The organism is Paraburkholderia sp. JHI869, from assembly GCF_038900775.1.
Taxonomy (GTDB): domain Bacteria; phylum Pseudomonadota; class Gammaproteobacteria; order Burkholderiales; family Burkholderiaceae; genus Paraburkholderia.
The window spans coordinates 1-49,341 of the sequence record NZ_JAYMSC010000049.1; the positions used below are offsets into that span (position 1 = coordinate 1).

37 protein-coding genes and 1 pseudogene are annotated in these 49,341 nt (G+C 63.8%); 22 read left to right on the plus strand and 16 right to left on the minus strand.

Annotated elements, in window-relative coordinates; translation table 11 throughout:
• The first annotated feature begins 147 nt into the window (after window positions 1-147).
• A complete protein-coding gene (locus VSR72_RS40980) occupies window positions 148-1,071 on the plus strand; it encodes a LysR substrate-binding domain-containing protein (protein ID WP_342957890.1) in 924 nt (307 codons plus the stop codon).
• Window positions 1,072-1,084: 13 nt separating this feature from the next.
• Here VSR72_RS40980 and VSR72_RS40985 read toward each other — a convergent pair whose 3' ends face one another.
• A complete protein-coding gene (locus tag VSR72_RS40985; protein ID WP_342957891.1) occupies window positions 1,085-1,999 on the minus strand; it encodes a LysR family transcriptional regulator in 915 nt (304 codons plus the stop codon).
• Between the two features lie 136 nt (window positions 2,000-2,135).
• Between VSR72_RS40985 and VSR72_RS40990 the strand changes: the two genes are divergently transcribed.
• The gene (locus VSR72_RS40990; RefSeq protein WP_342957892.1) at window positions 2,136-2,888 is read left to right on the plus strand and encodes an SDR family oxidoreductase; all 753 of its coding nucleotides are present in this window, start codon (window positions 2,136-2,138) and stop codon (window positions 2,886-2,888) included.
• Window positions 2,889-2,928: 40 nt separating this feature from the next.
• Complete coding sequence (locus VSR72_RS40995) at window positions 2,929-3,834, plus strand: SDR family oxidoreductase (RefSeq protein ID WP_342957893.1); 906 nt, start codon at window positions 2,929-2,931, stop codon at window positions 3,832-3,834.
• A gap of 22 nt (window positions 3,835-3,856) precedes the next feature.
• Here the strand turns inward: VSR72_RS40995 and VSR72_RS41000 are convergent, their stop codons facing one another.
• From VSR72_RS41000 to VSR72_RS41010, 3 genes are all read right to left on the minus strand, one after another.
• Window positions 3,857-6,604 (minus strand): EAL domain-containing protein, encoded by a 2,748-nt coding sequence (locus VSR72_RS41000; protein WP_342957894.1) that lies wholly within the window; start codon window positions 6,602-6,604, stop codon window positions 3,857-3,859.
• Between the two features lie 8 nt (window positions 6,605-6,612).
• Window positions 6,613-7,395, minus strand: coding sequence for a transporter substrate-binding domain-containing protein (locus VSR72_RS41005; protein WP_342957895.1), 783 nt, complete (start codon window positions 7,393-7,395; stop codon window positions 6,613-6,615).
• A gap of 295 nt (window positions 7,396-7,690) precedes the next feature.
• A complete protein-coding gene (locus tag VSR72_RS41010; protein ID WP_342957896.1) occupies window positions 7,691-9,043 on the minus strand; it encodes an MFS transporter in 1,353 nt (450 codons plus the stop codon).
• A gap of 315 nt (window positions 9,044-9,358) precedes the next feature.
• Here VSR72_RS41010 and VSR72_RS41015 point away from each other — a divergent pair, with 315 nt between their 5' ends.
• Together VSR72_RS41015 and VSR72_RS41020 are read left to right on the plus strand one after the other, a co-directional pair.
• Window positions 9,359-11,152, plus strand: coding sequence for an IlvD/Edd family dehydratase (locus tag VSR72_RS41015; RefSeq protein ID WP_342957897.1), 1,794 nt, complete (start codon window positions 9,359-9,361; stop codon window positions 11,150-11,152).
• A gap of 54 nt (window positions 11,153-11,206) precedes the next feature.
• A complete protein-coding gene (locus tag VSR72_RS41020; RefSeq protein WP_342957898.1) occupies window positions 11,207-12,385 on the plus strand; it encodes a fumarylacetoacetate hydrolase family protein in 1,179 nt (392 codons plus the stop codon).
• Window positions 12,386-12,407: 22 nt separating this feature from the next.
• On the opposite strand, the gene VSR72_RS41025 is transcribed toward VSR72_RS41020, so the two are convergent.
• The 4 genes from VSR72_RS41025 to VSR72_RS41040 all read right to left on the minus strand — a co-directional run bounded on the left by VSR72_RS41025 (window position 12,408) and on the right by VSR72_RS41040 (window position 16,089).
• A complete protein-coding gene (locus VSR72_RS41025) occupies window positions 12,408-13,103 on the minus strand; it encodes a phosphatase PAP2 family protein (RefSeq protein WP_342957899.1) in 696 nt (231 codons plus the stop codon).
• A gap of 348 nt (window positions 13,104-13,451) precedes the next feature.
• A complete protein-coding gene (locus VSR72_RS41030) occupies window positions 13,452-14,567 on the minus strand; it encodes a succinylglutamate desuccinylase/aspartoacylase family protein (RefSeq protein WP_342957900.1) in 1,116 nt (371 codons plus the stop codon).
• Between the two features lie 97 nt (window positions 14,568-14,664).
• Window positions 14,665-15,441, minus strand: a complete 777-nt coding sequence (locus VSR72_RS41035) for an ABC transporter substrate-binding protein (protein ID WP_342957901.1) — start codon at window positions 15,439-15,441, stop codon at window positions 14,665-14,667.
• Window positions 15,442-15,798: 357 nt separating this feature from the next.
• On the minus strand, window positions 15,799-16,089 hold the full coding sequence (locus tag VSR72_RS41040; protein WP_342957902.1) for a hypothetical protein: 291 nt from the start codon (window positions 16,087-16,089) through the stop codon (window positions 15,799-15,801).
• Window positions 16,090-16,408: 319 nt separating this feature from the next.
• Here VSR72_RS41040 and VSR72_RS41045 point away from each other — a divergent pair, with 319 nt between their 5' ends.
• The gene (locus tag VSR72_RS41045) at window positions 16,409-18,331 is read left to right on the plus strand and encodes an enterotoxin (protein WP_342957903.1); all 1,923 of its coding nucleotides are present in this window, start codon (window positions 16,409-16,411) and stop codon (window positions 18,329-18,331) included.
• Here VSR72_RS41045 and VSR72_RS41050 read toward each other — a convergent pair.
• Entirely contained in the window at window positions 18,328-20,190 is a 1,863-nt protein-coding gene (locus VSR72_RS41050; RefSeq protein ID WP_342957904.1) for a beta-galactosidase, read from the minus strand. The genes VSR72_RS41045 and VSR72_RS41050 overlap by 4 nt on opposite strands.
• Before the next feature lie 80 nt (window positions 20,191-20,270).
• Between VSR72_RS41050 and VSR72_RS41055 the strand changes: the two genes are divergently transcribed.
• Window positions 20,271-20,831 carry a hypothetical protein gene (locus tag VSR72_RS41055; RefSeq protein ID WP_342957905.1) on the plus strand — a complete coding sequence of 187 codons (561 nt, stop codon included), beginning with the start codon at window positions 20,271-20,273 and terminating at the stop codon, window positions 20,829-20,831.
• A gap of 146 nt (window positions 20,832-20,977) precedes the next feature.
• Window positions 20,978-21,358 carry a PLDc N-terminal domain-containing protein gene (locus tag VSR72_RS41060; RefSeq protein ID WP_158762316.1) on the plus strand — a complete coding sequence of 127 codons (381 nt, stop codon included), beginning with the start codon at window positions 20,978-20,980 and terminating at the stop codon, window positions 21,356-21,358.
• A gap of 92 nt (window positions 21,359-21,450) precedes the next feature.
• Here the strand turns inward: VSR72_RS41060 and VSR72_RS41065 are convergent, their stop codons facing one another.
• Window positions 21,451-21,780, minus strand: coding sequence for an RcnB family protein (locus tag VSR72_RS41065; RefSeq protein ID WP_342957906.1), 330 nt, complete (start codon window positions 21,778-21,780; stop codon window positions 21,451-21,453).
• Between the two features lie 454 nt (window positions 21,781-22,234).
• Here VSR72_RS41065 and VSR72_RS41070 point away from each other — a divergent pair, with 454 nt between their 5' ends.
• Genes VSR72_RS41070 through VSR72_RS41080 form a run of 3 tightly spaced genes read left to right on the plus strand, consistent with a single transcriptional unit; the run spans window position 22,235 to window position 28,064 of the window.
• A complete protein-coding gene (locus tag VSR72_RS41070) occupies window positions 22,235-23,398 on the plus strand; it encodes an efflux RND transporter periplasmic adaptor subunit (RefSeq protein ID WP_342957907.1) in 1,164 nt (387 codons plus the stop codon).
• Between the two features lie 12 nt (window positions 23,399-23,410).
• Window positions 23,411-26,599: a multidrug efflux RND transporter permease subunit gene (locus VSR72_RS41075; protein WP_342957908.1), complete on the plus strand. Its 3,189-nt coding sequence runs from the start codon at window positions 23,411-23,413 to the stop codon at window positions 26,597-26,599.
• A complete protein-coding gene (locus VSR72_RS41080) occupies window positions 26,592-28,064 on the plus strand; it encodes an efflux transporter outer membrane subunit (RefSeq protein WP_342957909.1) in 1,473 nt (490 codons plus the stop codon). The genes VSR72_RS41075 and VSR72_RS41080 overlap by 8 nt, the downstream gene beginning before the upstream one ends.
• 9 nt (window positions 28,065-28,073) lie before the next feature.
• Here VSR72_RS41080 and VSR72_RS41085 read toward each other — a convergent pair whose 3' ends face one another.
• Both VSR72_RS41085 and VSR72_RS41090 read right to left on the minus strand, forming a co-directional pair.
• Entirely contained in the window at window positions 28,074-29,483 is a 1,410-nt protein-coding gene (locus VSR72_RS41085) for a diguanylate cyclase (RefSeq protein WP_342957924.1), read from the minus strand.
• A gap of 64 nt (window positions 29,484-29,547) precedes the next feature.
• Window positions 29,548-32,298: an EAL domain-containing protein gene (locus VSR72_RS41090; protein ID WP_342957910.1), complete on the minus strand. Its 2,751-nt coding sequence runs from the start codon at window positions 32,296-32,298 to the stop codon at window positions 29,548-29,550.
• Between the two features lie 386 nt (window positions 32,299-32,684).
• Between VSR72_RS41090 and VSR72_RS41095 the strand changes: the two genes are divergently transcribed.
• Window positions 32,685-34,406 (plus strand): dihydroxyacetone kinase family protein, encoded by a 1,722-nt coding sequence (locus VSR72_RS41095; RefSeq protein ID WP_342957911.1) that lies wholly within the window; start codon window positions 32,685-32,687, stop codon window positions 34,404-34,406.
• 450 nt (window positions 34,407-34,856) lie between these two features.
• Here VSR72_RS41095 and VSR72_RS41100 read toward each other — a convergent pair whose 3' ends face one another.
• Window positions 34,857-35,591 carry a metallophosphoesterase family protein gene (locus tag VSR72_RS41100; protein ID WP_342957912.1) on the minus strand — a complete coding sequence of 245 codons (735 nt, stop codon included), beginning with the start codon at window positions 35,589-35,591 and terminating at the stop codon, window positions 34,857-34,859.
• 93 nt (window positions 35,592-35,684) lie between these two features.
• Here VSR72_RS41100 and VSR72_RS41105 point away from each other — a divergent pair, with 93 nt between their 5' ends.
• Complete coding sequence (locus VSR72_RS41105) at window positions 35,685-36,326, plus strand: TetR/AcrR family transcriptional regulator (protein ID WP_342957913.1); 642 nt, start codon at window positions 35,685-35,687, stop codon at window positions 36,324-36,326.
• A 92-nt stretch (window positions 36,327-36,418) separates the two neighbouring features.
• Window positions 36,419-37,159 (plus strand): SDR family oxidoreductase, encoded by a 741-nt coding sequence (locus tag VSR72_RS41110; protein ID WP_342957914.1) that lies wholly within the window; start codon window positions 36,419-36,421, stop codon window positions 37,157-37,159.
• A 44-nt stretch (window positions 37,160-37,203) separates the two neighbouring features.
• Here VSR72_RS41110 and VSR72_RS41115 read toward each other — a convergent pair whose 3' ends face one another.
• The 3 genes from VSR72_RS41115 to VSR72_RS41125 all read right to left on the minus strand — a co-directional run bounded on the left by VSR72_RS41115 (window position 37,204) and on the right by VSR72_RS41125 (window position 40,569).
• Window positions 37,204-37,518 carry a high-potential iron-sulfur protein gene (locus tag VSR72_RS41115; RefSeq protein WP_342957915.1) on the minus strand — a complete coding sequence of 105 codons (315 nt, stop codon included), beginning with the start codon at window positions 37,516-37,518 and terminating at the stop codon, window positions 37,204-37,206.
• Window positions 37,519-37,537: 19 nt separating this feature from the next.
• On the minus strand, window positions 37,538-38,758 hold the full coding sequence (locus tag VSR72_RS41120) for a c-type cytochrome (RefSeq protein ID WP_342957916.1): 1,221 nt from the start codon (window positions 38,756-38,758) through the stop codon (window positions 37,538-37,540).
• 83 nt (window positions 38,759-38,841) lie between these two features.
• Window positions 38,842-40,569, minus strand: a complete 1,728-nt coding sequence (locus tag VSR72_RS41125) for a methanol/ethanol family PQQ-dependent dehydrogenase (protein WP_342957917.1) — start codon at window positions 40,567-40,569, stop codon at window positions 38,842-38,844.
• Between the two features lie 395 nt (window positions 40,570-40,964).
• Here VSR72_RS41125 and VSR72_RS41130 point away from each other — a divergent pair, with 395 nt between their 5' ends.
• The 8 genes and pseudogenes from VSR72_RS41130 to VSR72_RS41165 form a co-directional block, all read left to right on the plus strand.
• Complete coding sequence (locus VSR72_RS41130; RefSeq protein ID WP_342957918.1) at window positions 40,965-43,229, plus strand: TonB-dependent receptor; 2,265 nt, start codon at window positions 40,965-40,967, stop codon at window positions 43,227-43,229.
• Between the two features lie 280 nt (window positions 43,230-43,509).
• Window positions 43,510-45,498, plus strand: coding sequence for a sigma-54-dependent Fis family transcriptional regulator (locus VSR72_RS41135; protein ID WP_342957919.1), 1,989 nt, complete (start codon window positions 43,510-43,512; stop codon window positions 45,496-45,498).
• 225 nt (window positions 45,499-45,723) lie between these two features.
• Entirely contained in the window at window positions 45,724-45,798 is a 75-nt protein-coding gene (gene pqqA / locus VSR72_RS41140; protein WP_006410019.1) for a pyrroloquinoline quinone precursor peptide PqqA, read from the plus strand.
• Window positions 45,799-45,862: 64 nt separating this feature from the next.
• Window positions 45,863-46,786: a pyrroloquinoline quinone biosynthesis protein PqqB gene (gene pqqB, locus VSR72_RS41145; protein WP_342957920.1), complete on the plus strand. Its 924-nt coding sequence runs from the start codon at window positions 45,863-45,865 to the stop codon at window positions 46,784-46,786.
• Between the two features lie 2 nt (window positions 46,787-46,788).
• The gene (pqqC, locus tag VSR72_RS41150; protein ID WP_342957921.1) at window positions 46,789-47,508 is read left to right on the plus strand and encodes a pyrroloquinoline-quinone synthase PqqC; all 720 of its coding nucleotides are present in this window, start codon (window positions 46,789-46,791) and stop codon (window positions 47,506-47,508) included.
• Window positions 47,505-47,792 (plus strand): pyrroloquinoline quinone biosynthesis peptide chaperone PqqD, encoded by a 288-nt coding sequence (gene pqqD / locus VSR72_RS41155; protein WP_342957922.1) that lies wholly within the window; start codon window positions 47,505-47,507, stop codon window positions 47,790-47,792. Before pqqC ends, pqqD begins: the two co-directional genes overlap by 4 nt.
• Window positions 47,764-48,912 (plus strand): pyrroloquinoline quinone biosynthesis protein PqqE, encoded by a 1,149-nt coding sequence (gene pqqE, locus VSR72_RS41160; protein WP_342957923.1) that lies wholly within the window; start codon window positions 47,764-47,766, stop codon window positions 48,910-48,912. The genes pqqD and pqqE overlap by 29 nt, the downstream gene beginning before the upstream one ends.
• 13 nt (window positions 48,913-48,925) lie before the next feature.
• Window positions 48,926-49,341, plus strand: a pseudogene (locus VSR72_RS41165) (hypothetical protein); the annotation flags it as partial.

Here is a 49,341-nt window from a genome sequence, read left to right on the forward strand (position 1 = left end):
GGCCGTGGCGGGTAGACTGAGATCGCGGTCGAGCATGGCGTCGTGCCCTTATTGGGCATTGGCAAGTTGGGACCGCTGCATTGTGCGGGTTTTACTTTTGACTAAAAACCAGGCTATAAACCAAAGTGTTTTGATTTCAAATCAAGAATGAAGATCACTCTGGACGAACTGCAGGCGTTTGCCACGGTGGTGGACAGCGGCTCCATCACGGCGGCGGCGCAACAACTGGATCTCACGGTGTCCGCCACGAGCAGGACGCTCGCGCGGCTCGAAGAAAAGCTCCGGACAACCCTGCTGCGCAGAACCACGCGGCGGCTGGAGCTCACAGAGGAAGGCAAGGCTTTCCTGCACAGTGCGCGGGCCATCATCGAGTCGGTGGAGGGCGCAGAGGAGCAGATGCTCGCGCGGCGCGAGATGCCAGCGGGGCGATTGCGCGTGGATGCGGCGTCGCCCTTCATGCTCCATGTGATCGTGCCGCTCGTGCAGGGTTATCGCGAGCGTTATCCGCAGGTGGAGCTGGAACTGAACAGCAATGAGGGCATTATCGATTTGCTCGAGCGGCGCACCGATGTGGCGATCCGCATTGGCCGGCTCAAGGACTCCACGCTGCATAGCCGGTTGATCGGCAATAGCCGCATTCGCGTGCTGGCAAGTCCGCAGTATCTGGCGGCGCACGGCCGCCCCGCGCGCGTGGAAGATCTCGGCAAGCACACGCTGCTAGGCTTCACTCAGCCCGAAGCGCTCAACGTATGGCCGCTCACGGGCGCCGATGGCGAGCCGCTGCGTATCGAGCCCGATGTGTGGTCGTCGAGCGGCGAAACCTTGCGGCAGCTCGCGCTGGCGGGCGTGGGCATTGTGTGTCTATCGGACTTCATGACGGCGCAGGACCGCGCGAACGGCAGCCTCGTGCAGGTTCTTGCGCGCCAGACACAGGACGTGCGGCAGCCTATTCACGCCGTGTACTACCGCAACACGGCGATTTCGGCGCGCATTGTGTCGTTTGTCGATTATCTGGTCGAGGCCGTGCGCGCCACGGAGTTTGGCGGACCGGCGCCGCGGCGGGGCGCGTGAACGCAGTCGCGCGTTAGCGCGGCTTCAAAACCGTCGTCATATATTCCGTGGCGAATTCGATGAATGCTTGCACGCGCAACGGCAGCCGCCTTTGCACGGGGTAGACGATTTGCGCGGCGAGCGGTTTCGCCTGCCATTTCGGCAGTACCCGCACGAGGCGGCCCGACACGAGATCCTCCTCGATAAGCCATTCCGGCAACACGGCGAGACCCAGCCCCATGCGCGCAGCCTCGCGCATGCTCGTCACCCCTTCCGAGATCATCACGGGCTCGATCTGCAGCGTTTGCGTGGCCGGCCCCGAATACAGCGTGACATCTCTCGAACCGCCGAATTGCCGGCTAGAAAGCGCGATCCACGGTAAGGCCTGGAGATTTTCCGGCTTGCTGGCGATCTTGTGATCCTTGAGGAAGGCGGGCGCGGCAACCGGATAGCGCCTGATCTCGCCCAGCGAGCGCGAAACGACACGGTCGTCAGTGAGCGCCCCGGCGACGATGCCGGCGTCGCAGCCCTCTTCGATCATGTGCAGCGGGCGGTTCGAATACGCCAACTCCATTCTCACAGCCGCGTGCGCCTGGATAAAGCTGCTGATCATTCGGCTCACCACGGACTGGCCGAAGTCGATCGTCGAAAACACGCGGATATTGCCGCTCAGCGCGCTCTGGTCGCGCCGCATGCGCTGCTCGGACTCTTCGGCTAGCGCGAGCAGCGCCTGCGCGTCGGCAAGGAACTGGTGACCGACTTCCGTGAGGCTCATGCGGTGCGTGTCGCGGCGCAGCAGCGACGCGCCGCATTGATCTTCGAGCGAACGCAACTGGCGGCTCAGCGTGGGCTGGCTCAAATGCAGCTTGCGCGCCGCCGCAGAGATGCTGCCGCTCTCCACGATGGCGACGAAGGCCTGCAACAGGGTCAGGTCGTTGAAGATGGTCATACGCCGGGAGCATAACCGATATACCGGCTATGCGGCTACCGTGGAGCGGCTCGTGGCGGGAAGATGCACCCATCGCATCACAACGTAGCACCGCGCAACACCGCGCAACACCACCCGGCCAAAAAGGAGAGTCACCATGAGCACGCAAGCCAACACCAGCAAAGTCGCGATCGTTACCGGCGCTTCACGCGGTATCGGCGCATCGATCGCCAAACGCCTCGCGGGCGAAGGCATCGCCGTTGTCGTCAACTACGCCGGCCGCGCTGCGGACGCCAATGCCGTCGTGGAGGAAATCAAGGCCGCCGGCGGCCGCGCCGCGGCGATTCAGGCAGACGTCGCCGTACCCGCCCAGGTGGCTGCGATGTTCGACCAGGCCATTACGCTCTTCGGCGGCGTGGATATCGTGGTGAATAACGCGGGCGTCATGCAGCCGGGCCTCGTCAATCTGGTCGATACCGACGACGCCCTGTTCGACCGGCTCGTCGCGATCAACCTCAAGGGCACCTTCAATACGCTGCGCATTGCCGCGAAGAAGCTGCGCGAGGGCGGTCGCATCGTCAACTTTTCGAGCAGCATTCAGGCGCTCGCGCTGCCGGGCTACTCGGTGTACGCCGCGACCAAGGCGGCCGTGGAAACGATGACGAACATCTTCGCCAAGGAACTGCGCGGCCGCAATATCACCGTGAATGCGGTTGCCCCCGGACCGACCGCAACCGAACTGTTCCTCAAGGACAAGACGCCCGAGCAGATCGAGCGCCTGGCGAAAATGCCGCCGCTCGAACGTCTCGGCCAGGCGGACGACATCGCGGAGGTGGTCTCGTTCCTCGTCGGCCGCGGGGCAAGCTGGATCGACGGTCAAACGATCCGCGTGAACGGCGGCATTGTTTGAAGTCCTGATCAAGTCATTCTTTGCCAACAAGGAACCCATCATGAAGAAGGTCATTGTCGTTACCGGCGCATCCAGCGGTTTTGGCCGCCTTGCCGCCGAAGCCCTCGCCAACGCCGGCCATACCGTCTACGCGTCCATGCGCGCGACCGCTGGGCGCAACGCCCCGGTCGTCGCGCAGATGGCGGAGTTCTCGCAGCATAACGGTGTGGATCTGCGCACCGTGGAACTCGACGTGCAGTCGCAGGACTCTGTAGATGCCGGCATTGCCCAGGTGATGGCGGAAAGCGGACGCATCGACGTCATCGTCCACAACGCGGGCCACATGGCCTTCGGGCCGGCCGAAGCGTTCAGCGCGGAGCAGTATGCGCACCTGTACGACATCAATGTGCTTGGCACGCAACGGGTGAATCGCGCAGTGCTGCCGCACATGCGCGAGCGGCGGAAAGGTCTGCTGGTCTGGGTGTCGAGCAGCAGTTCGGCAGGCGGCACGCCGCCTTACCTCGCGCCATATTTTGCGGCCAAGGCGGCAATGGATGCGATTGCGGTGCAATACGCGCGCGAGCTTTCGCGCTGGGGCATCGAAACGTCGATCATCGTGCCGGGCGCCTTTACCTCGGGCACGAATCACTTTTCACATGCGGGCAGCCCGGAAGACAAGGGCGTAGTCGCAGCATATGAAGCGGGCCCCTATGCGGGGTTCGGTGAGCAGATCCAGGAGGCGTTCGCCGCCATCGTGCCGCCGGAAGCCGATGTGGGTCTCGTGGCAGAGGCGATCGTCGATGTGGTCGATGCCCCGTTCGGCAACCGGCCGTTCCGGGTGCACGTAGACCCGACGCAGGACGGCGCGGACGTCGGCTTTGCGGTGCTTGATCGCGTGAGAGCGGAGATGTTGCACCGCGTGGGCCTCTCCGACCTGCTCGCGCCGCGGCGGCATGGCGCTGCATGAAACGAAAAGCCCCGGGGCGCCCCTACTCCGTGAGGCACTCCGGCGCCTCTTGCCCGCGCAATGCCGCTTCGAATTCCTCGACAGGAATCGGGCGGCAGAAGAGGTAGCCCTGATACGCGTAACATCCCGCCGAGGCGAGGAAGGCGCGTTGCTCCTCGGTCTCGACCCCTTCGGCAATCACGCCAAGTCCCAGGCTGTGCGCGAGCGCCACGATGGTCCGCGCGATCACGGCGTCGTTCGGATCGACGAGGACGTCGCGCACGAATGAGCGGTCGATTTTCAGTTGATCGAGCGGCAGGCGCTTCAAATACGAAAGCGACGAATAGCCGATGCCGAAATCGTCGAGCGCGAAGACGATGCCGTTCGCCTTCAGCGTCTCCATCTTCTCGATGATCTCCTGCACGTTGTCGACCAGCACGCTTTCCGTCAACTCCAGCTTCAGCCGGTCCGCTGGCGCGCCTGTCTGTTCGACCGTGGCCAGCACGCTTTCCACGAAGTTCGGTTGATGAAGCTGCTGCACGCTCACATTGACCGCAATCGTGAGATGCGCGGTGTCGGGCCGGGTGGCCCAGCGCGCTAGCTGGATGCAGGCCGCGCGCAGAACCCAGGCGCCCAGTTCCGCGATGAGCCCGGTATCTTCGGCAACGGGAATGAAATCGGCCGGGTACACGAGCCCGCGCAGTGGATGTTGCCAGCGCACCAGCGCCTCGACGCCGGTCACCCGGTCGCCGTCGATCTGCATCTGGTAGTGCAGCACGAACTGCTCGTCTTCGATGGCTGCGCGCAGCGCCGCTTCGAGCGCGGCGCGCTCCACCACGACCGTTTGCATGTCGGGGTCGAAGAGGCGCACCGCGTTGCGTCCGCGTTCCTTGGACTTGTACATGGCGAGGTCGGCCTGCTTCATGAGGTCGTCCGTCGATGCCTGGAATCCCTTGAATACGGTTGCGCCAATGCTGGCCGTGCTGCGGTAGTCGATGTCGTCGAGTCGATAAGGATTCCCAAGCACGGTGAGAATCCGCTCTCCCAGCACCTCGGTTTGGCGGGCCGCCTCGCAGGGAACAGGATTCAGGTTCCCCACCACGACGACGAACTCGTCGCCGCCCACGCGCGCCACGGTGTCGCCTGCGGGTATGCTCGCCGCGAGGCGCTTCGCCACTTCCTGGAGCAGCAGATCGCCCTTGTCGTGACCCAGCGTGTCGTTGAGCGTCTTGAAGTGGTCCAGATCGATGAACAGCAGGGCGCCGCTCGTGCCGTTCATCGCGCTCTCGGCAATGGCTTCCTTCAGGTTGTCGAGCAGCAGCGTGCGATTGGGCAAGCCTGTGAGCGCGTCGTAAAAGGCCAGCTCCTTGATGCGCTGGTCAGCGATCTTGCGCTCGGTGATATCGCGGCAACTGGTGCGAAAGCCGACGAAGTCGCCCTTGGAGTCGGTAATCGGCACCCACGAGGCGGAAAGCCACATGAGCGAACCATCCTTGCGCACGCAACGAAATTCCAGATTGTCGCCGCGCGAGCCCAGTTGCGCCGCGCGGAACTCGGGCGTGACATAGGAGGCGTCGCCCGGATAGATCACGGTGCAGGCGAAATCGCTCATGGCCATGCACTCGTCGACGGTATAGCCGATGTACTGCTCGACCGCCGAGTTGATCCAGCGCGGCTTGCCTTCCGGCGACCACCAGATTTCCCAGTTGACCGTGCAGTCCGCAATGGCGCGGAATTTTTCTTCGTTTTCGCGCAGTTCCTTCGTCATCGACGAGGCGAGCCGGATTGCGCGGCTGCGGCCCGTCATCATGAGGCGCGTGAGCAACGCGAGCAGCAGGCTCAGGCCCGTGCCGGTGATGGCGATGAGCGTTGCGGCGTCGCGGCCGAAGCGGGCCTTGAAGCCGTCGCGCGCCATCAGCTTGAGCATCCAGTCGTGGCCGCAGACCACGAGGTATTCGGTCGCCGAGAGGTCGCTGGGCGGGTGGTTGGCGGCGGTGCCCGCCGTTCTGTAGAGCAGCGCGGCCGGCGACGATTCCACGCCGTCGTAGATGGAGACCGAGAGGCCGGGCGGTTCCTCGCCGTAAAGGCTGGCGATCACATCGTGCATGCGAAACGACGCATAGACCCAGCCGACTAGCTGCGCCTGGCGCTCAGTGGCGTTTTCGGGCGCCTGGCCGCGTGCGTAGACCGGCATGTACATGATGAAGCCGGGATCGGCGCCAGGGTCGGTGTCGACGGAGAGGCGCACCTTGCCGGAAATGGTCGCCATGCCGGTGTCGCGCGCCTGTTCCATGGCGCGCCGGCGCACCGGGTCGGCCCACGCGTCGAAACCGGGCGCCGCGCGATTGGCGCCGATAAACGGCTCGCGTTGAATGATGGGCGCATAGTTCTCGCGCGGACCCTCGGGCTCGATCGCGTAACCCGGCAAGCCGCGCTGCTGCATGGTCGCGATATGCGCGGCCTTTTGCGTTTGCGGCACCCACGCGATGATGCCGATGGCCTGGATGCCGGAAAAGTTGGCGTCGAGATTGAGCGTATTGACGTAAGCGCGGAAGGCGTCGCGATCGACTTCTCCGCTCGCGGCAAAGAGGCTCTGCACACCGCGCAGCAACAGCTCGTAGGTGCCCATGCGCTGCTCGATGCGGCTCACTACGTCGCCGAGTGAGAAGTCGAACTGCGTGAGCAGTTCGTGGCGAGCCGCTTCCCGCTCGTGGTTCCAGAGCGCCCAAGTCACGCCGAGCGCGGCGGCGAGAACCAGTAGCGGGAGCAGAACGAGGCGCGTCCGGGTCATGGTGGCGTTTAGAAGGGGACCATCGAGTCGGCGAGGTCAGGCTTGAAATACTTCGTGAAGATGCGCCGCACCGTGCCGTCGGCGATCATTTCGTTGACGAGGGCGCGCCACTTGTCCCGTTCCTCGGGCGAGAGCGCCTTCTTCGACATGATCAGTCCATGCGGAATGGGTGGGTCGTCGAACTCCACGATATTGGTCACGCTCCGGATCTTCGCTTCATCGATAGCGGGATAATCGAATGGCTCGATGATCATTCCCTGAATGCGGCCGAGGATCAGCGCCTGGTACAGCGGCTCGAGGCCCCCGGCCTGACTCACGCGATTTTCGGCGGAGAGCGAATCCACCAGCCGGTTAGCCGACTCGCTATAGCGGAAGCTGCGAATCACGCCGAGCTGAAACTTGTCGTTGTGCTCGAAATCGGCCAGTTGACGAATGCCCGAATCCTTGCGAACCAGCAGATAGTACTTGTTGCTGAAGTACCAGGCAAAATCCGCGTATTGGTTGCGCTCGTCGTTGGCAATGCCCGAAAGACTGAAATCGAGCGCGCCCGACTCGATCAGTTTCCAGATGCGCGCGCGCGACATCAGGCTCACGCGGATCTGGCAGCCACTGCGCCGCGCGAGCGCGTCGGCGAAGTCCTTGTCGATGCCGGTATCCGTGTCGACGGAGTAGAGCAGCCCATGGTCGTGTAAGGCGAGCGTAAATGAGCGCGAGCAGTCGGGGCCCGCGGCAACCGCGGTGCCAAGACAGCTGAGCGCCAGCAGCAGGCCTCCAAGGCAGTTTCGAATCACAGCGTCTCCGTGGCTTGATAGTGGCCCGATGACAGTGTATCGGGCGGAAAACACTCTTCACGACTTATCGGCAGCGTGCTGCAATTCTTGAGACAATTCCAATTGTTTTTTTTGCACGGTTTTTGTGCGCGCGCTGGGACTTTCGAGCAGAGGGATTGCCCGTAGTGGCGGGGCTGCGCAGGCCAAAAAAAAGCGCCGGCGCAAGGCCGACGCAATATATGAAAAGGGATCGTGTAAGGAAGGCCAGCCAGAAGGTGGCCTTCGCAACGGACGATTTAGCTGATTCGCATAGTGGTCAGTTCTCTTTTTCGGCGTCCCGGTTCAGCATGCCTTTTGGAATCGACAGAATCAAAACGCAGCTCACGAGCAAGCAAGCGCCCAGCGCATAGGTGCCGTTGTTGATGTCGCCGGTCAGGTCCTTCGCCACGCTGGTGATCATGGAGCCCGTGAAGCCGGACAGATTGCCAACCGAGTTGATGAGCGCAATACCCGCCGCCGCGGCCGTGCCGGAGAGAATTTGCCCCGGGAACGTCCAGTAGATCGGCATGAGCCCGAGAATCGCGCAGGTGGCGATAGTCAGGAATACGATGGAAAGCGGCACGTTGTGCGCGAAGAGGGCGCTCAGAATCAGGCCGACGCCGCCGATAAAAGCCGGAATGGCCGCATGCAACCGGCGCTCGCCGGTCTTGCGCGAGTGCGACGCGTTCCAGATCATGGCGGCCACCGCGCTCAGATAAGGAATGGCGGTCAGCAACCCGATATTGAACGTGCTCTGCACGCCGGAAGCCTTGATGATGGAAGGCAGCCAGAACGCCAGGCCATAGAAGCCGGTGTTGAAGGTCAGCAGAATGAACGTCAACAGCCAGACGCGCGGGCTTTTCAGCGCCGCCACGGCGCTATGCGTTTTCTTCGCGCTTTCCTGTTCGAGATTCTTTTGCAGCACGTTTTTTTCGGCGGCGCTCAGCCATTTCGCCGACTGAATGCCGTCGCCCATGCGCGCCAGCACCACGAAGGCGACGAAAATCGAAGGAATGCCTTCGAGCAACAGCATCCACTGCCAGCCGCCCAGGCCGAACATGCCGTGCGTGTTCTCCATGAGCCACCCCGAGACAATGCCGCCGAGCGTGAGGCTCACCGGAATGGCGATCAGGAACCCCGACATCGCGACGCTCTGGCGGCGCGCCGGGAACCAGTAGTTCAGGTAAAGAATGATGCCGGGGAAAAAGCCCGCTTCGCATACGCCGAGCAGAAACCGGAGGATGTAGAACATCGTCGAGGTTTGCACGTGAAAGAAACTCGCGAGCGGCGCGATGAACGCGAGCAACGACGAAACGATGCCCCACGTCACCATGATGCGCGCGATCCAGAAACGCGCGCCATAGCGGTGAAGGAGCAGGTTGCTCGGCATTTCGAAGAGGAAGTACCCCCAGAAGAAAATGCTCGCGCCCACGGCGTAGACGCTGTCGCTCAAGCCCAGCGAGTCCAGCATCTGCAACTTGGCGAAGCCGACGTTCACGCGGTCGAGATAGGCGACGACGTAACACAGAAGCAGTAGCGGCAAGATGCGTTTCAATACCTTGCGGTACAAAAGGTCTTCGGCTTCGTTGACGGCGGACGGCGAGTCCGCAATCTGGGTGAGGGTTGGCATGGGATGTGTCTCCATTCACATTTGCCTTTGATCGGTCCCGCTGAAGGGGAGGCTATTTCTTGGCGCCGTCGGTCAACTGTGGGTCAACTGTCTGCCAACAGCGCGCTGTTTTGTTATCGGTAACACAGCGGGCGCTAAATTAGCACGGCAGACCGTGCCACGGCAAGTCGATCGCCCTTGGGCGCGGGAAAACGCGTGGTCTCACCTGGTGCACAGGGCGCGCACAAAGTGCTAATATCCAGAAATGTTACCGATAACAAACTGGCGTGCGCCCGCACCTATGCCCGCCCCATCGTCGAGACAAGGAATACCGAAGTGAGTGACAAGACCCAGCCCAACGCACGGCGCCTGCGCAGCCAGGAATGGTTCGACGATCCGGCCCATGCGGACATGACCGCGCTGTATGTCGAGCGTTTCATGAACTACGGCCTGACCCGCGAAGAACTGCAATCGGGCCGTCCCATCATCGGCATCGCGCAAACGGGGAGCGATCTCGCCCCCTGCAATCGCCACCATATCGAGCTTGCGGCTCGCACCAAGGCGGGCATTCGCGACGCGGGCGGCATCCCGATGGAATTTCCGGTGCATCCGCTTGCCGAACAGAGCCGCCGGCCTACCGCGGCGCTCGACCGCAACCTGGCCTATCTGGGCCTCGTCGAGATTCTTCACGGTTTTCCGCTCGACGGCGTCGTGCTGACCACGGGCTGCGACAAGACCACGCCCGCATGCCTGATGGCCGCGGCAACGGTCGATATGCCCGCCATCGTGCTATCGGGCGGTCCGATGCTCGACGGCTGGCATCACGGCCAGCGCGTCGGTTCGGGCACGGTTATCTGGCATGCGCGCAATTTGCTGGCGGCCGGCGAGATCGACTATGAGGGCTTCATGGAACTGACGACGGCTTCGTCGCCCTCCATCGGCCACTGCAACACCATGGGCACGGCGTTGTCGATGAACAGTCTCGCCGAAGCGCTGGGCATGTCGCTGCCCGGCTGCGCCAGCATTCCGGCGGCTTACCGCGAGCGCGGCCAGATGGCGTACGCAACGGGCAAGCGCATTGTCGATCTCGTTCGCTACGACATGCGCCCTTCGCGCATCATGACGAAAGAGGCGTTCGAGAATGCCATCGTCGTGGCCTCGGCGCTTGGCGCGTCCACCAATTGTCCGCCGCACCTCATCGCCATCGCGCGGCACATGGGCATCGAGCTGAGCCTCGAAGACTGGCAGCGCGTGGGCGAACAGGTGCCGCTCATCGTGAACTGCATGCCGGCGGGCGAGTATCTGGGCGAGAGCTTCCACCGCGCGGGCGGCGTGCCCGGCGTGCTGCGCGAACTCGACCGCGCGGGCCTCGTGCACCGCGAATGCCTCACGGTATCGGGCCGAACCATCGGCGCCATTGCCGACAGCACGCCCGAACCCGATCGCGAAGTCATCAGGACAACCGATGATCCGCTCAAGCATGGCGCGGGCTTCATGGTGCTCTCGGGCAACTTCTTCGACAGCGCCATCATGAAGATGTCCGTGGTCGGCGAGGTCTTCCGGCAAACCTATCTGAGCGAGCCGGGCGCGGAGAATACCTTCGAGGCGCGCGCGATCGTGTTCGACGGTCCCGAGGACTACCACGCGCGCATCAACGACCCGTCGCTCGAAATCGACCAGCACTGCATTCTCGTGATTCGCGGCACGGGCACGGTGGGCTATCCGGGCAGTGCGGAAGTGGTGAACATGGCGCCGCCGGCGGAACTGGTGCGCCAGGGCATCACGTCGCTGCCCACGCTGGGCGACGGCCGCCAGAGCGGCACTTCGGCAAGCCCGTCGATCCTGAACATGTCGCCCGAGGCGGCGGTGGGGGGCGGCCTCGCGCTGCTGCAAACGGGCGATCGAATTCGCGTGGACCTGAATGCGCGCAGCGTGAACGTGCTGGTCGACGAAGCCGAGCTTGCGCGGCGCCGCGAAACAGCCCACTTCGAAGTTCCGCCTGCGCAGACGCCCTGGCAGGAGCTTTATCGCAAGACGGTGGGGCAACTGTCCACGGGCGGATGCCTCGAGCCCGCCACGCTGTATCTGAAAGTCATTGCCGAGCGCGGCAATCCGCGCCATTCGCACTGAACGTCAGGCACCCAACATCAGGCACTCAACATCGGACACTCAACTGGACGCACCATGACCTCGAACACCCCATCAAACTGGCTTCCCGGCGACGTCGGGCAGGCGCTGCTCGTTGGCCGCGTGTGGCGCAAGGCAGGCGAGCACGAAGGTCCCTCAGTCGTACTCGTTCGCAACGGCGAAGTCATCGATATCACGGCCAGCGCGCCGACCACCGCGGACCTTTTTGATCGCGAGGACATCGTGCGCTTTGCGCGCACGGTGAGCGGCGAGTCGCTGGGTCCGGTGGAGAAACTGATCGAGGCGAATCTGCCGGGCAGCGCGGCGCCTTCGCTGCGCCTGCTCGCACCCAATGACGTTCAGGCCATCAAGGCATGCGGCGTGACGTTTGCCGTAAGCCTTATCGAGCGCGTGATCGAGGAGCAGGCCGGCGGCGACCCCGCAAAGGCGCAGGAGGTTCGCGAAACCATCGCGGCCACGATCGGCACCGATCTCTCGAAGATCAAGCCGGGCTCGGAAGAAGCGATGAAGCTGAAGGCGGAACTCGAGCGGCGCGGCGCGTGGTCCCAGTACATGGAAGTGGGCATCGGGCCCGACGCCGAAGTGTTTTCGAAGTCGCAGCCCATGTCGGCAGTGGGCTTTGGCGCGGGCGTCGGCTTGCTGGCCGCTTCGGTCTGGAACAACCCCGAGCCGGAAATCGTGCTGGCCGTGAACAGCCGCGGCGAGATCGTCGGCGCTACGCTCGGCAACGACGTCAATCTGCGCGACATCGAAGGCCGCTCGGCGCTGCTGCTCGGCAAGTGCAAGGACAATAACGCCTCGTGCGCGATCGGTCCGTTCGTGCGCTTGTTCGACGAGTCGTTCAGCCTCGACACGGTGCGCAAGACCAGCGTCGCGCTGCGCGTGGAGGGCACGGACGATGGCTTCGTGCTGGAGGGTATCAGCCATATGAGCGAGATCAGCCGCGACCCGGCCGACCTCGTGGCGCAGACGTGGGGCCGTCATCACCAGTATCCCGATGGCTTCATGCTCTTTCTCGGCACCATGTTCTCGCCGATCAAGGATCGCGACACGCAAGGCGGCGGCTTTACGCACCACCTGGGCGACGAGGTCACCATCTCCGCGCCGGAGCTCGGCGGGTTGATCAACACCGTGCAATTGAGCACGGAACTCGCGCCGTGGACCTTCGGCGTGCGCGCGCTTTATCGCAATCTGGTTGCGCGCGGACTACTGTGAGCCGTTGAACGCGGCCAGTCTTTCAGCCCATTCCGTGCAACGCGGAGTGGGCGAGCCGCAGCAGATCGTCGAACTGCGTGACCAGTTCGAAACACACCAGAAACGCGATTGCGGCAGCGGGCCCGGGAAAGCGCGTCATCAAGCGCAGAGCGGGCTCGGCCGTTCGCTTCCTGACGGCGTCGCGCGTCATCAGCCAGGTAATCACCACGCCGATCACACCGCCCGCGATCAGATCCGTGGGGTAGTGGTAGCCCAGATAAGCGCGCGGCAAACAGATGATTAGTACGACATATAAAATCGCAAGCGCACCGACCACACGCCAAACGAAGAAGATCCCCACTGCAATCGCCACCCACAGCATGGCGTGATCGCTCGGAAACGAGCTGAAGTCAGTCAGCCCGGCCGCCCGCAACGACGACGAGGCGAAATGCAGATGCAGGTCGGGATTGAAGATCGGGCGTTGCCGGAACGGCAACATGCGCGCGAGGGAGCGTCCCACTGCGAGCGCGATCAGGCCGCTGGCCACCGTGGCGATCATCATCTCGCGCCGCCACTCGCGCTGCTCGCCTGGCTGGAACCAGATCCACCAGATGAGCGGGATAAGGAAATAGCCCTTGAATGTATAGAGTCCCACCATCACCCGGATCGCGTGATTGAGCAGTGGCGGCAGATCGACTTGGGTGAGGGCTCCCAGAATGACGGTATCGAAGCTGTTCATTTATTGTGGGCCATTGCGCTGACTGTATTTACGAATGAGAAAGGCGGCCGGAAACGGAGGTCTCCGGCCGCCTTGATGCCCAATGCGTCAGGCGTTCGCAATCGTAAGGTTCAACTCAGCGCGCATAGGTAAAGATTCGAAAGCAAGTGTAAATCGCGCTTGCTCCCGCCCCGACTGCGCTGCAACGGCCTGTAACGTCCTTTACGGCGCGCCTGCCGGCCTGCTGTTACGCTCCGTCACATATCGTTTCGTTTCCAAACGAACTGTGCATACGGCATGCGCGCTCGTGAACATGGCCCCACATCATTTCGGGCGATTCGCCCGACGTTACCGCTAGCGGTTTTATCGTCAATTGGGGAGCAAAGAGCCGCTGCGCAGCGGCGTGGCGCCGGCGACCCACGCCACTTCCATCCCCGCAGTGGCGAAGCGCGTGCGTTGGCGTGCGTACAGCATGCCTGTCACGGTGCTCGCGATGGTGACGACGCGATCGGTCAGCGGGTCGACCACATCGGCAATCGGCTGGCCAGGTTCGACCCGCACGCCAACCGGCGTGCGGAACACGAGCACGCCTGAGGCCGGCGCGATGAGCGATTCGGCGCCCGAGAGCGGCGTAGCCCCATACTCGAGCGCAGGCAGCGGCGCGGGCGTGCCGTCGATCACACCGCGATGCATGAGGTAGTCGACGATGGCGTTCGCATCACGCTCCGCGTAGTCGTAGCTCACGTCCGCCTGGCCGCGCAACTCGATCGTCACGGAAACCGCGCCGTTGGGAATCGGAAAGCGGTCGCCATAGCGCTCGCGCAGCGCGGACCAGCAAAAGCTGTGAATCTCGTCGAAGGGATTGCCATTCGAATTGAGCGCGAAGAGCGACGCTTTCGCTTCCAGATAGCGCGCGAGCGGTTCGACATCGGCCCACAAGTCGGGGTTCGTGTAGAGGTGCATTGCGCCTTCGAAGTCGCAATGCAGGTCGAGCACGACATCGGCATCGTACGAAAGGCGCTGCAGCGCAAGACGCTGCGAGCCGAGTTCGGTGGTGGGCGTCTGTTCGTCAAGCGCCTCTCGCATCGCCGCGCGCACGGCGAGCAGGTTCTGCTGCGCGTCGGCGCTCAGGCGAGTGCCGACACGCGGAAGCACGAGTTCGGCGAGATCGTGGAAGTGGCGGTTGAAGTTGGCCGCGGTGCCGCTTTCGAAGCGGCCGAGCAACTGCCCGAGCAGGCGCTGATTGAGGCCGATTGGGTTGGGCACGGGCACGACGACGACTTCGCCGCGCAGCTTGCCCGCGGCTTCGAGCGCAGCCAGGCGTTTGCGCAGCGCCCAGGCGACCAGCATGCCGGGCAGTTCGTCGGCGTGCAGCGACGACTGGATATAGATCTTCTGTGCGCCGGTGGGGCCGTAGTGGAAGCTCGTGAGGTGCCGCGCGGTGCCGAGCGCCGGCGAAATGAGCGGATGGGTTTGAGTTTGCATGATGGCGTGAGCGCGGGGGAATTTCCGGCGGCGGAAAAGGGCAAAAGGCGCGGGAGTGTCCCGCGCCTTCGTTGCTAGTACAGTGCTTGCGTAATGCTCAGGAACCGTACACGTCGAATGCGAAGTAGCGCGATTCGATCTTCTTGTACGTTCCGTCCTTGATCATGTCCGCGAGCGCTTTGTCGATCTTCACCTTCAGGTCAGTATCGTCCTTTCGCAAGCCAATCGCGGCGCCGTTGCCGAGAATGCCGCTCGGGTCGCTCAGTTCGCCGTTCGTGAACGCGAAGCTTGCGCCGCGCGGCGTCTTAAGGAAACTCAGGTCGGCCTGCACGGCGTCTTGCAGCGCGGCGTCGAGGCGGCCCGAGAGCAGGTCCGCATAAACCTGGTCCTGGTCCTGGTAAGGCACGATCTTCACACCGTTGGGCGCCCAATTCGCCTTCGCATAGGCTTCCTGAGTCGTGCCCTGCTCGACGCCAACCGTCTTGCCCTTGAGCGATTCTGCGGTGGGCTGGAGCGTCGAGCCTTTCTTCGCGACGAGACGGCTAGGCGTGTGGAAGACCTTTGACGAGAAGGCGATTTGCGCTTCGCGCTGCGGCGTCATCGACATCGAGGAGAGCACGGCGTCGAACTTCTTCGCCTTGAGCGCCGGAATCATGCCGTCGAATTCGCTTTCCACCCAAACGCACTTCGCGTTGATGCGCTTGCAGATTTCGTTGCCGACGTCGATGTCGAAGCCGACCAGCTTGCCGTCCGTGCTCTTCGATTCGAACGGGGGATAGCTTGCGTCCACGCCAAAGCGGACGGTGGTCCAGTCCTTCGCGCAGACGGAGGTTGCGACGGCCAGCATCGCAATGCACAGGGCAAACTTCTTCATTGACGTGGAGTCTCCAGTATGTCTTTCAACGCGCCATGACAGATGGCGGCATGGTCAACAGCGGGCTGTCACGTCAGCCGTGTTGTATAGACAAGATAAGAGATCTCACATAATGAGACAACTAGGGTTTTCGCTGGCGGAAGGTGTAAACGCGCTGAAATGCGGGCGTTGCACGCGCGAGGTAACGGCTGCGGTAGTGTGGAGGGCGCGTTGTAAGTGCTTATTGGCTAGACAACTATGAGTCGTTGCCCGTAGAGAGCTGCTGTCGCGAGGTGGGGGCGGGGAACTTGCACAAGCAGGGAGGCTGGCGCGCGCATTTTGTTGCGCGCGCAACTACTGGAGTGACGGGCGCGCCGCTCAATCGTCGTCGTCGCCGTGGTGCCAGCCACGATGACGGCCGTGGTCGTGCCAGTGGTGCTCGTCGTCGTGGTCGTAGCGGTAGTAGCCGTAAGCCGGGGCCGGTTCGTAGTACGTTGCGGGCGGCGCTGCATAGACGACGGGCGGCGGCGCCTCGTACACCGGCTCGGGCGCGGCATAAACCGGACCGGGAACGCCGAGATAGACACCGATATCGGCATGGGCGGATGCCGCGCTACTGACACACGTCCCTGCGAGCCCTGCGAGGAGATAAAACGTCAGGCGATTCATGATGATCTCTATTCCAGTCAACGGATGCGGTTGCGATGGAAGCGGATTCTAGTCGCTGAGCTTTCGGAAGGGCTGCGCAGATTTGTCAATCGTGTAACCGGTGGTAAAGCAGCGCGAAAAATCGCCGGCTTAAGGTTCCCATAAGGTAATTGCGCGGGCCGTAATCGGTGTTCGATTGGGTCCGTCGTTTTGGGGTCATTACACGCGTGTGTGGTGCGGGTTGAACGCACGAGGCCGTTGCCATTACCCTATAGAGGCTGCCCGTGCCCGAGACAGGTCTCCCATGCGTGCCGACGATCGAGCTTCTACGCAAGCCTGCATGCCCGAATTCCAGAAGCAGGGCGACGTCTGCTCGTTCGGGAACGACGCAATCGCATTGCACTGGGCAATCGAGGACGAGCAACTCACTCACTTCTCGCTGAACGATTGCGTAGAGGAGCGTACGCTGCCCATCGTCGCGCCATTTGCGCTGACTTTCGCGGACGGCACCACACTCGGCCCCGCCGGAATGCGGATGCTCGCACCGGTACGGGAAGACACGCTCGCCGCTAACCCCCAGGCATCGCGATTGGCCGAACGAGTCGCGGGCCGCCGCGTGAGCATCGCGCTGGGCGACGCACAAGGACGCCTGCGGGTTCAATGGAGCGTAGAGCAGCGCGAAAGCGCGCGGTATCTGCGCATGACGCTGGACGTGACGGCCCTGCGCCAGGACGAAGGCATCTCCCTGGTTTCATTGCTGCATGCGCGAGTTGCGGGCGCGCAGGCCAGCAGCGAACGCAGGGGCACGCCGGTCGTAGCGGGCAACTTCTACCTGGGCTTCGAACTGCCGCTTGCAACCAGCCACGTGGAAAAGGAAGGCGTCAACTTTACGCTGCAACGCGCGCTGCCGCTGGCAAAGAACCGGACGCTGACTTACTCCGCCGTGGCCGGCGTGGCTCGCGAAGGTCAAATGCGGCGCGATTTCGCCGCATGCCTCGAGCACGAGCGCCCCCGCCCATATCGCCCGTTTCTGCACTACAACAGCTGGTGGGATATCGGCTACCTCACGCCTTATACGCAGGACCAGGCGCTTGAGCGTATCGAAACGATCGGCCGCGCATTGTATGCCGCACGCGGCGTGCAGATCGATTCGTTTCTTTTCGACGATGGCTGGGACGACCTCGGCGGCGGCTGGCATTTCAGCCAGGCGTTTCCTCACGGCTTCGTGCCGCTGCGCGACGCCGCGGCACGATACGGCGGTGCGCCCGGCGCATGGCTGTCTCCCTGGGGCGGCTATTGCGCGCCGAAGGAGCAACGCGTAAGTCGCGGCCGCACCGCCGGCTATGAAGTCATCGACAATGGCTTCGCGTTATCGGGGCCGCGCTACTACCGGCGCTTTCACGAAGTCGTGATGGACCTGCTCGCGAGAGACGGCGTGAACCAGTTCAAGTTCGACGGGACGGGCAACGCGGACCGCGTGTTTCCAGGCAGTCTTTTCGATAGCGACTGGGACGCGGCGATCCAGCTCATCGGCGACATTCGTGCGGCGAAACCCGAAACCTTCATCAATCTCTCGACGGGCACGCATCCGTCGCCATTCTGGCTGCGCCACGTCGACGCGATCTGGCGCGGCGGCAACGACGACGGCCAGACCGGCAGCGGCACGAACCGCGAGCGCTGGATCACGTACCGCGACGCGCAGACGTACCGCAACATTGTGCTGCGCAGCCCGCTCTTTCCGCTCAATTCGCTGATGCTGCACGGTATTGTTTTCGCGCAGTGTAATCCGCGCCTGAATGCGTCGGCAGGCGATGCCTTCGCGCACGAAGTGCAGTCCTTCTTCGCAAGCGGCACGCAATTGCAGGAGCTATACATCACGCCCTCGCTGCTAGGCGAGGATGAATGGAACGTACTCGCACAAGCCGCCCGATGGGCGCGCGCGAACGCCGACGTATTGCGTGACAGCCACTGGATTGGCGGCGCGCCTGACGAAGCCGCCATTTATGGCTGGGCGGCGTGGGCGCCGCATAAGGCGGTCGTGACGCTGCGCAATCCGCATAGCGAGGCGCAGCGCTTTGCCTTGGCGCTGCGGCATCAACTGGAACTGCCGGATGCGGCGGTGGGGAGATTCCATGCGCGAAGCCTTTGGCATGCGGGCACAGCGGCCATTCCGGACGTACTGGAAGCGGATGCGCCTTGCGAAATTCAGCTCGCGCCATTCGAAGTGCTCACGCTGGAACTACTGCCGACCGGTGGGGGCTAATACAACGAATCCTCGAGTTGCACTGGCTTCGCTTCGGTCTGGTGCAAGTCGAATATCAACACTTCGTTTTCGCCCTGCGTGAGCCACGGCGCGGGGCAAAACAAGCGCCTTTGCGGGCCGATACGCCAATAACGCCCAAGATTGTGCCCATTGACCCAGACCACGCCCTTGGTCCAGCGGCTCATATCGAGCCAGGTGTCGCCGACCTCATTCAGATCCAGACGCGCCTTGAAGAATAGCCCGGCTTTCAACGGATTCGCGCAGCGTTCCACCAGCCCGGCGATGAACGCCTCATCCATCGGCAGCAAAAAGACGTCCCAGTCCTTGAGCGACGAGATGGACCCGTCGGCGCTATGGATCTTCACCGGCTCGAGCAGTCCTTTTCGGTCGACAATTTCCGGTCCGAAGTTGACTCGCCCCATGCCCTCTACCAGAATTTCCAGCGCTGCCTGCGCGCCAGCCGGGATGGTGGGCAGCGCGAGCGGCGCGCGATAGTTCACGCGCAACGGCTGCGCATAGCCGTGCGGAATCTGCGCGCGCGAGACACCGCCCGCATAGTACTCGCCAACGAAAACGGTCGCGTAGTCGTGAACATTGCTGATATCCAGTGCGCAATCTGGTTGCGCATGCAACGTTCGTCGATATAGCGCGAAGCCGAACGTCTGCCCGTAGCGTTCGAACGACTGCGGATCGACGCTCGACTCGCGCGGCAAGGGCGCGGGCAGGTTGTCCCAGATCGAGGCGTAGAGGGTTGGCGTCAGGGTGCGGCCAGCGAGCGTGGCGATGGCATCGGGAATGTCCGGCAGGGGTTCGGTCAGAAAGCTGGCGATGATCTCGCGATACTTCACGTACTTCGCCGTGGCGGCCCCTTGCTCGCTGATCGGCGCGGAATAATCGTAGCTGGTGATATCGGGTTGATAGTCGCCCGACTCGTCCACATTCGCCCCAGCATAAAAGCCAAAGCTCGTGCCGCCGTGAATGACATAGAGGTTGAACGACAGTTGCGATTGCATGAACGCAGTCAGGATGGCGGACAGATCGTAGTTCAGCCCCGCGAACGCCGGTTCGCCCCAATGCGTGAGCCATCCCGGGTAGACCTCGCCCGCCATCGCGGGGACCGCGGGAAACGCGCGCCGCACCGTTGCGATTTGCGCCGCGTTGCCATTGCTCAACGCAATCGCGCCACCCGTCACCGTGCTGCGATTGCGTTTGAGTTGCGCGAGACCGTCTTCGGTATAGAACGGCCCCGCTATGCCGCCCTGTAGCCAAAGCTGCCTGAGTTCTTCGAGGTAAGCGGGATTGCGTGCGTACGAGCCGAACTCGTTCTCGATCTGGATCATCAGGATCGGGCCGCCTGCATCGATCATCAACGGCTTGATGCGCGGAACCAGTTCGCCGATGTAGCGTGCAACCGCCGCCATGTAACGCGCATCGGTAGCCGAGTCGGTGCGCAACTGGATGTCCGGTTCGCTCAGCAAGTAAGCGGGCAGGCCGCCCAGGTCCCACTCGGCGCAGACATACGGCCCCGGCCGCAACAGCACCCACAACGCTTCTTCCTGACACAGGCGGATGAAGGCTTCGATATCGCGGTTGCCGCTTTCGAAGTCGAATATGCCTTTGCGCGTTTCGTGGTAATTCCACATGACGTACAACGCGATGCAGTTCATGCCCATCGCTTTGGCCATGCGAATGCGGTGCAGCCAATACTCGCGTGGAATGCGCGCGGGATGCATCTCGCCGCTGCGAATCTGGAAGGGCTCGCCGTCGAGCAGGAAGTGTTCGCCACTGGGGCTGAACGAGAAGGTGTGGCTGCGGTCGAGGTTCACAGTGCAATCGCGCCCTTGTATTTGCAGACTCACGCACTATACTTCCACGGCTGATCGTAGAACGCTTAATTTCGCTTAAGCCTATAATTCGGCAAGACTACGCGCAGTCAGATATGCCGAGCTATGTAACCGTAATGATGCAGTTACATTCGAATATGAAAAAGCGTGCTATTTTTCCGATTGCCAGCTCAACGCTTCTCGTCGCAGCGGGAATTCTCTGCATCGCCTTGTCGCTCACGACACGATCCTTGATCGGAACGCTTTTCATCGCAAGGATGCTGCTGTTCTGCGGCTTCGTGCACGCCTTGAATCTCTTTACGACGAAAGACTGGAAACTCGCTATCAGGCGCATTCCACCGGTCATCGTGCCCATACTCATCGGCATTCTCATTCTGGTCAATGACAGCGCGCGGGCGCGCGGTCTCACCGTGATGCTGATGATCTTCTTCGTGCTCGACGGATTCTTCAAGATCATCGCGTCGGTTGGGCAGGACGTGAAGGTCAACAATATCGGCATTGTCAGCGCAGCGCTGTCTTTCCTGCTCGCCATATTTCTGGCCGCCAATTTCCCGAGCGTGCCGTTACCTTTGCTCGGACTGTTCCTCGGGCTGGATCTCATTTCCATGGCCGCGGTGCCGTTTGCCGGCCAGGCGCGCAGGCGCACTCTGATCTGATCTGACAAAAGCGCAGCCGGCGGCCGCGTCACGTCCTTGCATTACGTTTCGCGCGGATACGGTGTCGGCGCTTAGTTGCCACGCTGTTGCCACGTACTTGCCACGCAGTTGCCGTTTTCCACACGCAAAACCGACGGAGGCGATTCATGATCTTCGCAAATGGCTTCACGTTTTCGAACTTTATTATCGATGCGTTTTCGATATTCATGTTCATTCTGTGGTTCTGGCTTTTCATCACGATCACGAGTGACCTGTTTCGCCGAACCGACATATCGGGATTCATGAAGATCGTCTGGGTGATCTTCCTGATCGTTCTGCCCTATATCGGCATATTCGCCTATGTCCTCACGCAGGGCAGAGACATGGCGCATCGTAACCAGGAGCGCGCGCAGAAGGCGCGCGAAGAACTGCGCCACATCGTGGGCTACAGCGTCGCGGACGAAATCGAGAAGCTGGACAAGCTGAGAACGACAGGATCGATTTCAGACGACGAGTACAAGCGTCTTCGCTCGCGGCTCGTCGATTGAGAAGGGCAGCCAGCAGGCATGGCAACCGTCCATGCCTGAATCATTCAACCATAGCGCGGGCTACGGTGACGTAGCCCCACGCGTCATCCCACTCATTCAGCACCGGGAACGATCTTCGCGATCTTCCAGTTGCTTCTCGACACCAGCACGTAGTCGCCGTTCACGCCCAGCCATTGCTGGCCGCGCTTCGGTGCGTCCAGGTTATGCGACTTCCAGTCGTTCATGACGAAGTTGTAGTGCCGATACTTGGACGGAACCTGCTGACCCTCGTGCCAGTCGCGATGCGGCATGGTCGGCATGACCTGCTGGCGACCTGTCCCCTGGCTTTGGTCTGCACCCGATGCTGCGTCTTGCGCCATTGCTGAAGCGGAAACACCGAGGAGGAGTGCAGCGATGACTGAGAGGACGAGTTGGCTTTTCATGATTCGATCTCCTGAGGTAGGAAGATGATTGACGTCGCCATGAGCGATGGCTTCTTCGGTTATAGAACATGCCGGAAGCCGTGATATCCAGCTGTGCGAACGTGCCCTTAAAAGCATCTGGGCAATGGCTGGAAAGTGAAAGAATCTAGTGGTGTGAATAAGGGTGTGAAGCGTCTATCCATAGTAGTAAAGGGAATTCCGACTTCAAGAAATTTACGAGTGATTGATTTTGCGGCGATTTTGCGTAATTCCTGTGAATGCATGAAAGCGATATCTGTTAGATAACGATTGAAACGTCGAACGGCATTTCGCGCGCTTCTCGCCTTGCGGATTGCGCACATAGGGGGCCGCAAATCGCAGTTTGAGTGAACATCGCAATAAGCTGGCCGAGTGCATGCGCAATGAGCCGTACCGGGCGCGCGCGTACCGTCTCTATTTTTCGGTGGAGCCTTGCGTGTCTAACTGCGAACCCAGACGCTATCGACTGTGCCTGATCGTCGTTGCGGCAACGTTGCTACTGGCGGGCTTCGGATGCCGCGACCGGCAAGCCCAGAGCGGCGCCGCGCCGCCGCCGCCGAGCGTGCTGGTCGAAACGGTTGCGGCACAATCCATTCCCCGCGTGGTCGAGCTGCCAGGGCGCATCGAAGCGATCCGCTCGGCGGAGGTGCGCGCCCGCGTAGACGGTATCGTCGAGCGGCGCCTCTTCGAGGAGGGCACCGACGTACGCGCCGGCGCGCCGCTCTTTCTCATCGATTCGCGCGACTACGAGGCTGCATTGCAGCAGGCCCAGGCTGCGCTCAACCGGGCGCAGGCGGTGCGGGGCAACGCGGCATCGGAAGTGGCGCGCTTCAAGCCGCTGGTGGCGCGCCAGGTGGTGAGCGCCCAGGAATTCGAGGCCGCGACGGCAGCGCTACAGCAAGCGGACGCGAATGTTGCGGACGCACGCGCCGCAGTGACGCTCGCGCTGCTTCGCCTCGATCGCTGCACGGTTCGCGCGCCCATTGCGGGCCGTGTGGGGCGCGCGCTCGTGACTGAAGGCGCGCTGGTCAGCGCAGCTGGCGCGACCTTGCTTACGCAGGTGAATCAGCTCACGCCTGTGAACGCCGTTTTCACGCAGTCGAATATCTCGTTGCTGGAAGTACGCAAACAGATCGCGTCGGGCTCGCTCGCGGCGCCGGCTGCGGACCGCGCGCAAGTGTGGCTCACGCTCGCGAACGGCGACGACTACAGCGAGCCGGGCGTGCTCGACTTCACCGATCTCGTCGTCGATCCCTCTACCGGTACGCAGGTGCTGCGCGCGCGCTTCAACAATGCGTCGCGCATTTTGTTGCCGGGGCAGTTCGTGCGCGGGCGCATCGTGATCGGCACGATACCGAACGGCCTCGCCGTCCCCGCGCGCGCCGTGCAGTTCGACAACAGCGGGGCAAGCCTGTCGCTCGTCGCCGGCGACGGCACTGTCGTGCGGCGCAATGTCGTTCTCGGCCCGCAGGAAGCGGGCCAATGGGTCGTGAAGGATGGGCTGGAGCCGGGTGAGCGCGTGATCGTCGACGGGTGGCAAAGGGTGCAGCCGGGGCAGCGCGTGGACGCCCAGCCCTTCGCCGCCGCGGGCCACTCCTGAGCGGCGCGCCCCATGAACCGATTCTTTGTCTACCGGCCAGTCTTCGCGTGGGTGGTTGCGCTCTTCATTACGCTCTTCGGCGGCCTCGCGCTCATGCTGCTGCCGGTCGAGCAGTACCCAGACGTCGCGCCGCCCTCGCTCACGATATCGGCGGTCTATAGCGGCGCGGACGCGAACACGCTCGACCGCACGGTCACGTCGATCATCGAAGACGAAATGAATGGCGTCGACAACTTCCTCTACATGTCGTCGCAAAGCCGCTCGAACGGCACGGCGCAGATCACCGTCACGCTCAGGCCCGGCACGAATCTCGATGTCGCGCTCTCGCAGGTCCAGGACCGCTTGAGCCGCGTCGAGCCGCGCTTGCCGCTGGAGGTGAGGCAGGTGGGCGTGAGCGTCACGAAAGCGTCGTCGGGATTTCTGATGCTCGTGGCGCTGCAATCGGCCGATGGGCGGATCCCGGCCGTCGAACTGGGCAACTTCGCCGCCAATAACATCGTCAACGAATTGCGCCGCATTCCCGGCGTGGGCGATGCGCAGTTGTTCGGTTCGTCGTATGCGATGCGGATATGGATCGACCCGGAAAAACTCAACAGCTTCGGTATTTCGGCCAACGAAGTGATGACGGCCATCCAGGAGCAGAACAGCCAGACTGCGGGTGGCAGCCTTGGCGACCAGCCGCTTGCGCCGGGGGCCGAACTCAATGCGCAGATCGTCATGCGAGGCCGCTTTTCTACGCCCGAGCAGTTCCGCGAGGTCATCGTGCGCTCGAACCCGGACGGCTCCACGGTGCGCGTGGGCGACGTCGCGCGCGTGGAACTGGGCAACGACAGCTATGGCTTTCGCTTTCGCGTGAACGGCAAGGAGTCCGCCGGGATCGCGATCCAGCTCGCGAGCGGCGCGAACGCGCTGGCCGTGGCAAGAGCCGTGCGGGAGCGCCTCACGCAGTTGCAGCCCACTTTCCCGAAGGGCATGGAATGGGTCGTGCCGTTCGACACGACGCCGTTCATCACCACCTCGCTGAGCGGCGTGCTGCGCACGATGGTCGAAGCGTTGCTGCTCGTGACGGTCATCGTCTTCCTGTTCCTCCAGAAGTGGCGCGCGACGCTCATTCCCACGCTGGTCGTGCCGATCGCGCTGATCGGCACCTGCGTGGGCATTTATTTGTTCGGACTCTCGATTAATCTGCTCTCGCTGTTCGCCATGGTCGTGGCGATCGGCGTGCTCAACGACGACGCGATCGTGGTGGTGGAAAGCGTCGATCGCGTGATCCAGGAAGAGGGTTTGAGTTCACGGCGCGCGACCGTCAAGGCCATCGGGCAGATTGCGGGCGCCGCTATTGCGAGCACGCTCGTGCTCATTGCGGTGTTCGTTCCCATGGCGTTCTTTCCCGGCTCGACGGGCGCGATCTATCGCCAGTTCTCGGTCACGCTCACGGTCTCGATCTTTCTGTCTACCTTGCTCGCCCTTACGCTGGGCGTGGCCATGTCGGCGGCGCTGCTGGGCAGCAAGACGAAGACCGGCGACGGCACCGGCACGCGCGCTGCAAAGCATTGGCCGGCCCGCATCCAGCAGCGCATTTTCGACGCATTCAACCGCGGTATGGACGCCGCCACCGAGCGCTACGTGCTGGCTGTGCAGGCCATGCTGCGCAAACCGGTGCGTTGGCTTTTCGTATTCGTCGCAGTCTGCGTGGCGACCGGCTTCCTCTTCACCCAATTGCCGCGCGGCTTCATTCCGGGCGAGGACCAGGGGCATATCTTCGTTGCGTATACGGCGGCGCCCGGCGCCACGGCGCAGCGCACGCAGCAGGTCGTCGATCAGGTCGAGGCGTTTCTCAGGCAGCAGCCCCAGGTGCGTAATATCGCCTCGGTCACGGGATTCAGCTTTTTCGGCCAGGGGCAGTCGGCGGCCATGTCGTTCGTCGATCTGAAGCCGTGGTCGGAGCGGCCGGGCGCGGACAATTCGGCGGGGGCGCTCGTGGGGCGCGCGAACGCGGCGTTCCGCAATATTCCGCAGGCGCTCGTCTTCGCACTCGATCCGCCCGCCATTCCCGCGCTCGGCAATGCGAGCGGCTTCACGATGAAGATACTCGATCGCAGCGGCGTGGGCGGCGCAGCGTTGCAGCAGGCAAGCGCGCGCATGCTGGCGGAAGCCGCGCGCAGCCCCTTGCTGGTGGGCGTGCGTCCCGACGGGTTGCCGCCCGCGCCGCAACTCTATGTCGATATCGACCGCGTGAAGGCGCGCGCGCTGGGGCTGCAGATCGGTCAGGTGAACAGTGCGCTCGCGCTCGCGTTCGGCTCGAACTACGTGAACGATTTCGTCTACGAAGGGAACGTGCTGCGCGTGCTCATGCAGGCCGACGCCGACCAGCGCATGCGGCCCGAGGACATCGGCGCGCTGCGTTTGCGCAACAACGTGGGCGAGATGGTGCCGTTTTCGGCGTTCACGAGCGTGCACTGGACCGCGGGGCCACAGCAGGTCGAACGCTATAACGGCTTTCCGTCGGCCACGATCTCGGGGCAAGCGGCCCCGGGCCGCTCAAGCGGCGCGGCGCTCGCGGAGATGGAGCGTATTGCAGACCATGTGCTCACCGGCAACCTGACCTACGAGTGGACCGGCACGGCCTTTGAAGAACAGCAGGCGGCCGGGCAGATCGGCGCGCTGCTGCTGCTTTCCCTCGTCGTGGTGTTTCTGCTGCTCGCCGCGCTCTACGAGAGCTGGGCGATTCCCATTGCCGTGCTGCTCATCATTCCGCTGGGCGTGCTGGGCGCGGTGCTTCTCACCATGGCGCGGCGCTTTTCCGCCGATATCTATTTCAACATCGGCCTCGTGACCATCATCGGCCTCGCGGCCAAGAACGCCATTCTGATCGTGGAATTCGCCATCAAGGAGGAGGCAGCCGGCAGCGACACCGTGAGCGCGGCCGTAAACGGCGCGCGCCAGCGGCTGCGCCCGATCCTGATGACGAGCGTGACCTTCGTGCTCGGCATGCTGCCGCTCGTGCTCGCCACGGGCGCGGGGGCGGCAGGGCGGCAGGCAGTCGGCACGGGCATCATGGGCAGCATGTTCACGGCCACGCTGTTCGGCATCTTCTTTACGCCCGTATTCTATGTGGTGGCGCGCAGGTGGTTGAGCCGCAAACGCTCGCCTGACGATGACGAAGAAGACGCGCGGCCCGCGGGAGCGAGCGATGCTTAAGACTGCCAGGTGGATGGCGATCGCCGCGTGCCTGCCGCTCGCTTCATGCAATTTCGCCCCGCGTTACCAGCAGCCGGAGTTGCCGGTTGCGAGCACCTACGAGAGTGCGGATATCGGCGCGCCGGGCGGCGAGCGTCTTGCTTCGGAACTCACGTGGGAAACGTTTTTCCGCGACCCGGCGCTCAAGCAACTGATCGCGATGGCGCTCGCGCATAACCGCGACCTGGCGGCATCGGTTGCGCGCATCGAGCAGGCGCAGGCGCTCTATCGCGTGCAGCGCTCCGCGCGGTTTCCGCAAGTGGCCGTGGGTGCGGACGCAACGCGCACCAAAACGCCGCTCAACACGATCGAGCCCGAGCTTCCCAACAACAACACCTCGATCCACTTCAACCAGTACAGCGTGCAGGTGGCCGTCACGTCGTTCGAACTTGACTTCTGGGGGCGCGTGGCGAACCTGAGCGAGTCCGCGCGCCGCAATTATCTGGCGACGGTGGAGGCCAACGAAGCCTTCCGTCTCTCGCTCATCAGCAACGTGGCGGCGACGTATTACGCCATCCTCTCGGGCAACGAGGGCATCGACCTTGCGCAGCACACGCTCGAAACGCGCCAGTACGCACTGGAAGTCGCGCGGCTGCGCCTCGAAGCGGGGGCGACATCGCTCGTGGACTTCGAGCAGGCGCGCATTCTCGTCACGCAGGCGCAGACGCAGCTTGCCGAGCTGCAAAGAACGACGGGCCAGCAGCGGGATCAGTTGGCTGTCCTGATCGGTGGTCCGCTGCCCGACTCCACAGGGATGGCGCAGCGCCATGTGCTCGCCGACGCCGACCAGTTCGGCACGCTCGACGCGGGCCTGCCTTCCTCGCTGCTCGCGCTGCGCCCCGATATTCGCGCGGCCGAGCAGTCGTTGCGAGCCGCCGACGCCGACATCGGCGCCGCACGCGCCGATTATTTCCCGCGCGTTTCGCTCACGGGCAATTTCGGCTATGTGTCTCCCGAACTGAGCGATCTGTTCGTGCCCGGCAAGCAGGCATGGCTCATATCCGGATTCGTTACGCTGCCCATCTTCGACGCGGGGCGCCGCAGCGCGCAGGTGCGCCTGTCCGAAGCGCGTCAAACGGAACTCGTGGCGAATTACCAGAAAACGGTTCAGGTGGCGTTCCGCGAGGTTTCGGATGCGCTGATCGCGCGCCAGCGCCTGCAGGAGCAAATCATGGCGCAGGAGCGCGCGGTGGACTCGGAGGCGCGCCTCGCTGAAGCCGCCGATCTGCGCTACCAGAACGGTATTTCCATCTACCTGGAAGTGGTCGATGCGAAGCGCAGCCTCTTCGCGGCCCAGCAGCAATTGATCCAGCTACGCGCGGCGGCGCTGCAAAACGGCGCTTCGCTGTATGTGGCGCTGGGAGGAGGGCAGGACGCGCCCCGGCCCGATCACGCGGGCGAAGCTAGCGGCGTTGTGAATCCCTAGCCGCGCGGCTCAGGCGTCACACATCGCGACGCGATTGCGCCCGCGCGCCTTGGCGTCGTACAGCGCCTGGTCCGCTGCCTTGATGATCTGCGTGACGTCGACATCCTGTTCCGGCGACCAGCTTGCGGAGCCGATGCTCGCCGTGACCCGCCCGTACTCGCTGCCCGCATGCTCGATCGCGAGGTCGCTGATCGCATGGCGGATTTTCTCGGCAATCGCGCAGGCGCCTTCCAGCAGCGTATCGGGCAGCACGACGATGAACTCTTCGCCGCCGTAGCGGGCGGCGGTGTCCGCGGGCCGGCGGATGTTTTCGCCGATGCAGCGCGCCACAGCGGCAAGCGCGTCGTCGCCGGCCTGGTGGCCGTACGTGTCGTTATAGGCCTTGAACCGGTCGATATCGACGAAGAGCAGCGAGAACACGCTGCGCGCGCGCCTGGCGCGCCGCCACTCCTGTTCGAGAATTTCGCCGAGCGTGCGGCGGTTGTTCAGTCCTGTGAGGCTGTCGGTGCGCGCGAGCAGTTGCAGTTCCGACTCGGCGCGCATTCTGCGCCGCAACTGCGTGGCGAGCACGAACGAGAGCGCAACGAAGCCGATGGCGAAGGTGCCCATGAGCGTACCGATGGTCAGCGCGCGCCGTCGCCACGCCGCGTAGATATCGGGCTCGGCTTCCGCGACCATGATGATGAGAGGCTGGCGCGGGAAATTGCGGAAAAAATACAGGCGGCGTACGCCGTCTATCGACGACGTGTCCGAGAAGCTGCCCTCTTTCGCGGTCAGAAAGTGGCGGAACGTACTGGCGCTGCGGATGTTGCGTCCCACCACGGCCGGATCGTAGGGCTGGCGCATGATCATCGTGCCGTCCTGCGCGATCAGCGAAATCGCCCCATGCGGCCCGAGCGAGAGCCCGGCGAATAGCTGGTGAAAATACTCGAGGTTAATGGCGATCGTGACGACGCCGGCGAACGACCCGTCGGCATGCGAAAGCCTGCGGCTCAGCGCAATGCTCGGCGAACCGTTGCGCAAGCGCGAACGGTACGGCGCGCTCACGTAGAGGCCGGCATCGGGATTGTCGCGCTGAACCGTGAAGTAGTCGCGGTCGCCGAAATTGGCCTTGAGCGGCGCGTCGGTGGCGGAATTCATGACGACGTTGCCCGCTTCGTCGAGCACGACGATCGAGCCCAGATATTCCGCGGTAATGGCGCGGTCGAACAGCAACTGGCTGCGCAGATGCGCAGGCAATGCCATGACGTCGGGCCGGCTGACGCCGTCGACCACGGCTTGCAGCGAAAGCGCGTAGAGCTCGAAGTTGCGCTCGATGTCGCGTTCGGCAACGAGCGCGACGTTGCGCGAGTTCTCGCGGGCGCGCTCCAGGGCGTCGTGTCGGCTTTCGTAGAGCACGATCGCGCAAAGCGACGCCATGACGAAGGCGACCGCCAGGCTGCCATAGAAAATGGCGCGCGGCCCGGTGAGCCATCTGAGCAGGTTAGCGCGCGTGAGCGCTGGCCGCATGGCTCGCCTCCAGGTAAGCCTGCGCGCTCGCCGCATCCACAGGGCGTGAGAACCAGTAGCCCTGCGCTTCGTTGCAGCCGTTCTCGATCAGGAATTCCAGTTGCCGCAGCGTTTCCACGCCCTCGGCCACCACCCGCATGCCGAGCGTATGGCCGAGCGCGAGCACGGCCTTCACGATGACCTCGTCCGCACGCGAGTGGCCAATGCCCTTCACGAACGACATATCGAGCTTGAGCCGATCGGGCATGAAGCTGCGAATGTACCCAAGGCTCGAATAGCCCGAGCCGAAATCGTCGATGGCGACCGAGAGCCCCATCTCGCGAAGGGCGCGCAGCGTGGCGAGCGAGCGGGGTGCCATGAGCACGCCCTCGGTGATTTCCAGCTCGATGTTGCGCGGACTCACGCCGGTGCGCGCGAGCGTATCCGCCATCATGGCGGGCAGATCCGCGCGCACGAACTGGACCGGCGACACGTTCACCGAAACGACGATGTCAGGGTGCTGGCGCGCCCACTCGCGGGCCTGCCGGCAGGCCTCCTCGAAAACGAATTCGCCGATCTGCACGATCAGGCCGTTTTCCTCCGCGAGCGGGATGAACAGCGCCGGGCTCATCTGGCCGCGCTCCGGGTCGTGCCAGCGCACGAGCGCCTCGAAACCCATCGTCTCGCCCGTCGTCGGGTTGACTCGCGCCTGCCACGCGACGGCAAACGCGCGCGACGCCACGGCGAGGCGCAACGCCTGCGCGAGGCTCGCCCGCTCCAGATGCTGCATGGCGATGGCCATGTCGAACACCTGCATGCTGCCGGGTCCCATCGATTTGGCGCGGTACATGGCGGAGTCGGCGTACTTGAGCAGCGAGTCCGGGTCGCTCGAATGGTCGGGGAACACCGCGAGGCCGACACAGGCCAGCGGCACGATGACCTTGTTGCCGATCAGCAGGCCATGTGTCAAGGATTCCTGCATTCTCGCGGCGGCGGCGACGAAGTGATCGACGTTGCCCCGGCCGTACAGCACGGCGACGAACTCATCGCCCGCATAGCGCGAAACCATTTCGGCCTGCGCGATATTGGCGGAAAGGCGGCGCGCCACTTCGCACAGCACCTCGTCGCCCGCGGTATGGCCGAGCGAGTCGTTGACTTCCTTGAAGTTGTCGAGATCGATGAACACCAGCGCAAACTTCTGCTGCGCGTCGCGCGCCGTGCGGGCCAGTTCGCGCAAATGCGCCTTGAGTCCGAGCCTGTTCGGCAGATGCGTGAGGGAGTCCTCGTTGGCCTGCACGCGCAACTGCTCCTGATAGCGGATGCGCTCGGAAACGTCGCTGAACACGCTCACGCAGTGCGTGGGGCGATTGCGTTCGTCGAGCACGGGCGCAACATGCAGCTCGATCCAGTAGGGCGAGCCATCGGGTTTGTAGCACTTGAGCAACCCTTCGCTCTCGCGCTCGGATTGCATGGCACTCCGAATGATATCGGCATCGGACGACGAGATATCGCAATCGAGCATGTCCCAATGCTCGGCGCCGTTCGCCTTCGCCACCGGGCGCCCGGTAATGCGCTCGAACGCGGCGTTGGCGTACGTGATGATGCTCTCGCCATCGACCTTCTGCGAAATGATCACGGCGTTTCTCGAAGCCTCCAGCGCCCGGCTGCGAATGCGCAAATGCTCTCTCGCCTGTTCATGCGCCGTGACGTCGTGCGCGGTAATGAAGCACGCATCCTGGCCCGCATAATCCAGCATATGCCACGCGATATCGACGTGGATCACTTCTCCGCTAATGCGCACGTGCCGGCGTACGCCGCCCGCGCCGCCTTGCGCGCCGGAATTGACGTAGCCATGCAGGTCGCGCCGGAACGCGCCGGTTTCGGCCTTCGGGCGAAGCTGCTCGACCGACATGCCTTTGAGTTGCTGCAGGCTCGCGCCGTATTGACGCTGGGCCGCGGCGTTCGCAGTGAGGATTGCATAGGAGCGCAAATCGAAGATGAGCATCGCGACCGGATGCTGCTCGAAGTACTCGCGAAAGCGTCGCTCGGCCTCGAGCGCGACGATTCTCGCGGCGCTGCGGGACAGCGCCGCGCGGTGGCTCGTGAACAGCGTGAAGAGCAGCAGCAACGCGCCGGCCGTCGCGGTGCCGATCAGCGAGATCTTTTGCCGTGCGAGTTGCGCCTGCGCGCCGAACTGCACGACCTTGATCTGCTCGCGCTGCTCGGAGCGCAGCTCGGTGAGAAGCGACATGATGGAGCTGAGCGTTTCGTTCGCGTGCTGCATCAGCGCGGGTTCGAGCCTGGCGCCCGCGTCGGCGAGCGCGATATTGCGCGCGGCCGCGTCGAGTTCTCCGGGCCAGACGGCGCTCAACTGCCGCAACTGGCGGATCGTGCGCTCATTGCGCGGCGCGCCGGCGAAATCATGCTCGAGCCGGTCGTAAATACCGGCGACGACGGCGGCCCGCTTGATCGGCCACGCGCGCGACGTGTAGCCCGCCGTGCCTACGCCTTTGAGGAAGTCGGTATTCGCGGCGATATGCAGCGTGAGCAAGGCTTCGAGTTCCGAAGTAATGTTCAGTTCCTGGCGAAGCCGCGAGTCGGCCGTGCCGCGCGAAAGGTTAGCGCTCAGCATCGCGCCGATTGCCACGCATACGATCAGCGCCACGGCCAGCGCAATGGCGACGCCCTTGCCGGGCGCGCGGGATGATGCCTGCGGAATGGATCCGGATATTTCAGCTACGTTCATTGCCACGCAACGCTTATCGGCACATCGCACTCGCGCCGCGTTGCTCGGCGGGAATGGGCAGGTTACAGGCGAAGGCACCGGCATCAGCTCGGGAGGCGGGCAGAGGGGCCATGGTGTTCCAGGCATGCAGACGGCGACAGCACGGGCGAGTCCGTGATCGGACGCTACTGTCTGAATAACGGGTATTCGGCGTGCCGCTTTGATTGGTGTTTTTACCTAGGTGCCTGGATGCTGGGATGCTCGCGCGGCGATTGGGGCATGGATCCGGAGCGCATTCGATGCCCGTGCTTCAATACGCTCATGGCGCGAATGGATCAAGCGGGGATCGCGCGGGGATCGCGCGCGGTCCGCTGTTTCTGCCCCTGTTATCTTTTCAAGGGACTCACATGAAAAAACTCGTCAATGACCCGTCGTTCGTGGTGCGCGAAATGCTCGAGGGCATTGCGCGCACCGCGCCGCATATCGCCGTGCTCGGCGACGAAAACGTCCTCGTTCGCAACCCGTTGCCGAGCCCGCACGAGCGCAGCGTCGCCGTGATTTCGGGTGGCGGCAGCGGCCACGAACCCGCGCATGGCGGCTACGTCGGGCAAGGCATGCTCACCGCCGCCGTGTGCGGCGAGGTGTTTACGTCGCCCTCCACCGACGCCGTGCTCGCCGCGATCCGCGCGAGCGCGGGGGCGAACGGCGCGCTGCTCATCGTGAAGAACTACACGGGGGACCGGCTCAACTTCGGCCTCGCTGCCGAACTGGCGCGCGCCGAAGGCATTCCGGTCGAACTCGTCATCGTGGCCGACGACGTGTCCTTGCGCGGGCATACGGAGCGCAGTCAGCGGCGCGGCATTGCAGGCACTGTGCTAGTGCACAAGATTGCGGGCGCGGCGGCCGCGCGCGGCGACGCGCTGGGCCTCGTGGCCGCAATTGCGCGCAGCGTGGCGGAGAATCTCGGCACGATGGGCGTGGCGCTCGATGGCTGCACGCTGCCCGGCGCGGAAAAAGCCGGCTTTCGCCTCGCCGACGACGAAATCGAACTCGGCATGGGCATTCACGGCGAGAAAGGCGTGGAGCGCACGGTGCCGATGGCGGCGAGCGAATTGGTGGAAACGCTGCTCGTCAACATCGTCGAAGACCTCGCGTTGAAAAGCGGCGAGCGCGTTGCACTGCTCGTGAACGGGCTCGGGGCGACGCCCGAAATGGAACTGGCGATCATCATGCGCGATGCGTTCGAAAGCCTGAATCGCCGTCATGTGGCGGTCGAACGGGCGTGGACCGGAACGTTTCTCTCGGCGCTCAACATGCCGGGCTGTTCGATCTCCGTGCTCCGGCTCGACGATGCAAAGCTGGCATTGCTCGACGCCGCGACCGAAGCGCATGCGTGGCCCGGCGTCGGCACGGTCAACCGGCAGATTCGCATCGAGCCTGCGTTTTCAGCAGTGCAAATGGGCGCGGAGACGGATGCGGTGCCCGCGGATGCGACCAGCGCTGCGTGGACGCGGCGCCTCAAGCCGGCCCTCGATGCCGTTGCGCAAGCATTGATCGAAAACGAAGCGCTGTTCACGGACCTCGATTCCCGCGCCGGCGACGGCGATCTGGGCGCGAGCATGCATCGCGCCGCGCAGGCCATGCTCGCCGTGCCGCAAGGCTTGCTCGGCTCGCCGGCAAGCGCGCTCGCCGCGCTGAGCACGGCATTGCACCGCGCGATAGCGGGCAGTTCCGGGCCGTTCTACGCCACGGCGCTGCTGCGCGCCTCGCGCACGCTGGGCGAGAACGCGCAGCCCGGTGCGCGGGATTGGGCGGCCGCCATACGCGGCGCGGCCGAGGCGATCAGCGAACTGGGTGGCGCAAAGCCCGGAGACCGTACCATGCTCGACGCGCTCGTTCCCGCCGCCGATGCGCTCGAAAACGCCCTGAACTCGGCGCGCTCCGCGAGCGAGGCCTGGGCGCAGGCAGTGAGCGCCGCGGAAACTGGTGCGAAAAGCACGGCGCACATGACGCCGCGTGCCGGCCGGGCAAGCTATCTGGGCGAGCGCGCGATCGGCACGCCCGATGGCGGCGCGGTGGTGGTGGCCTGCTGGCTCAAGGCGCTGCAACCGCATATCGGCGCGGGGTGAGGCGGGGTCCGCGCTCGCGAACCGGCGGCGAGCGCAGCGCAGCAGTGCTTGCTAGTAGCCGCCGCCAGAGGAATTACCTGAAGTGCTCGACGCACTATCGCTGCTGCGATTCATATCGCCGCTCGCGGCCGCGAATCCAGAGGCCGTGGCGATTCCGAGGCAAATGAAACACGCAAGAACGATTCGAAGCTGTTTCATGTCGATCTCCTGCTGAAAAAACTCGCGAAGACTCGTAGCGCGTCCCGCGCGGCGGCGCCCTGCGAGACATAAGCCGCTCAATTACGGAGGATGCCGAACTGCTGGTGCGCGGCGACCGCATCGGGCGGCTCATTGCGAACACAGGCGTCGACATATTCACAACGCGCTACGCCGAGCACTTATTCCCGCGCAATAACAATGCCCGCATGATTGAAGGGACACACCGGCTTTCCTTTTCCGCCGCAATCGCCCTCAGCAATAACCGGTGCGTAGCGCCGTTTCCCAGTCGGGCCGGCCATTCACGGCGGCCAGTTCGGCTGCCGCGTGCCAGTCGTACCCCACGGCGCGAAACTCCACCTCCCAGCCGCGTGGGCTTCTCATGACGCTCGCGTAGCGGGCGTGTGGCGTTCCAGTTTCCATGCGATGCGCAAACGGGTGCGTGTCCTCAAATGCGGGCAAGCCGACACTGCCTGGGTTCACGATGAAGCGTCCGTCGGCAAGCTGCATCGAACGCGCGAGATGCGTGTGGCCGCACAGAATCAACGATGCCTCGACTTCGGCCGCACGGCGTCTGACCTCGCCGTGCGTAGCCGTTCGGCATCCATCAGCCGTGACGGTTTCGAGGAAATAGGAGAGGTCGTCCTGCGGTGTGCCGTGCACGAGCAGCACGTCGCTTTCGAGCCATAGCGTGGCAGGCAATGCGCTGACCCACGCCAGGTGGGCTTCGCTCAGCACGCCGCGCGCGTAGCGGTCCGATGGCCCCATGCGCGTGCAATCCGCGCCAAGCAACTGCCTTTCATGATTGCCGCGTATCGTGGGTAACCCGAGCTGCATCAACCGGTCCGCCGTTTGCGACGGATAAAGCGGGCCAGAAAGGATGTCGCCGAGATTGACGATCACGTCCGCGCCTTGCCGCTCGATATCGTCGAGCACCGCTTCGAGAGCGGGCAAATTGCCGTGAATGTCGGAAAGCGCCGCGATTTTCATGGTGCGAACGGAGGCTGGCCGCGAAAGTCGTGAATTGGGCGATTCTGGACGAATCGCCGCCCCGTGTCCACGGTCGATCGTTCGTGTTTGCATATGGCATCGATCGATGTTGTTATTGACAGATCAGTCCACAAACTCTATTCTCGCGTCATGGTCAGACCTAGAGAATTCGATCGGGACGAAGCACTGGGGCGCGCGCTGCGCGTGTTCTGGGCGAAAGGCTATGCCTCCACGTCCACCGAGGATTTGCTCGCCGCGATGAATATCGGGCGGCAGAGCCTTTACAACGCGTTCGGCGACAAGCGCAAGCTTTACCTCGAAGCGATGGAGCGTTATCAAGGCGAAAGCGTCGCCGGGCACATCGGGCGCCTGAATGGCAACGCCTCGCCGCTGGGCGGTATCGAGGCGCTGTTGCTGGGCCTCGTGGCCGACGATGAAGATGAGCGCGCACTCGGTTGCATGGGCGTGGGAGCCATGAGCGAGTTCGGCGCCGCAGACCCTGAACTCGTGGCGCTGCGCAACAAGGTCGCGCCGCGTCTTTCGAAGCGCCTCGTGGAGCGTATTCGCGAGGGCCAGGCGTGTGGGGAAATCGACACCCGTCTCGACGCTCGCCAGGCCGCCGCGTTTTTGCTGATGACCATGCAAGGCATCCAACTCGCGGCGCGAGCCGGCAGCGATGCGAAAAGCCTGCGCACCCTGGCGCGCTTCGCGATCGACCGCTACAGGGCGCACTGATCTGAACCGATAGTCGTCGAACCGCGCAAGCCGCATACGCGCGGTTTATTTTTGCCGTGTTATGGACTGATCTGTCAAAAAAGGAGAAGCAGATGGAAGCACCGGGCGTACTCAGGGGGAAAGCAGCGATCGTATTCGGCGGTTCGCGCGGCATCGGCGCGGCGGCCGCACGACGCCTCGCGCAAGAAGGCGCCGATGTCGCTCTGACCTATGTTTCGGCGCCGCAGCGTGCGGCGCAGACCGTCGCGGCAATCGAAGCCGCGGGCCGCGCGGGCCTCGCCATCCAGGCGGACAGCGCCAAGCCGGCTGCGATCCGGTCCGCCGTTGTGCAGACCGCGGACCGCTTTGGAAAACTGGATATCGCGGTGGTCAACGCGGGCATCCTCATGCTCGGCGACATTGCGACAGTGCGCGTCGAGGACCTCGATCGCATGCTCAGCATCAACGTGCGCGGCGTGTTTCTCGCCATTCAGGCCGCCGCCGCGCTGATGACCGAGGGTGGCCGCATCATCACAATCGGCAGCAATACGGCGGTGCGCACCGGCCACCCCGGTTCGAGCGTGTACTCAATGACGAAAGCGGCCGTGGCCGTGATGGTGAAGGGCGCGGCCGTGGATCTCGCGAGCCGCGGCATCACGGTGAACAACATCCAGCCGGGGCCGACGATCACGGACATGACCGCCGGGCACATCGAGGCGATCAAGCCGCTCATTCCGCTCAAGCGCGCGGCGGACCCCGACGAGATTGCCGGGCTCGTTGCGTGGCTCGCACGCAAGGAGTCCGGCTATATGACAGGCTCGAGCCTCACTATTGACGGCGGCATGGCGCTGTGAGCGCGCGTGGTGGCGTGCGCTCAGGTGCGTCCTCAGGCGCGTCCTCAGGCGCGCGGGGCGTAGACGTTGCACCAGCCCTCGGCGGCGACCGCTTTGCCGGGGAACATCGGGCACGCGCCTGCGGCGTCGCTCGCCGTGCCCGCATAGAAGCGGCAACTCGCGCAGCGCTGGCCCGCTGCGTACTTCGGGAACTTGCCCGCGTCGACGCTGCTGGCCTTGGCGCGATAGCCTAGCGACTTCGCGTTGGCGTCGTTCTCGTCGACGAGGCCAGGTGCGGCGAATGCGCGCCCAGCGGTGGCGAGCGCGGCGCAAAGACCGGCGGCGTGAAGGATGAAGGTTCTGCGATTGCGGGTGATCATGCTGGTTTCCTGAGTGGTATTAGTGCCGCGGGCCGGCATTGAGCGGGGTGGTGGACGATTGCGCGGTTTCGGCAGTGAGCTTCGCGCTGCCTGCGTCATAGCCGTTCGTGTAGAGCAGGAAGGCCATCAAATCTGCGTACTCCTGATCGGTCATCTTGCCGGGGCGATCGGCGGGCATGTTGGTCGACATGTACTGGTAAATGCCGCCTATCGTCAGATGCGAATTCGCAGCCGGGGCAAAGGCCGGACCGCTCAGCGCGGGCGCGGTGATGCCCTCGAGTTGCGCGCCGTGGCATTTTGCACAGGATTCCGAATAAAGATGCTGGCCGTGCTCGACCTGCTCGTGGTCGAATCCGGGTGCGTTGCCACCCGTGGTTGCGGAGACCTTGATGAAGCCGCCTGCGGTGCGGGCGCTGGCAGGCCGGTACGAGGCCTTCGTGCCGTCGAGCCCGGCCGCATTCGAGCGCGCCTCGCTCGCAGCGCTTTGCGGCAGTGTCCAGCCGCGCGTGAGTGCGGCGAGACTGCCGTCGTCATTCATGCGCGCAAGCGTGTCGTCGATACGCGTTTGCAGTGCGCGCATGCCAGCCCCCGAAGCGAACACGAGATGCCAGTCGGCATACGGCGAAGCTGCCGCCGCAACGGCGAATTGATGCTGCGGATGCGCGCGCTGGTAAGCCACGACGGCCGGATACCAGACGATCGCGCGTTGCGCGCGTCCTTTCGCGACTGCATCGACAGTCAGTTCGGAGGTGTTTTCCAGGTCGAAGCGCGCGTTCTTCTGCTGCACGGCGATGAGTTGCGATGGGCTCGACCAGGTCGCAGCGATCGTTTCCTTGCCGTCGGCAGCGGATGCGGCGGCGCGCGGCTGGCGTAACGTGACGCTCACATAGCCAGAGCGCAGATAGCCTTGCGAAAAGATCATCTGCGAGTCCGATGCGTCGGCGACGCTCGAGCGCGGGAAGCCCGCGACGAGATCGCAGTCGCGGCCCAGCGTGCTGGCGAGTTCGTGCGCGGAGATGCCGTCGTCGCCGCCATCGTCGTCGATGCCACGCGTGACGAACGTTGCGGCCACGCCGGCAGTTTTCAGCACGGCGCGCGCGACGGCCTGGTCGAGCGCGGCCGTGGGGCTGCCCGGCAGCGTGCAAACGCGCACCGCTTTCGCCGCCGCTTGGGCGCTGGTGTGCGCGCCGCCTGCCGCGAGCGCGGCGGCCAGGGCGAGATAAGTGATCCGGATGTTCATGATCTTGCGTTCCAGTGAAGTCGGAGCCGCACGCGCTCGGGTGGCTTGCGTTGAACGCGTGCGTTTCAAGGCGGGAGCGAGGTTCAGCCCCGGTCCAGTGCGAACACGTAGAGCGTGCCGCCGCGCGGGACATCTTTCGCCACATCGGCCATCGGGCCGCCCCAGATCGGATTCGCGCCGCCGTAACCGGCGAGCACTGCTACGTACTCCTTGCCGTTGACTTCGAACACGGAGGGCTGCGCGACGATGCCGCTCGCGAGCTGCGGGCTTTCCCAGAGCACCTTGCCGGTGGCGACGTCGAACGCATAGAGGTGGCCGTCGAGCGAGCCGCTGAACGCGAGACCGCTAGCCGTGGTCGCCACGCCGCCGTTCCACGGCATCTTGCTCCAGTGACCCCAGAGCTTCTTGCCCGTGTTCACGTCGATGGCCTGCAGCTCGCCGTAGCCTTCGCTGCCCGGTTCGGGCTTGATTTCGAAGCCTTCGCCGAGATAGGGCAGGCCTTCCATGTAGCTCACCGACTTGCCCGAGAGGCTCATGCACGCGTGCAGCGCGGGCACCACGGCAATGTGCCGCTCCGGATCGTAGGACACCGACCACCAGTTCTTGCCGCCGAGAAAGCTCGGGCACGTGTCGATGGTCGTGCCGGCTTTCGGGTATTTCGACGGGTCCTGAATCGGCTTGCCGTCTTCCGTGTAGCCCGTTACCGAACTTGCCTTCACGAACGGCTCCGCGTAGATCAGCTTGCCGGTTTGCCGGTCGATAGCGTGGAAGAAGCCGTTGCGGTCAGCGTGGATAATGGCGTCGTAATCCTTGCCCTTGTACTGGATATTCGCGAGGATCGGCGTATTCACGCCGTCGTAGTCCCACGTGTCATTGCTCGTGTACTGGTAATGCCACTTGAGCTTGCCGTTCTTCGGATCGAGCGCGAGCAATGAGTCGGAGTACAGATTATCGCCGGGACGCAGCGCGGCGAGCCACGGGCCGGGGTTGCCCACGCCCCAGTAGAGCGTGCGGCTCGCAGCGTCGTAGGTACCGGTGAGCCAGGCGGCGCCGCCGCCGTGCGCCTGCATGCCGTCGGGCCAGGTTTCCGCGCCTTTTTCGCCCGAGTCCGGAATGGTGTAGCGCTTCCACACGATCGCGCCGTCTTCGGGGTTCAGCGCGGCGATGTAGCCGCGTATGCCGTACTCGCCGCCCGAGGTGCCCACGACGATCGAGCCGTCGAGCGCGAGCGGCGCGAGCGAGAACGCGTAGCCGAGGCCCGGCTCGAACATCTGCTTCTTCCACACCACGTTGCCGGTCTTCGCGTCTAGCGCGGCGATTTCGCCGCTCAGCATGGCGATATAGACGTTCTTGCCGTAGAGTGCCACGCCGCGGTTCACCACGTCGCAGCAGGCGGTCTTGAACGACTCCGCGCCGAGCTTCGGCTCGTATTTCCAGAGCTGCGCGCCCGTCTTCGCATCGAAGGCGTAGACGTTATCTTTCGGCGTGCTGACGAAGAGATAGTCGCCGTTGACGATAGGCGTCGCCTCGAAGCCCTGCTTCAGTTCGGCGGGGAACTGGTAGCTCCACGCCTGTTTCAACTCGCCGACGTTCGACGCGTCGATCTGCTTGAGCGGCGAATGCGACTGGCCGTTGTAGCTCCGGTAGTACGTGAGCCAGCCCGGGTCGCTCTGCGCGCGGGTCAGGCGGTCGTAGGTCACGGGCGGATAGTCCGAGGCGGCATCCACGGGGCCCGCGTTGAAGGACATCGCCGCCGCGATGGCCATTGCGCAGGTCGCAAACCGGCTTGCCGCAGCCGAGCGTCTCTTCATCTTCGTCTCCTGAATATTTGTCGATGCACGGCCGGGAAGCGGTCAGGCTGGGATGCGCGAGGGATGGTTCCGGTCCGGGTGCGCTGCCGTTCTTGCAAGTCGTATGCCATTGGCGTCGAAGCGTTGCGCGGCGGGCGATGCAGCCGGTTGATCGGGATCCTGGCGAGGTGCCCCGCGTGTGGCCGATGTGTTGCATTCCGGTACAGGCCGCGGCGAAAAGTGTTGGCGAACGTGACAGTGGGGGGCTCGCGCAAGAGGGCGTAGCGCGGCCACGCACGCTGGCACGTTCCTGGCTAGATCACGGCAAAGAGGAGACGGTTGTGTGCGCATCGGTCTGCGCTTGACGCTTCGGTGTCGAGCACACGTGACCACATAAAACAGATTGGAGACGAAAGTTGAACCCAAAGAAGGCGGTGCGCACGAGTTTCGCGCTCGGCGCGCTTTGCTCCGGAGCCTCCACGCTGGCCATCGCGCAAGTACAAAGCGAAACGCCCAGCCCGACCGTGCTGCCCGCTGTCGTGGTGGTCGGCACGACGCCGCTGCTCGGCATCGGCACGCCGCTCGCGAAGGTGCCGGCCAACGTGCAGACCGTGAGCGCGCAGGACATCGCGACACAGCATCGCGAAACGCTGACCGACTTCTTCGCGGCGAACCTGCCGGGTGTGAGCGTGACCGACGCCCAGGGCAATCCCTTCCAGATGAACCTCAACTATCGCGGCTTCACGGCTTCGCCCGTGCTCGGCACCCCTCAAGGATTGTCGGTGTTCGTCGACGGCGTGCGCGTGAACGAGCCGTTTGGCGACGTCGTGAACTGGGACCTGATTCCAACCGGGGCGATCGACAAGATTCAGCTCATTCCAGGCTCGAATCCCGTATACGGGCTCAATACACTGGGCGGCGCAATCGCGATCACGACAAAGAACGGCCGCACGAGTCCGGGTGGTGACATCGATCTCTCGGGCGGATCGTGGGGACGCAAGAGCGCACAGTTCGAGCAGGGCGGCACGCTCGGGCAGCATGTCGATTACTACGCGAACGCAAACGTGACGAACGACAACGGCTGGGCCGACCACAACGCGAGCCGCGTGCGCCAGGCATTCGGCAAGCTGCGCTACACCGACGACGACACAACGCTCTCGATTTCGGGCGGCGGCGCGGACAACCAGCTGTACGGCAGCCAGACCATTCCGCGCTCGTTTCTCGACAACCCGAAACAGGCCTACACGTTTCCGGACCTGAACCGCAACAGCGTGGGCTACCTCACGCTTTCGGGCGAACACTTCTTCACCGACAACGTCGAGCTGAGCGGCAACGCCTATTATCGGCACCTGCGCAACGAGAACGTGAGCAGCAACAACAACACCGGCTACGGCTCGGTCGACGCGGACGGCAACGTCGACACGCTCGAGGGCACCAACGTCGATTCCACCGTCACGACGGACAGCTTCGGCGCGAGCCTGCAACTCACGATGCTCGGCAAGCTGGGTGGCATTGGGAGTCAACTCGTAGCGGGCGTGGCGGCGGACTTCGCGAACTCGCACTACGTTTCGTCTTCGCAGGACGCCTCATTCACCCCCGAGCGCGCGACAGTCGGCATCGGCGATTTCGCTCAGCAGACCGATGCAAAAACGCGCAACGCGAACTATGGTGTCTATCTGAGCGAGACGCTCTCGTTCACGCCGCAATGGACGCTCACGCTTTCGGGACGCTACGACTGGGCGAGCGCGCGTATCGCAGACGAAAGCGGCGTGCAGCCGCTGCTCGACGGCTATCACACGTTCTCGCGCTTCAATCCGGCCGTGGGGCTGAACTGGAACCCGCTGCCTACTGTCACCGTCTATGCGACCTATAACGAAGGCATGCGCGCGCCAACCGCAATCGAGCTTGCGTGCGCGGACCCAGCCGCGCCGTGCTCGCTACCGAACGACTTCGTGGCCGACCCAGCGCTGCAACCCGTGGTTTCGAAGACCTTCGAGGCAGGCGCGCGCGGCCGTATCGGCGCGCAGACCACGTGGAGCGCCGCCGCGTTCAGCACTACGCTCTCCAACGACATCGAGTTCGTGAGCGCGGCGGGGAGCACTCAGGGCTATTTTCAGAACGTGGGCAAGACGCGCCGGCAGGGTGTCGAGCTGGCGGGCCACACGGTCTTCGGCCCTGTTGGCATTGGTCTGAACTACAGCTACGTGGATGCGACCTACCGCTCGACATGGACGGAACAAAGCCCCTCGAATTCATCGGCGGATGCGAACGGCGTTGTGACGGTGCGGCCGGGCGACCACGTGCCCGGCATTCCCGCGCATGCCGTCAAGCTGCGGCTCGACTATGCGGCCACGGCGAAGTGGAGCATCGGAACGAACATCACATGGCGCAGCGGCGTGTATGCGCAAGGCGACGAAAACAATCAGGATGCCAATGGAAAGATCGCAGGCTATCTGCTCGTGGATCTCGATACGCGCTATCGCGTCACAAAACGGCTGGAGATCTACGCGAACGTGACGAACCTGTTCGACAAGCGCTATGCGAGCTTCGGTGTGCTGGGCCAGAACTTCTTCAACGGGCCAGGCCACACGTTCGACGGCGCGAATCCCGTGAACGAGCAATTCGTCGGACCAGGCGCGCCGCGCGGTTTCTGGGTGGGACTCCATTACGCGTGGGATTGAACGGAGGGTACTGAATGCACACATCGGGGTGAGTCCGCATTCCTCTACGTGGGCCATTTGAGGTAATACACAGGCTGGCGAATCGCCGTGGCACGTGTTTCGATGAACGCACGCTGCTTTGCATACGGTTCGCTTACACAGCGTGTTGCGCGTCGCGTGCGCGTTCGGCGCAAACCGGCTGCCTTGAATCGATGGCCGGATGGCCCGGAGCTTGCTAATAGAGGACACCGAGAAATATCGAAAGTGTCCGGCAAGGTACCGGCCAATCGTGGAGGAGAGCATGCGCGACGACTTACATATGGCCGCGGGGCAAGCGGTCACAGTGTCCAATGGCTGGCCCGCGCCATCCATTCAGAAAGCGCACGAGCGATCGGAGACGTTCGGTCTTCGGGCAACCGCAAGACCGGATTACGACGTGCTTTCGGGCGCCGGACTCGAGTTGAAGCGCGAGCAGAACCGCGTGCTGTTCATGCATGCCACGCCTGTGATGGAGACGCTGCACGAGCAGATCGTCAACACGCAAAGCATGATCGTGCTGACCAATGCCGAAGGCTTGATCCTGCATTCGATCGGCGACGACGACTTTCTCCAGCGCGCCGAAAAGGTCGCGCTGCGGCCGGGCGCCAACTGGGCCGAAGACCGCCAGGGCACCAACGCGATCGGCACCGCGCTTGCCGAGCGCTGCGCGATGGTCGTGCACGGCGACCAGCATTACCTCGCGGCAAACCGCTTCCTCACCTGCTCGAGCGTGCCGATCTTCGACCCGTACGGCGACGTGATCGGCGTGCTCGACGTGACGGGCGACCACCGCAGCTATCATCAGCACACCATGGCGCTCGCGCGCATGTCCGTGCAGATGATTGAGAATCATTTGTTCGCGACGACTTTTCAGGAGACGCTGCAGGTTTCGTTTCATGGCCGCCCCGAATTCCTCGGCACGCTCATGGAGGGCATCGCCGCGTTCACGAGCGACGGGCGTTTTCTTTCGGCCAACCGCAGTGCGCAATTTCAGCTCGGCCTTTCGCTTGCCGCGCTGCGTGCCCATACGCTCTCGTCGCTATTCCAGACCACGAGCGCGCAACTCATCGACCGCATGCGCGCGGGGCTGGATTCGCACCTCATGCTCAATCTGGCCAACGGGGCGGTGGTTTGCGCGCGCGTGCAGTTCAGGCGCGCAACACTGGCCGAAGGCGCGCGACCTGTAGTGGTGCACGACGCTGCTTCGCAGCCGTCGCCCTGTGCGATGGCGCAGCCGCCTTCCATGGGCCTCTCGCGCCTGAGCTATCTCGACACGGGCGATCCGCAGGTGGCGCTCGTGATTGCTAAGGTGCGCAAGGTGATCGGCAAGGACATTCCGGTGCTCGTCACCGGCGAAACCGGCACGGGCAAGGAACTGCTCGCGCAGGCCATTCACAACGATTCGCCGCGCCGCGACCAGCCGTTCGTGGCGGTGAATTGCGCGTCGATTCCGGAAACGCTTATTGAATCGGAGTTGTTCGGTTACGAAGAGGGCGCGTTTACCGGCGCGCGGCGCAAGGGCGCGGTGGGCAAGCTGTTGCAGGCGAACGGCGGCACGCTGTTTCTCGACGAGATCGGCGACATGCCGTATCCGCTTCAAGTGCGCCTCTTACGTGTTTTGCAGGAGCGCATGGTCAATCCGCTCGGCTCGACGAAGACGATTCCCGTTGATATTGCGATCATTTGCGCGACGCACCGCGATTTGCGCGAGATGATCGCGCAGAACCGCTTTCGCGAGGACCTGTATTACCGGCTCAATGGCCTCGTGGTCCGTTTGCCGCCGCTGCGCGACAGAACGGATCTCGCAGTCGTGATCCAGAAGCTCTTGCACCGCGAATCGCACGGACGTGCGAACCGGCAGCCGCTCAGCGTCGCGCCGGACGTGATGACGTTGTTCGAGCGCTGCGCGTGGCCGGGCAACTTCCGGCAACTCGGCAACCTGCTGCGCACCGCCGCGGCCATGGTCGACGATGACGGCCAGATCCGCCGCGAGCATCTGCCCGATGACTTCTTCGACGATCTGCGTTGCTGCGGCCAAACTCAGGCACTGCTCGCGCCGCTTGCACAGGCGCAGCCGTTGGTGCCCGAGGACGCGCGCCTCGAAGACGTGACCGCCTCGACCATTGCGGCCACGCTCGCGCGCCATGGCGGCAACGTGTCGGCTGCGGCGCGCGCATTGGGCGTGTCGCGCAATACCATCTATCGCAAGATGCCCGCCGCCGATCCGGGGCGAGGTTCAGGCGACGCCTGAAGCGCTTATTTGCGCGCGCCGTCTGGTCACCTTCCATCTTCCTCTGTCCCACGGGTGTTGCATCCTGTAGCACCCGTGTTCCGAAACGCAACACACTTTGCCAGGCCGGCAGCATTGCTCGCATCGCTTGAGCGCTGGCTCACACCGGCATAGCCCTTGCTTTGAAGAGAGTGGCCGCACATTCGATGCGGTATTGCGACTCAATCTCAAACAAGGAGACATGTCATGCAGTGGACCACCCCCGCTTATACCGACCTGCGTTTCGGCTTCGAAATCACGATGTATATCGCCAACCGCTGAGCGCGCGCCAGCGCCGTCCGCGCGGCGATGAAGGCCACGCGGGCGGCATGCAGCGAGAACGATCATGAAGATCAGAATACTGGGTTCAGGTGCGGGCGGCGGCCTGCCGCAATGGAACTGCAACTGCGCGAATTGCCGCCGCGCCCGGCAGCCGGCCGGCGACATATTGCCGCGCACGCAGTCGTCGATCGCGGTGAGCGGCAACGGCGTGGACTGGGTGCTCGTCAACGCGTCGCCGGATCTGCTTGCGCAACTGCGCTCGCATCCCGATCTGCAGCCCGCGCGCGCCACGCGCGATAGCGCGCTCGCGGCCGTCGTGCTCACCGACGCGCAGATCGATCACGTTACGGGCCTGCTGATGCTGCGCGAGCGCACGTCGCCGCTGCCGCTCTATGCCTGCGCGCCGGTGCTCGACGATCTGTCGAGCGGACTGCCGCTCGTGCCGCTGCTTGGTCATTACTGCGGCGTGGAGGCGCACGCAGTCGCGCCGGACGAGCCGTTCACGATTGCAGCTTGCGCCGGCCTGCGATTCACCGCGATGCCGGTGGAGAGCAAGCCGCCGCCTTATTCGCCGCGCCGCGAGGCATCGGTGCCGGGAGACAATGTCGCACTCCTGATCGAAGATATCGAGGCGGGCACGCGCGCGTTCTACGCGCCGGGCCTCGCGCAGATGAGCACCGACGTACTCGGCACTATGCGCCGCGCCGACCTCGTGCTCGTGGACGGCACGTTCTGGACCGCCACCGAAATGATCGACCTCGGCTTCTCGACGAAGCACGCGGTAGATATGGGGCATCTCGCGCAGCGCGGCGACGACGGCCGGCCCGGCATGATCGACTGGCTCGATACCTTGCCGCGCGGCACGCGCAAGGTGCTTACGCATATCAACAACACGAACCCGATTCTCGACCCGCATTCCGTCGAACACGCGCAACTGCGCGCACACGGTATCGACGTGGCCCACGACGGCATGCTGTTTCAGGTATGACGATGAACGCACCTCTCACGTTTCCAGACGCGCACGCAATACCATGGACTGCGAATGAATTCGAGGCGCACCTGCGCGCGCTCGAATCGCGCTATCACATCCATCATCCGTTCAACCGGATGCTCAACGGCGGACGATGCTCGCCCGCGCAGATTCGCGGATGGGTCGCGAACCGCTTCTACTACCAGATCAACATTCCGCTCAAGGACGCGGCGATTCTCTCGAATTGCCCAGACCGTGAGACGCGCCGCCGCTGGATTCAGCGCCTCGTCGACCACGATGGACAAGGACAGGATCAAGGCGGCATCGAAGCCTGGGTTCGGCTGGGAGAAGCGGTCGGCATCGATCGGGACACGATGTGGTCGCAACGACTCGTGCTGCCTGGCGTGCGCTTCGCGGTCGACGCCTATGTGAACTTCGCGCGGCGCGCACCGTGGCAGGAAGCGGTGTGCTCGTCGCTCACCGAGATGTTCGCGCCGAAGATCCATCTGGACCGGCTCGCGGGCTGGCCTTCGCATTACCCGTGGATCGAGCCGCAAGGACTGCAGTATTTCCGCAGCCGCGTGCCACTCGCGCAGCGCGACGTAGAACACGGGCTCGAAGTGACGCTTGCCCATTTCCGCACGCCTGCCGAACAGCGGCGCGCGGTGGAGATTCTGCAGTTCAAGCTCGACATTCTCTGGTCGATCCTCGATGCAGTCGAAAAGGCGTGGCCCATATGAACCCGATAGTGCCCAATGCAGGCAGCGGCGTGCCGCTGCGTCCGCGCTTGCGCGGCATGTACCGCTTGCAGTGGGAGGCGGCGCAGGACGCGTATGTGCTGCTCTATCCCGAAGGGATGGTGCAGCTCAATTCGAGCGCAGGAGAGATACTCGCGCGTTGTGACGGCGCGCACGAACTCGACGAGATCATCGGCGAACTGGAGCGCCTTTTCAGCACGTCCGAACTGGCGCCGGACGTCTATCGTTTTCTCGATCATGCACGCCTGCGCGGCTGGCTCGACTGACATGGCAACCGATACCGCTCTCCTGCCCAAGCCGCTCTGGCTGCTCGCCGAGCTGACTTACCGCTGCCCGCTGCACTGCGCGTTCTGCTACAACCCGGTGGACTTCGCCCGGCACGGCGAAGAACTCGACACCGAAGCATGGCGCGCGACCATCAGCGCCGCACGCGAACTGGGCGCGGCGCAGATCGGCTTTTCCGGCGGCGAGCCGCTGCTGCGCGACGACCTGGAGACGCTCGTCGCGCATGCGCGCCAGCTTGGCTTCTACACGAACCTGATCACTTCAGGCATCGGCTTGAACGTCGAGCGCATCGAGCGGCTCAAGGCGGCTGGGCTCGATCATATTCAGGTATCGATGCAGGATTCCACGCGCGAACTCAACGACTTTCTCACGAGCACGCGCACGTTCGAACTCAAGCGCAACGTTGCGCGGCTCGTGAAGGCGCATGGCTATCCCATGGTGCTCAACTGCGTGCTGCATCGTTTCAATCTGCCGCACATTGCGCAGATCATCGATATGGCGCTCGAACTGGGCGCCGATTATCTGGAGCTTGCGAACACGCAGTATTACGGCTGGGCGATGCTCAATCGGGATCAGTTGATGCCCACGGCCGAGCAACTTCGCGAAGCCGAGGAGACCGTGAACCGGTATCGCGCCCGCATTGGCGAGCGGTGCCGCATTCTGTTCGTCGTCCCCGATTACTTCGAGCAACGGCCCAAAGCGTGCATGAGCGGATGGGGAAGCGTGTTTCTCGGCGTGGCGCCGGATGGCGCGGCCCTGCCATGTCACGCGGCGCGTTCGCTGCCGGGCCTCGTGTTGCCGAACGTGCGCGACATGTCGCTGCGGGAGATCTGGTACGAGAGCCAAGCGTTCAACGCGTTTCGCGGCGACGACTGGATGCGCGAGCCCTGCCGCAGTTGCGACGAGCGTCATGCCGATCATGGCGGCTGCCGGTGCCAGGCATACCTGCTGACCGGCGACGCCGCCGCGGCCGACCCGGTATGCGCGAAGTCGCCTCATCACGAGCGCATTGTGCAGGCCGTGGAATTCGCGAGGCGGCCAACGCGAGGCGACGAGCGGCCCATCGTATTCCGCAGCAAGCAGAACTCGCTTGCGCTTTGAGTGGAGAATCGACATGGCGTCGGTCGATGCGCGCTTCGATCCTGGTGAGCTTGCGCTAGTCGGCCACCAGGTGTTTGGGCGACGTGCCGCAATGGCGGGTGTGGTTGCCGGCGTGCTTGCGCTGCATGTCGCGTTGATTGCCGTCGCGCGGTGGGAGGCGCCGGCGTCGCACGCCATACCCGTGCGTTTGAAGATCGTAGACGCCGTGCTCATAGCGCCGACCCCAGCGGTGCCGCACAAGAGCGAAGTGCCTGCGCGAGAGGTGTTGCCGAATCGACCCGTTCGTGAAGTAGTGCGAATTGTTCCTACGCCACCAACTCGCATGCGTCCAGTGGCGCGCGCGCATGCGCAAGACATCACGCCGATGACACCTGCGCTAACGGCGCCACGCGCTGCCCCCGAAGCCGCGAAGCCAACGGAACGCATAGC

Coding starts and splice junctions, on each gene's coding strand:
- VSR72_RS41090 (WP_342957910.1), bottom strand. CDS start 32,298: ATGAACGTAGCTGAAATATCCGGATCCATTCCGCAGGCATCATCCCGC.
- VSR72_RS41095 (WP_342957911.1), top strand. CDS start 32,685: ATGAAAAAACTCGTCAATGACCCGTCGTTCGTGGTGCGCGAAATGCTC.
- VSR72_RS41125 (WP_342957917.1), bottom strand. CDS start 40,569: ATGAAGAGACGCTCGGCTGCGGCAAGCCGGTTTGCGACCTGCGCAATG.
- VSR72_RS41105 (WP_342957913.1), top strand. CDS start 35,685: ATGGCATCGATCGATGTTGTTATTGACAGATCAGTCCACAAACTCTAT.
- VSR72_RS41000 (WP_342957894.1), bottom strand. CDS start 6,604: ATGACCCGGACGCGCCTCGTTCTGCTCCCGCTACTGGTTCTCGCCGCC.
- VSR72_RS40990 (WP_342957892.1), top strand. CDS start 2,136: ATGAGCACGCAAGCCAACACCAGCAAAGTCGCGATCGTTACCGGCGCT.
- VSR72_RS41030 (WP_342957900.1), bottom strand. CDS start 14,567: ATGCAAACTCAAACCCATCCGCTCATTTCGCCGGCGCTCGGCACCGCG.
- VSR72_RS41020 (WP_342957898.1), top strand. CDS start 11,207: ATGACCTCGAACACCCCATCAAACTGGCTTCCCGGCGACGTCGGGCAG.
- pqqB (WP_342957920.1), top strand. CDS start 45,863: ATGAAGATCAGAATACTGGGTTCAGGTGCGGGCGGCGGCCTGCCGCAA.
- VSR72_RS40995 (WP_342957893.1), top strand. CDS start 2,929: ATGAAGAAGGTCATTGTCGTTACCGGCGCATCCAGCGGTTTTGGCCGC.
- VSR72_RS41010 (WP_342957896.1), bottom strand. CDS start 9,043: ATGCCAACCCTCACCCAGATTGCGGACTCGCCGTCCGCCGTCAACGAA.
- VSR72_RS41025 (WP_342957899.1), bottom strand. CDS start 13,103: ATGAACAGCTTCGATACCGTCATTCTGGGAGCCCTCACCCAAGTCGAT.
- VSR72_RS40985 (WP_342957891.1), bottom strand. CDS start 1,999: ATGACCATCTTCAACGACCTGACCCTGTTGCAGGCCTTCGTCGCCATC.
- VSR72_RS41100 (WP_342957912.1), bottom strand. CDS start 35,591: ATGAAAATCGCGGCGCTTTCCGACATTCACGGCAATTTGCCCGCTCTC.
- VSR72_RS41110 (WP_342957914.1), top strand. CDS start 36,419: ATGGAAGCACCGGGCGTACTCAGGGGGAAAGCAGCGATCGTATTCGGC.
- VSR72_RS41040 (WP_342957902.1), bottom strand. CDS start 16,089: ATGAATCGCCTGACGTTTTATCTCCTCGCAGGGCTCGCAGGGACGTGT.
- VSR72_RS41045 (WP_342957903.1), top strand. CDS start 16,409: ATGCCCGAATTCCAGAAGCAGGGCGACGTCTGCTCGTTCGGGAACGAC.
- VSR72_RS41115 (WP_342957915.1), bottom strand. CDS start 37,518: ATGATCACCCGCAATCGCAGAACCTTCATCCTTCACGCCGCCGGTCTT.
- VSR72_RS41080 (WP_342957909.1), top strand. CDS start 26,592: ATGCTTAAGACTGCCAGGTGGATGGCGATCGCCGCGTGCCTGCCGCTC.
- VSR72_RS41035 (WP_342957901.1), bottom strand. CDS start 15,441: ATGAAGAAGTTTGCCCTGTGCATTGCGATGCTGGCCGTCGCAACCTCC.
- VSR72_RS41135 (WP_342957919.1), top strand. CDS start 43,510: ATGCGCGACGACTTACATATGGCCGCGGGGCAAGCGGTCACAGTGTCC.
- VSR72_RS41085 (WP_342957924.1), bottom strand. CDS start 29,483: ATGGCGTCGCTTTGCGCGATCGTGCTCTACGAAAGCCGACACGACGCC.
- VSR72_RS41120 (WP_342957916.1), bottom strand. CDS start 38,758: ATGAACATCCGGATCACTTATCTCGCCCTGGCCGCCGCGCTCGCGGCA.
- pqqD (WP_342957922.1), top strand. CDS start 47,505: ATGAACCCGATAGTGCCCAATGCAGGCAGCGGCGTGCCGCTGCGTCCG.
- pqqC (WP_342957921.1), top strand. CDS start 46,789: ATGAACGCACCTCTCACGTTTCCAGACGCGCACGCAATACCATGGACT.
- VSR72_RS41060 (WP_158762316.1), top strand. CDS start 20,978: ATGATCTTCGCAAATGGCTTCACGTTTTCGAACTTTATTATCGATGCG.
- VSR72_RS41065 (WP_342957906.1), bottom strand. CDS start 21,780: ATGAAAAGCCAACTCGTCCTCTCAGTCATCGCTGCACTCCTCCTCGGT.
- VSR72_RS41055 (WP_342957905.1), top strand. CDS start 20,271: ATGCCGAGCTATGTAACCGTAATGATGCAGTTACATTCGAATATGAAA.
- VSR72_RS41075 (WP_342957908.1), top strand. CDS start 23,411: ATGAACCGATTCTTTGTCTACCGGCCAGTCTTCGCGTGGGTGGTTGCG.
- pqqE (WP_342957923.1), top strand. CDS start 47,764: ATGCACGCCTGCGCGGCTGGCTCGACTGACATGGCAACCGATACCGCT.
- VSR72_RS40980 (WP_342957890.1), top strand. CDS start 148: ATGAAGATCACTCTGGACGAACTGCAGGCGTTTGCCACGGTGGTGGAC.